Here is a 57,671-nt window from a genome sequence, read left to right as displayed (position 1 = left end):
TCCTGCCACAGGGCGCGTTCCTCGTCGGGCTCGGACATCCCGCCGAACGCCAACTCCAGCGACCCGTACCATTCGTCCCACTCGGCCGGACGCAGCACACGCAACTCTGTTGTCATGACGCCATGACTAGCAGCGGATTCCCGCGCGGGCGAACGAATTTCGCATAAGGTGCCCATTCGTGCGACTCGGTGCGGTCCCACGGCTTCTCCCAGCTCGTCGCAGGTCCGGTGCGGGCGGCGCAGGCCTGTTGCAGGTCGGCCGCCTCGGCGCGGCGTGAGTCGACGCACCGCCGAATGGGTGGATAAGGTCACGATGCAATGACTGGCGGTGCGGAGACTCCGACGGCCCGGATGCGCAAAGCCATGCACCGGGCCCGCACGGGCATGCGCAAAGCCGGGGTGGACTACTTCCGCGGCGACGGCTCCGACTGGATCGCCCTGGCCGCCCTCCTCCTCGCCGTCCCCGCGCTCGCCGCCGGCACCGTCGCCCTGCCCGAGTGGTGCGCCCCCTCGGCGCTCGTCCTGCCCATCGTGGCGGGCGGCCTCCTGTTGCGCCCCGCCAGCCTGCTGGCCCTCTACGCGGCGTCCGCCGTCGCGCTGATCGTGGAGTCCTACGTCCTGGACCGGGGCGTGCACGGCGGGGACGGCCGGGTCACCCCGGGCACGATCCTCGTCGTCGCCGCGGTGGGTTTCCTCGGGCTGCTCATCGCGCAGTTCCGCAGCCGTGTCGGCGTGCCCTGGCGGCGCGGCGGCACCATGCTGTTCGACCTGCGCGAGCGCATCCGCGTCCAGAGCAAGCTCCCCAAGCTGCCGCGCGGCTGGCACCGGGAGATGGCCCTGCGCCCCGCGGGCGGCCAGTCCTTCTCCGGCGACTTCGTGGTCGCGGCCCGCACCAACGGCGGCCGCACGCTGGAGATCGTGCTGACCGACGTCTCCGGCAAGGGCATGGACGCCGCCTCGCGCGCCCTCCTGCTCTCCGGCGCCTTCGGCGGGCTGCTGGGCTCGCTGCCGCCGCACGCCTTCCTGCCCGCCGCCAACGGCTATCTGCTCCGGCAGGACTGGGACGAGGGCTTCGCGACCTCCGTCCACCTCGTCCTGGACCTGGACAGCGGGGACTACGAGATGTTCTCCGCCGGGCACCTGCCGGGCCTCCAGCTCAGCGCGGGCACCGGCCGCTGGGAGGAGAAGGCCGCCGAAGGGCCGCTCCTCGGGGTCTACGACGGCGCCCAGTTCGACCCCATAAAGGGCACGCTGTCCCCCGGGGACGTGCTGATGCTCTTCACCGACGGCCTGGTCGAGACCGCCGACCGCGACCTGACCGAGGGCATGGACCGCCTCACGGGCGAGGCGGACCGCTATGTGTCCGCGGGCTTCCAGGGCGCGGCCTGGCACTTGATCGAAGCGGTGGCGAAGGACGTCAACGACGACCGCGCCCTGCTGCTGATCTGCCGCACCTGACGGCGGCCGGGGCGCCCCGTGAGGGGCGCGGCCGGCCCCCACCGACCCGCAGCCGGAGCACAGCGCACCGGCGCCCGGACAACGCTCACGGAGACGACATGCCACCCATGCCCCTGGACGCCGTGGAGGCGTTCGCCCGGCGCGCCCACGCCACCCAGACCGACAAGGCGGGCCGGCCGTACACCGAGCACCTCGCCGCCGTGGCGGAAGGCGTACGGAGCCGCGGCGGCGACGACGAACAGATCGCCGCCGCCTGGCTGCACGACGCAGTCGAGGACGGGGCCGTCACCGAGGAGTGGCTGGCGGAGGCCGACCTGTCGCGGCGGACCAAGGACATCGTGCTGGCGGTGACCAAGCGGGCCGGTGAGGCACCGGAGGCGTACGCGGCCCGCGTCCTGGCCACGCCGGGCGCGCTGCTGGTCAAGGAGGCGGACCTGGCCCACAACTCCGACCCCGGGCGTGCCGCGGCGCTCGACGCCGCCACCCGCGAACGGCTCCGGGCGAAGTACGCCCGGATGCGCGCCCTCCTCGGCCTGGACGCGCCCGCCGGGTGACTCACCGCTGCTTGCGGAAAGCCCACTCCATCCTCGGCTCCATCGCGAAGCGGAACACCCGCCGCACCGGCGAGGTGCACAGCGCCGTCATCACCACGATCGCGATCAGGGTCACCACGACCTCGCCGACGGGCTCGCGGACCCAGGCGTAGGCGTCGTACCACTCCTGCCAGCGGGACAGCTTGATCAGGAAGCCGTGCAGCAGATAGCCGTACAGCGTCCCCGCGCCCAGCGTCGTGAACCACACCGTGCGGCCCGGGACCCAGGCGAGGAAGCAGGCGGTCAGCACCGCCGCGCAGCCGAACATCGCCAGGGTCATCGCGGGCGCGGACCACAGCGGCGCGTGCAGGTCCTGGACGGCGGCGTTGTGGTAGAACCACGTGCTGTTCATCCGCGGCGCCGCCCAGTACGCGAAGGCGATCGCGCCCGCGAACACGGGAATCGCCGCGACCCGCACCCAGCGGCGCCGCACCAGCTGGAAGTGCTCGGCCTTCATGTGCAGCCCGATCACGAAGAACGGCAGGAACTGCAGCACGCGCTGAAGATCGAAGTCACCGCCGATCTCGGGGGAGAGCGCGGCCAGCGTCGCGATCGTGAACGCCACGGGGACCGGCCAGCGGATCAGCTTCCAGATCGGCGTGGTCAGCCGCCAGATGAACAGCGCGGCCAGGAACCAGTTGAGGTACCACGGGTTCAGCAGCGAGACCGGATCCGGCGGGGAGCCGTGGTCCATCCAGTGCTGGAAGTAGGTGTAGGCGACCTCGAAGATCACATACGGCACGGCCACGCCGGTTATCAGCCGCTTGATCTTCGCCGGGCTCATGTCGAAGCCACGCGAGAAATAGCCGGAAATGACGATGAAGGCCGGCATGTGAAAGGCGTAGACGGTGAGGTACATCGCCATCGCGGCGCGGCCGCCGTGGGTGAGCGGCTCCCACGCGTGGCCCAGCGCGACCAGGACGATCGCCAGGTACTTCGCGTTGTCGAAGAATGGGTCGCGCTGCGCCGGAACGGGCGCCACCGGCGCGGACTGCGGGGCACTCGACGGTATCGAGGCCGCCGAGTGCGGCGGCGGAGTGACGGCGGGGGACATCCGAGGCACCCTAGCGGCGCAATCGGGACCGGTAAAACCCCGTTCCATCTATTGAGCTATTCCTCCCGAACCGGCACTCTGTCCGCCAAGTCGGCCGATATCCTCTCCATGCAGCTTTCTGGACGATCCACCGATGAAACGTCACTGGCCCCCAACAGCAGGCCAGTTGATGGCACGATGGTGGACGTGAGGGGTCTGCGAAGGACTTCCGGGCAGGCCGGGCGATTCCGACCGAGGGTGTGATCAGCTATGACCACCATTTCGCTGTCAGGCGTGCTGCTACTGGCGATCGTGCTGGTGGTGATGATGCGTTCGGGCAACATCAAGGGCGGCCCGGCGATCATCGCGATCCTCTTCGGCTTCTTCCTCGCCTCCACCGGCATGGCGCCCTCGATCCACCGGTTTCTGGACTCGGTGGCCCAGACCATAAACGGCATCAAGTTCTGAGCCCCCCGGCCGCATCCCCGGCCGCACCGCCCACGGCCGGGGACGCCCACGGCCAGGATCGATTCGGCCGGATCCGTACGGTCGCGTGTGCCGGGAAACGCGCGCATGAAAAACGCCTCCGGCCGGAGCCGGAGGCGTCATGGAGCGGGCGACGGGAATCGAACCCGCGTAGCCAGTTTGGAAGACTGGGGCTCTACCATTGAGCTACGCCCGCGCGCACCGCGATCGCCATGAGGGCCGCGCGGCACGTTGTGCATCGTAGCGGGTCGGGACGCCCGGCCGCACACCCCGGGGTGCCGTCGGACCCCCGCCCGTTTCTTCCGCCTCTTAATCGGCAGCCAGAGCCTCGGCGGGCATGTACCCTACGTGTCGCACCGACGGGGTGTGGCGCAGCTTGGTAGCGCGTCCGCTTTGGGAGCGGAAGGTCGTCGGTTCGAATCCGGCCACCCCGACCAATCAAGATCACATTGTGGGGCCCGTACTGCTTGCGGTTACTATGCAAGCTGCGTGCCCGTGTGTCTCTGTACCGGGCGCGATCCGCTGGACATCAGCAGAATCCAAGAAGTCAGCCCCAAGGAGACCGAACCGTGAAGAGCGCCGTGGAGACCCTGAACCCGACTCGGGTTCGGCTCACTGTTGAGGTGCCCTTCGAGGAGCTCAAGGCCAGCCTCGACGCGGCGTACAAGAAGATCAACCAGCAGGTCACGGTGAAGGGCTTCCGTCAGGGCAAGATCCCCGCCCGTGTCATCGACCAGCGGTTCGGCCGCGGTGCGGTGCTGGAGGAGGCCGTCAACGACGCGCTTCCGAAGTTCTACACCGAGGCGGTCAACGAGGCCGACCTCAACCCGCTGGGCCAGCCCGAGGTCGACATCAAGGAGCTGAAGGACGGCGAGCTGCTCTCCTTCACCGCCGAGGTCGACATCCGTCCGACCCTGGAGATCCCGGACTACTCGGGCATCGAGGTCACCGTCGACGCCATCGAGGTCTCGGACGAGGACATCGAGAAGTCGGTCGAGCAGCTGCGCGACCGCTTCGCCACCACCTCCCCGGTCGAGCGCGCCGCCGCCGAGGGTGACATCGTCACCGTCGACCTGGAGGCCAAGGTCGACGGCGAGGTGCTGGAGGACGGTGTCGCCAACGGCATCGACTACACCATCGGCTCCGGCCAGCTGCTCGACGGCATCGACGAGGCCGTGACCGGTCTCGAGGCCGGTGGCACCGCCACCTTCACCTCCGAGCTCAAGGGCGGTTCCGCCGAGGGCAAGGAGGCCGAGGTCAAGGTCGACGTCACCGCCGTCAAGGCCCGCGAACTGCCCGCGCTGGACGACGACTTCGCCCAGCTGGCGAGCGAGTTCGACACGCTGGAGGAGCTGCGCGCCGACAGCGCCAAGCGCCTCGCCCGCATGAAGAAGTTCGACCAGGCCACGCAGGCCCAGGAGAAGGTCCTCGACGAGCTGATCAAGCTGGTCGAGGTCCCGATGCCGGAGAAGCTGCTCGAGGACGAGGTCAACACCCGTAAGCACAACCTCGAGCACCACCAGCTCGGCCAGATGGGCCTGGACCTCGCGAAGTACCTGGAGATCCAGGGCAAGTCCGCCGAGGAGTTCGACGCCGAGCTCAAGGAGCAGGCCGAGAAGGGCATCAAGACCCAGTTCATCCTGGACGAGATCGTCAACAAGGAGAAGCTGTCGGTCGGCCAGGAGGAGCTCACCGAGCACCTCATGCGCCGTGCCCAGTCCTCCGGCATGAGCCCCGACCAGTTCGCCCAGGCCGTCGTCGAGGGTGGCCAGGTGCCGATGCTCGTCGGCGAGGTCGCCCGCGGCAAGGCCCTCGCGGCCGTCGTCGAGGCCGCCACGGTCAAGGACGGCAACGGCGATGTCGTCGACCTGGACGACGAGGACGAGACCGGCGAGACGGTCGAGGCCGCCACCGAGGTCGTCGAGGGCACCGAGGCCTGAGCCTCGCCCCCCTCGTAGCGATACGGAGCACGGGCCCGGCCCCGGCACCCTCCCTGGGTGCCGGGGCCGGGCCCGCCGCGCTCCTGTGGGCCCGGGGGAACCTGCGCTCAGAGCGAACAGTTCCTGATGCGGGATGGCCACCGCCTACCAGCGCGTTAGGGTCCGTAGATACGGGGGCAGGGGAGTCCCGGAAGCGCGACGCGGAAGCCCGGATGGCGCGCCCGACCTCACCCCTTGAAGAAGACGCTGAGACGGCTCGCGGGGCCGTCGAACAACGAGCAGGTGGATACGTGACGAATCTGATGCCTTCCGCCGCCGCCGGCGAGCCGAGCTTCGGTGGCCTCGGCGACCAGGTCTACAACCGACTGCTCGGGGAACGAATCATCTTCCTCGGCCAGCCGGTCGACGATGACATCGCCAACAAGATCACGGCGCAGCTGCTCCTCCTTGCCGCGGACCCGGACAAGGACATCTACCTCTACATCAACAGCCCCGGCGGCTCGATCACGGCCGGCATGGCGATCTACGACACCATGCAGTACATCAAGAACGACGTGGTCACCATCGCCATGGGCCTCGCCGCCTCGATGGGCCAGTTCCTGCTGAGCGCCGGCACCCCGGGCAAGCGCTTCGCGCTGCCCAACGCCGAGATCCTGATCCACCAGCCCTCCGCGGGCCTGGCGGGCTCCGCCACGGACATCAAGATCCACGCCGAGCGGCTGCTCTACACCAAGAAGCGGATGGCCGAGCTCACCGCTCACCACACCGGTCAGTCCGTCGAGCAGATCACTCACGACTCCGACCGCGACCGCTGGTTCTCCGCCGACGAGGCCAAGGAGTACGGCCTCATCGACGAGGTCATGGGATCCGCCGCGGGCGTTCCGGGCGGGGGCGGCACCGGGGCCTGATCCCCGGCGCGTCCACGCAGCAGAACCCCTCGCCCTCAGAACGCCACCAGGATGGTGAACACGCAGATGAACAACAACGCCGGCAGCGGCCTCTACACCGGCCCCCAGGCCGACTCCCGTTACATCGTCCCGCGCTTCGTCGAGCGCACCTCGCAGGGCGTGCGCGAGTACGACCCGTACGCGAAGCTCTTCGAGGAGCGTGTGATCTTCCTCGGCGTGCAGATCGACGACGCCTCCGCCAACGACGTCATGGCGCAGCTGCTGTGCCTGGAGTCGATGGACCCGGACCGCGACATCTCGATCTACATCAATTCGCCGGGCGGCTCCTTCACCGCGCTGACCGCGATCTACGACACGATGCAGTTCGTGAAGCCGGACATCCAGACGGTCTGCATGGGCCAGGCGGCCTCCGCCGCCGCCGTGCTGCTCGCCGCCGGCACGCCGGGCAAGCGCATGGCGCTGCCGAACGCCCGCGTCCTGATCCACCAGCCGTACAGCGAGACCGGCCGCGGCCAGGTCTCCGACCTGGAGATCGCCGCCAACGAGATCCTCCGGATGCGCGCGCAGCTGGAGGACATGCTGGCCAAGCACTCCACCACGCCGATCGAGAAGATCCGCGAGGACATCGAGCGCGACAAGATCCTCACCGCGGACGAGCTGCTCGCGTACGGCCTGGTGGACCAGATCGTCTCGACGCGCAAGACGTCCGTTTCGGCCTGACCATTTCGATCCGGATTTCGGTCCGGTTTTCGGTCCGGTCAAAGTGCCGCCGGCAACCCCCTTGGACCGAGTAGGGCCAAGGGGGGCCCGCACGGGGGGCCCGGCAAGGTACCGTCGATAGGCAAGCACCCGGGTTCGCAGAGCAAGGCGGATCCCAGGCGAAGGGGAAGCACCTCGTGGCACGCATCGGTGACGGCGGCGATCTGCTCAAGTGCTCGTTCTGCGGGAAGAGCCAGAAGCAGGTGAAGAAGCTCATCGCGGGGCCTGGTGTGTACATCTGCGACGAGTGCATCGACCTCTGCAACGAGATCATCGAGGAAGAGCTGGCGGAGACCTCCGAGGTGCGGTGGGAGGAGCTCCCCAAGCCCCGTGAGATCTATGAGTTCCTCGAGGGCTATGTGGTGGGCCAGGAGGCGGCCAAGAAGGCCCTCTCCGTCGCGGTCTACAACCACTACAAGCGCGTGCAGGCCGGCGAGAACGGCGGCCACAGCCGCGACGACGGCATCGAGCTCGCGAAGTCCAACATCCTGCTCCTGGGCCCCACCGGCTCGGGCAAGACCCTCCTCGCGCAGACGCTCGCCCGCATGCTGAACGTCCCCTTCGCGATCGCCGACGCCACGGCGCTGACGGAGGCCGGCTATGTCGGTGAGGACGTCGAGAACATCCTGCTGAAGCTGATCCAGGCCGCGGACTACGACGTCAAGAAGGCCGAGACCGGCATCATCTACATCGACGAGATCGACAAGGTCGCCCGGAAGAGCGAAAATCCGTCGATCACACGGGACGTGTCGGGTGAGGGCGTCCAGCAGGCCCTGCTGAAGATCCTGGAAGGCACCACGGCCTCCGTCCCCCCGCAGGGCGGCCGCAAGCACCCGCACCAGGAATTCATCCAGATCGACACGACGAACGTCCTCTTCATCGTCGGCGGCGCCTTCTCCGGCCTGGAGAAGATCATCGAGTCGCGCGCGGGCGCCAAGGGGATCGGCTTCGGGGCGACGATCCGCTCCAAGCGGGAGATCGAGGCGAGCGACCAGTTCCAGGAGGTCATGCCCGAGGACCTGGTGAAGTTCGGCATGATCCCCGAATTCATCGGCCGCCTCCCCGTGATCACCAGCGTCCACAACCTCGACCGCGAGGCGCTCCTCCAGATCCTGGTCGAGCCGCGTAACGCCCTGGTGAAGCAGTACCAACGGCTGTTTGAACTCGACGGCGTGGAGCTGGAGTTCGACCGCCCCGCCCTGGAGGCGATCGCCGACCAGGCGATCCTGCGCGGCACCGGCGCGCGTGGCCTGCGGGCCATCATGGAAGAGGTCCTGATGTCCGTGATGTACGAGGTCCCGTCCCGCAAGGACGTCGCCCGCGTCGTCATCACCGAGGACGTCGTCCACTCCAACGTCAACCCGACCCTGGTCCCGCGCGAGCCGCGGATCGTCGGCAAGGACGAACGGCACGAGAAGAGCGCGTGAGATTTTTCTGATGCGAGGGGCGCCCGGCGATCGTGCCGGGCGCCCTTTGTTTTCGTCTCGCGGGAGTGCTGCCGGTGGGAGTATGGAGGCATGAGCGCTCAGCCTGTGTCTTCTGCCGGTGCGATGCCCATGCCGCCGCTGACTCCGGAAAGTCTGCGGGCTGCCGTCGCCCGGCTTGTTCCTTCTCGGCTCGACGAGCTGAACGAGCACTTGGTTCACGCGGCCACTCAGGCACAGGAGCTGGACAGTACGGTTCCGCTGCGATCTTTCACCGAGTACTGGGGCATCGTCGTGGCCATAGAGCGCGACCCCGTACGGGCGGCTCGCTTCCACGAGTTGGAAGCCGTGGTGGACGCCGGCTTGGAGCCCGAGACAGCGCGAGCTGCGATCACCGAGATCGGCGCTCTCGTCGACGAGGCCCGTGCCGAGGTTCTGGCGTGACCCATGAGTGGACGTGGGAGTACGACCCGGATGCCGAGCACGTCATCGGCGGCCTCCCGCCGGAGGCCGTCAATGAGGTGGCGCGGATCGCCGATTCGCTGGCGGTGCTGGGGCGCGACACCGCCCACGTGGGCCGCGGACCGGCTCACGGTGGGGGCCTGCGCTCGGTGGATCTGGCCGAGGGGCGTGGCTTTCTGCTCTTCATGGCCGATGCCCGAGCCCAGCTCGTCGTCGTCGTCCGCGTCATCTGGCACGGATGACGCTTTGGGTCGCCTCGGGGAGAGCTTCGAGCCGACTTTCGTGCGGACCGGCAGGCACCTGCGGTGAATCCGGCGAAAGCCGGTAGGCGCACCACGAAGCCCGTTCGGGCCGTCATCGACGCCGAGTTGCTCAGCGTGAAGGCTCAGGTGCTCAACTCGGCGGGCAGGTGGAGGAGATGACTTCGGGCCGGGAGATCACTTCTTGATCTCCACGCGGATCTCCGTGCGTAGCTTGGCGGTGATCCCGGCGGCCTCGTCGAAGGGGATCTTGGCGCCCATCGCCGAGCGCTTCATGTCGCCCACGTAGAGAACACCGGCCGTGCTGTGGTCCGCCCAGATGCACAGCGGGAGGACGGTGGTCCCGGTGCCGTCGTTGGGGTGCGTGTACTGGCACTTCATCGCGCCGTCGAAACCGGGCGGCGTGACGGTCTGTGGGGTGCCCTCCACCTTGGTGGACATCGCGGACTTCGCCAGGCTCTTGAACATGGCGTCCACGAAGTTCTCAGGTTTCTTGATGTCGCCCCAGACGCCGATGAACCGCATCAACTTCCGCTCGGCGATGTTCTCGGTCTTGTACCCCGCGGCATTGGACTCAGGGTTCTTCACGCCCATGATGCGGAGATCGCGACGTGCCTCCGGGTTGTTGAAGACATCCTGGTCATGGAACTCGGGGTCCTTGTTGTACTCCGTGAGAACTGTGTCCGGCGTCGTCAGCTTGTAGCGCTTGCCGTCGTCCGCGACGGAGGAACCGCTGTGGTCCTTCATCAGCACGGTGATGCCGCCGATGATCGCCCCGACCACGACGAGCGCGGCGACCGCGATCCCGATGACCTTGCCCTTGCCGCCGCGCTTCGGGGGTATCGGCGGCGGGTACGGCGCGGGCATTCCGGGGTAGGGCTGCTGGCCGTACGGACCCGGGTACGGACCCGGCTGGCCGTACGGCGCCTGCTGCGGATAGCCGTAGCCCGGCTGTGGGGCGCCGGGGGCGCCCTGGCCGTACGGGTGGGGCGGCAGCGGCTGCTGGGGCGGCTGCGGGCCGCCGTACGGGCCGGGCTGGGAGTGGCTCACTCTGGTTCCCCCTCAGGAATGCGGCTCGACGGCCGGACACGCCCTTGGTGAGGAAACCCCTGGCGGGGCCCTCGCGGGCCACGCCGGCGGAGCGTTCAGGATCCCACACGGCCCCGGAGGGCTCGAAAGCGATTTCGACCGCCGGGCTGCCCGTACGGCCCCCGCTGGACGTACGGGCCCGGCTGCCGCGTGTGCCCCGGGGGCTACTTGTTCTTGCGGACCTCGTTGCGTACCTTGGCCGTTGCCTCGGCCAGTTCCTGGGCGGACATCGCGTTGCCGGTGGCGGTGGTGGTGGCACCGCCGGTGATGCCGCCGGCGGACTTGGCGACCGAGTGCGAGACGGCCGTCACCGCGCTGGAGTCGCCCCAGACGCACGTCGAGCCCTCGGCGGTGGTCGTGAAGGACCCCATGGTCACGGTGGCCTTCTTCGTCTCGCACTTCATCACCGCGCCGTCGAAACCGCTCGGGTGGAACTCGGTGACGGGCGTGACGACCTCGACCTTGGTTCCGGCCGTGGAGGACCGCTGGTCCAGCTTGGCGAAGATCGCGTCCACCGCCTTGCCGGGGTCGGACACCTCGCCGTAGACGCCCTTCACGGCAAGGCCCTGCTGCTGGGCGTTCTTGTAGGACGCGCCGACTCCGGTGCCGTTCGTGATGCCCATCGCCTTGATCTCGCTGTCGTCGGCGAGGCTCTTGTTGGCGGTGTCGGTGGGGGACTGCTGCTTGTTGAACTTCCCGTCCAGCAGCGAATCCGGCATCACCATCGTGTAAGGCGCGACCTTCCCGCCGCCCCCGCCGCCGCTCTTGAAGAAGAGGACGCCGCCCACGATCGCGCCCACCACGACCAGCGCGCCGATCGTGATGCCGATCGCCTTGCCCTTGCCGCCGCCGCTCTGCGGCGGCACCGGCGGCGGGTACTGGCCCGGCATGCCGGGCTGGGGCTGCTGGCCGTACGGGCCCGGCTGCGGCTGGCCCCAACCGCCCTGCTGCGGCGCGCCGTACGGCGGCGCGGCCGGTGGCTGCTGGCCGTAGGGGCCTGGCTGTGGGGGCTGGCCGTAGGCCGGGGCGGGGGGCTGCTGCGGGTATCCGTAACCGGGCTGGCCGGGGGCTCCTCCGGGGCCGTACGGCCCCGGCTGCTGGGGCTGCTGGGGAGCGCCGTAGGGGCCCGGCTGGTTGTAGCTCATCGTGTCTCGTTTCGATCCGTGGCTCGTGACAGGCCCGCCATCCTCCCCGACGTCTTACGAGGGCTTTACCCCGGGGCGGCAACAGTTCTGGAACAGTCGCCCCGTCAGCTCCGCACCGGCACCCGCACGCGCTCGCGGAACGTCGCGACCCTGCCGGCCGCCGAGTCGAGACCGAGGTCCTGGCCCTGCACGATCAGCGAGGTGTCCAGGGCGAACACCGTGCCGACGGTGCTGCTGTCGGCCCAGACGCACAGCGGCATCCTGAGGACCTTGCCGGTCGTCGGACCGAGGCTCTGCTTCGTCATCTGGCACTTCAGCACGGTGTCGTCGCCGAGCCGGTCCGGGGTCATCCGGCGTGGGCTGTCCTCGAATTCGATCTTCTCGTTGGGGTCGGTCTCCTTCGCGGCCCCGTCCGTCGCGCTCTTGAACAGGCCGTCGACCAGAGCCTCGGGGCTGCGCACCGAGGTGCCCCAGGCGCCGGAGAAGCGGAGAATCTTCTGGGCGCGCTTGTCCGTACCGGACTTGTAGTTGCCGTTGACGGCCTGCGGGTCGGTCATCCCGAAGCCCTTGAGCTCGTCGAGGGCCGTGGAGTTGAAGCCGGAGCCGGGGTCGCTCGTGTCCTTCGTGTAGTCGTCCGCGAGCGTGTCGGGCGCGGTGAGCTTGTAGCGCGCCCGCGCGATCCCGGTGGCGCTCGGCGAGGCGCTGGGCTCCGGGGTGCCGGGCGAGGCGCTGGCGCCGGCCTTGGGGCCGCCGGCGCTCTTGTCGTTCCCGGTGAAGAGGACGACGCCGCCCACGATCGCCCCGACCACGACGAGCGCCGCGACGGCGATGCCGATCGCCTTGCCCTTGCCCCCGCCGCTCTGCGGCGGTATCGGCGGCGGGTACTGGCCGGGCGGCGGCCCCCAGCCGCCCGGCTGCTGCGGCGGCACGCCGTACGGGCCGGGCTGCGGCGGCGCACCGTACGGCGCGGCGGGCGGTGCGGTCGGCGGTGCGTACGGCGGTGGCGGCGGGAAGCCGGGGGAACCGGGGGAGCCGCCCTGGGCATAGGGGTTCGGTTGCTGCGGCGGCATCCCGTACGGGCCCGGCTGGTGCTCGCTCATCGTCGCCTCTGCGTGTCGCGGAAGATCGTTCGGTGCCATCCTTTCCGACGGCCGCTCCGACGGCGCCGCCGGGCCCCGCCCCGGGGCCCGGAATGGATTCGTAACCCCCGCACACGCCCCCGTAGACTTCTCCCGTGACCGAGAACACTCAGCGCCCCGACAGCGGGCCGAACGACAGCACCCCCGAACTGCCGACCCAGTACGCGCCGGCCGACGTAGAGGGGCCGCTGTACGAGCGCTGGGTAGAGCGGGGCTACTTCGAGGCGGACGCGAAGAGCGACAAAGAGCCGTACACGATCGTCATCCCGCCGCCGAACGTCACCGGTTCCCTCCACCTGGGCCACGCCTTCGAGCACACGCTGATCGACGCCCTCACCCGCCGCAAGCGGATGCAGGGCTACGAGGTGCTGTGGCAGCCCGGCATGGACCACGCCGGCATCGCCACGCAGAACGTCGTCGAGCGCGAGCTCGCCAAGGAGGGCAAGTCCCGCCACGACCTCGGCCGCGAGGCGTTCGTCGAGCGCGTCTGGCAGTGGAAGGCCGAGTCCGGCGGGCAGATCTCCGGCCAGATGCGTCGCCTGGGTGACGGCGTGGCCTGGTCCCGCGAGCGCTTCACCATGGACGAGGGCCTCTCCAAGGCCGTCCAGACGATCTTCAAGAAGCTCTACGACGACGAGCTGATCTACCGCGCCGAGCGCATCATCAACTGGTGCCCGCGCTGCCTCACCGCGATCTCCGACATCGAGGTCGAGTACCAGAACGACGACGGCGAGCTCGTCTCGATCCGCTACGGCTCCGGGGACTCGGAGATCGTGGTCGCCACGACCCGCGCCGAGACGATGCTCGGTGACACCGCCGTGGCCGTCCACCCCGAGGACGAGCGCTACAAGCACCTGGTCGGCACGGAGATCGAGCTGCCGCTGACCGGCCGCCGCATCCCCGTCGTCGCCGACGAGCACGTCGACCCGGAGTTCGGCACCGGCGCCGTCAAGGTGACCCCGGCCCACGACCCGAACGACTTCGAGATCGGCCGCCGTCACGACCTGCCGATGCTCACCGTCATGGACGAGCGCGCGGTCATCACCGTGCCCGGCCCCTTCCAGGGCCTGGACCGCCTGGAGGCCCGCAGCGCCATCGTCGGCGCCCTGCGCGCCGAGGGCCGGATCGTCGCCGAGAAGCGCCCGTACGAGCACTCCGTCGGCCACTGCTCGCGCTGCAAGACCACCATCGAGCCGCGCCTCTCCATGCAGTGGTGGGTCAAGGTCGGCCCGCTGGCCGAGTCCGCCAGCAAGGCCGTCCGCGACGGCGACGTCGCCATCCACCCCAAGGAGATGGAGTCCCGCTACTTCGGCTGGGTCGACAACCTCCACGACTGGTGCATCTCGCGCCAGCTGTGGTGGGGCCACCGCATCCCCGTCTGGTACGGCCCGGACGGCGAGATGGTCTGCGTCGGCCCGGACGACGAGGCGCCCACCGGCGAGGGCTGGCACCAGGAGACCGACGTCCTGGACACCTGGTTCTCCTCCGGCCTGTGGCCCTTCTCCACGCTCGGCTGGCCCGAGAAGACCGACAGCGTCCAGAAGTTCTATCCGAACTCCGTCCTGGTCACCGGCTACGACATCCTCTTCTTCTGGGTCGTCCGGATGATGATGTTCGGCCTCTACGCGATGGACGGCACCCCGCCGTTCCACACCATCGCCCTGCACGGCATGGTCCGCGACCAGTTCGGCAAGAAGATGTCGAAGTCCTTCGGCAACGCGGTCAACCCGCTGGACTGGATGGACAAGTACGGCTCCGACGCCGTCCGCTTCACCCTCGCCCGCGGCGCCAACCCCGGTGTCGACGTGCCGATCGGCGAGGACTGGGTCCAGGGCTCGCGGAACTTCGCGAACAAGATCTGGAACGCCACCCGCTTCGCGATGATGAACGGCGCGACGGTGGAGGGCGACCTGCCGCCCGTCGAGCAGATGTCGGCGACGGACCGCTGGATCCTCTCGCGCCTGAACGCCACGGTCGCCGAGGTCGACGCGTACTACGACGACTACCAGTTCGCCAAGCTCTCGGACGCCCTCTTCCACTTCGCGTGGGACGAGGTCTTCGACTGGTACGTCGAGCTGTCCAAGACCACCTTCATGGGCGGCGGCGAGCAGGCCAAGGTCTCGGCCCGGGTCCTCGGCGAGGTCCTGGACGTCACGCTGCGGCTGCTGCACCCGGTCGTCCCGTTCGTCACCGAGACGCTGTGGACGACGCTCACCGGCAAGGAGTCGGTCGTCATCGCCGACTGGCCGGCCGACAGCGGCTTCCGCGACGCGGGCGCCGAGCAGGAGATCGAGAACCTCCAGCAGGTCATCACCGAGGTCCGCCGCTTCCGCTCCGACCAGGGCCTCCAGCCCGGTCAGCGGGTCCCGGCGAAGCTCGGCCTGAGCGGCACCGCCCTGGCCGCGCACGAGGCCGCGATCCGTCAGCTGCTGCGCCTCCAGCCCGCCGAGGACGGCTTCCAGGCCACGGCGACGCTGCCGGTCGCGGGGGCCACGGTCGCCCTCGACCTGTCCGGGGTCATCGACTTCGAGGCGGAGCGCAAGCGCCTGACGAAGGACCTCGCGGCGGCGGAGAAGGAGAAGGCCCAGGCCAACGCCAAGCTCGGCAACGAGGCGTTCCTGGCCAAGGCCCCCGACAACGTCGTGGACAAGATCCGCACGCGCCTCGCCAAGGCCGACGAGGACATCGCCCGGATCACCGCCCAGCTGGCCGGTCTGCCGCAGGGCTGACGGGGCAACGAAGAAGCCCCCGGCGCGAGAGGAATCCTCTCGCGCCGGGGGCTTCTTCCGTTTCCGGTACGGGGAACGGTGCGGGGCTCACCGCCCGGCCGGCGGCGCCTCCCACGGGGTGGGCGGTACGGTCCGGGCCTCCCACGGCCGGGACCGGCCCGGGTCCCACATGGGGCCCCACGGTCCTTCCACCGGTTCCTCGTCCACCCGGTTGAGCGGCCGGTGGCTGCTGCGGTTGCGCTGCGGCCAGAAGAGTACGTACACGGTCGACACCGCCACGAAGAGCAGCCGGATCAGGCCGCGCGCCGAGTCGTCGTGGACGACGAAGACGCTGCCGTAGAGCACGATCAGCGCGATCCAGCTCCACCACGGCACCAGGCGGCGCTGCCCGCAGACGTCCCACAGCAGGGTGCCGAGCAGTACGGACGCCGTGTAGTAGGTGTAGACGCTGGGGTCGAGGAGGATGCGGGCGTTCGCGCCCAGCAGCACCACGCCGGCCCAGCGGCCGCGCCACACGGCGACCGCGCCGAGCGTGAGGCCGAGCGCGGCCTGGGCGGGCCGGGCCCAGTTGGGGGTCTCGGGGGTGTTGCCGCCGAGCCAGCGCAGCGCGGACGCCGGGTTGTTGGGGATCGTGAACTTCGCGGCGGCGAAGGAGTGCGGGTCCACGAGGAAGAACGGCAGCCAGGCGACGGCCACCAGGCCCACGCACCACAGCACCGCGCGCATCCAGCGGTCCCTGGGCAGGGCGAGGATCAGCGGCAGGAAGGCCAGCGCGGTCGGCTTGGAGTCCAGGGCCAGGGCGAGGCAGATGCCGACGGCGGCGGGGTTGCAGCGCGTCAGGAACCAGACGGCCAGCGCGGTGAAGAACAGCGCGAGCACGTCGTCCAGGTGCCCGAAGCGGACCGACACCTCGATCCACATGGGGATGAACGCGGCGCCCGCGATGAGGACGCGCCGCCGCAGGCGCTGGTGGTTGGTGCCGGTGCCCAGGAAGTGCATGGCGGCGCTGCGGCCCGCGAGCACCACGATGACCAGTCCCAGGGCGGACATGAACGCCGCCGCGAGGAACTGGCCGGTGTGCTCGGAGAAGGGGTTGAACAGGCCCGCCACCAGGAAGCTGATGGGGCCCATCTGGAGCTCGGGGTGGTGGGCGTAGAGGTTGAGCCCACCCGTCCCGTTGCCGCCGTCGTACAGCAGCTCGCCGCCCGTGCGCAGATAGTGCCAGGAGAAGCCACCGCTCGGCTCCACCAGGGCGAACCACAGCACGGTCCACGCTGTGAGCAGCAGCAAGTGCATCCGAGTGCTGACTTCCGGTACCCGCACGACGCTCCTGTTCCGCCACCCGGAACCGCTCCGGGCGATGTGGGCAATGTTTTCCCCGGCGGTCAGATGGCGGAAGAGGGGCGGAGGTTGCCCCGTGGGCCTCAAGTGTGGCCCATTTCATGGTTTGTTCAGTTGGCGGGCGCAGACTGCCGGAGGCGCGCGTCAGCTCTCGACGGCGATGGGGCCGGAGGTGACGACCTCCGCGTTGCGCCGCGTCTTGGCCCAGCCGTTGCGGCCGCGCAGCATCCGCACGAAGCCGCGGGCGGAGGCCGGGAAGAGGTGGTACGCGTACACCCACAGTGCCAGCCCCCACAGCAGGGAGACGAGCAGCGAGCGGCCCGGTGCGCGGTCCCGGCGGTAGACCGGGCCCCAGAGGACGAACGGCAGCACGGAGACGACGGCCAGTCCGAGCACGAGCGGCCACAGGGCGAGCATGCCGCCGAACGCCTCGCCCGCGCCCTCGTCGGCGACGGTCAGTCCGAGCAGGGCGAACATGACCAGGCAGAGGGCGAGCGTCACCAGGTGGGCGACCGGCTGGAGGAAGGTGTAGAGGGTCTCCAGGACGCCCTTGCCGTTGTAGTGGCGCGAGGAGACGATGCGCGGCGCGTAGCGGACGCACTGGAGGTTGCCCTGGGCCCAGCGGGTGCGCTGGGTGAGGAAGCGGCGGCCGTGGGGGAGGCCCTCCTGGGAGACCCAGGTGTCGGCTATGTGGGCTATCCGGTCACCGTTGAGGATCATGTGCAGGCCGAGCTCGTAGTCCTCCAGGAGCGCGCCGCGCTGCCAGGGGCGGCGCTCGGCCGCCGCGATGCGGTCCAGGGAGGCGAGCCGGGTGAACTGGCCGTTGCCGCCGAGGCCCACGGAGCCGGTGCGGCCGCGCAGCAGCTGCATGCCGGCGTTGGAGACGGAGAACTCCATGTCCTGCATCCGCACGAGCAGGCGGGCGAAGGCGTTGCGGATCCGGCCGCGGTCGCCGAGCGGGCGCGGGTCGTCGGCGTTGCGCATGTGCACGCTGACCTGCACGCCACCGGTCTCCGGGTCGCCGAAGCCGAGGGGGCCGCTGACGCGGTCCAGGGCGCGCGGGTCCAGCTGGCCGTCGGCGTCGATGACGCAGACGACGACGTGCTCGCGGTCGACGTCCTCGGACAGGTACTCGTTCAGCTCGTCGTAGGCGGCGTTGAGCGCGGCGCCCTTGCCCAGCCGGGCGTTGGGGCGGTGGCGGCGCACGAGGTGGACGCGGCGGTCCGTCTCGCCGAGCTCCGCCACGATCGCGCCGGTGCGGTCGTCGCTGTCGTCGTCGATGACCCACACGTGGGCACTCGGGTGGTCCTTGCGCAGCCGGTCGACGGTCGTCCCGATCACGGCTTCCTCGTCACGGCACGGCACGAAGAAGTGCCAGTCGAAGGCGGCGGCGTTGCCGTCCTCGACGGTGGGCCGCCGCAGGTACGCGGTCCGCGCCCCGGCCCAGTAGAGCAGGAAGCAGAGCAGCAGGAAGAAGGGGAAGACGAACAGCAGGGGACTGTCGAACATGAGGGTGGGAACTCCGGGGGTGGGGGGCGGGTCGCGGGAGCGTCGGGCCGGGCGTTACGCCGCGGCGGCGAGCTGCTCCGGCGCCGTGACGGCGGCGAGCAGGGCGACGATCCGCTCGGAGGCGAGTCCGTCCCCGAAGGGGCTGGGGAGCGCGGCCAGCCGGGCCAGGCCGGCGGGGCCCTCCGCGAGCCGGCGGCGGGCGACGGCGCCGATCTGCGGGCCCGGCTCGACCAGGTCCGCGAAGTCCGCCATGGCCTCCGGACGCTCCGTGGAGCGGCGGACGACGACCAGCGGGCGGCCCAGCACGGTGCACTCCTCCTGGATGCCGCCGGAGTCGGAGACCAGGAGCGCCGCGTGGCGGGCCAGCGCGAGGAACTCGCCGTAGCCCAGCGGGCGGCACACGGTCAGGCCGGTGAGCAGGTCCTCCAGGCCGGCGGCGGCGATCCGCGCACGGGTGCGCGGGTGCAGCGGCACGACGACGGGGACGGACTCCGCGAGGGCGGAGAGCTCGGTGAAGATCGCCCGGAGGGCGTCCACGGAGTCGGTGTTCTCGGGCCGGTGGACGGTGGCCAGGACGTACGCGTCGGCCGTCAGCCCGTGCCGCTCGACGAGCTCCGCACGGGCGGCGGCGTCCGGCAGCTGGCCGTGCACGGCCTCCACGACGGTGTTGCCGGTGACGGCGACGCGCGCGTCGTCGACGCCCTCGGCGAGGAGGTTGGCGCGGTTGTCCTCGGTGGCCGCGCACAGCACGTCGGCGATGCGGTCGATGAGGACGCGGTTGTGCTCCTCGGGCATGTTGCGGTCGTGGCTGCGCAGCCCGGCCTCGACGTGCAGCAGCGGGATGCCGCGGGCGTTCGCGGCGAGCGCGCCGGCGAGGGCGGCGTTGGTGTCGCCCTGCACGACCACGGCCAGCGGCGGCTCGGCGGTGAACAGCTCGTCGAGCTGGGCGAGCGCGGCGGAGATCTGCACGGCACGCGGCTGCCCGCCGATACCGGTCAGGAAGGTCGGCTCCGGAAGCCCGAGCTCGCTCAGGAACCGGCCGGACAGCTCCTCGTCGTAGTGCTGACCCGTGTGCACCAGGTGGGCGGCGGGGCCCAGCAGGCGGACGAGGTCGGTGAGCTTGACGAGCTCGGGGCGGGTGCCGAGGACGACAGCGACGCTACGGGTGGGGAGGTGCGACACGAATGACTCCTGGAGCTGTGCGACGAGGACGGCTCCGAGAGTGCGGGGGGTTGGTTGCGGGGTCGGATGGGCTTCGGTTGCGCGACGGTTGCGATTGCTGCGACGGGGCGGATCGGGACGTTGGTCCTATTCAGCCCGTCCGGCGTTTGAGGACAACGCGCGAAGCGTGTTGCGGGGTCTGGGGCGGAGCCCCAGTTTCGGGAAGGGGCGGGGTAGGGGAAAAAGCCCGCCGCAGGCGCCGACAGACCCGCAGCCGGGGGCCCGGGGCGCGAGCCCCGGAGAACTAATCGAGCGCCCGATACCGGTAACCAAGCCCCCGCACGGCCTCCAACGGATCCGCCGCCTCATCCCCCGCCGCCTGCCGCAGCTTGCGCCGCAACCGCAGCACCGCGAACTTCACCCGCTCCCGCCCCGTCCCCTCCGGGTCGTCCCAGACGCGGTCGAGCAACTGGTCGGTGGTGAGCACCCGGCCCCGGTTGCGGACGAGCACCTGGAGCAGCCGGTACTCGATGTCGCTGAGCCGCGCCTCGTGGCCCTGCCAGACCGCCGAGCGCCGCTCGGGGACCAGCCGCAGCCCGTCGTCGAAGGAGTCGCCGGCCCAGCGGGTGGGCGCGGTGCGGCGCAGGAGGGCCTCGACGCGGGCGAGGAGCTCGTCGTTGCCGAAGGGCTTGGGGAGGTAGTCGTCGGCTCCGGCGCGCAGGCCCCGCACCCGGTCGGTCTCGGCGCCGCGCGCGGTGAGCAGCAGGACGGGCAGGTCGCTGAGGTCCCGGGTGCGTTCGAGCACCTCCCAGCCGTTGAGCTGGGGCAGGCCGATGTCGAGGAGCATCAGCGCGGGCCGCTCGGAGAAGAGCAGCCGCAGCCCGTCGCGGCCGTTGTCGGCGTGGATCACGTCGTAGCCCGCGCGGTCGAGGAGGGTGCGCAGGGCGAGGGCGAGGTCGGGGTCGTCCTCGACGACCAGGACGCGGCTCACGGCGCGTCCTGGTCGGCGGGCGCGGTGTCGGGGCCGGGCCCGGCGACGGGCAGCCGGATCAGGAAGGCCGCGCCCTCGCCCTCGGCGCCGCCCGCGGTGAGGGTGCCGCCGTGGAGCTGGACGACCGTACGGCTGATGGCGAGCCCCAGACCGGTGCCGGGATAGCCGCCGCCGGTGGCATTCGGTGCGCGGACGAAGCCGGTGAAGATTTCCTCATGGAATTCATGCGGGATGCCGATTCCCGTATCGGCTACTTCGATCTCCCAGAAATGCCCGCGGGGGGCGGCCGTGACGGTGATCCGGCCATCCGGTGGGGTGAATTTCGCGGCGTTCTCCAGAAGATTGGCCAGGACCTGCTGAAGGCGGTGCCGGTCGCCCCGGAGAGCGGGTCCCCGCGCGCAGTCCAGCACGGTGAAGACGGCCGCTCCCTGCGGTGTGGCCAGCCGGTCCAGGACGGCGTCCTGCACCGTCGCGGGCACGTCCACCGCGTCGAACTCCAGCTCCAGGCCGGAGGCCCGCATCCGGGTGGTCAGCAGCAGGTCGGCGATCACCCGCTGCATGCGGTCGGCGTTGCGGCGGATGGCGTCGAGGAAGGCCAGCTGGTCGGTGCCCAGGGCGCTGCCCGCGGCCGGGTCGGCCAGCAGCTCGCAGAAGCTGATGATGGACGTGAGCGGGGTCCGCAGCTCGTGGGAGGCGGCCGCCGTGAAGGTGTTGCGCTGCCGCGCGAGCTCGGTGAGCGCGAGGTTGTCGCGCTCCAGGTCGCGCTCCCGGCGCTTGCGGTCGGTGATGTCCTGGAAGGTCCACAGCGCCCCGAGGTGGTCGTCCCCGTGGCGCAGCGGCTCGACCTCGCGCCGGATGGTGCGCCCGTCCGTGAGCGGGATCTCGGCCGTCCGGTGGACGCGCCGGCCCGCCAGGATCTCGCCGGGGCTGCCGGGGCCGGAGAAGCCGGGGGCGAAGAGGGCCCGTACGAGGGGGACGACCGGGCGAAGCGGAGCGCCGGGGGAGAGGTCGGCCCGGCCCTCCAGATCGAACATGCGGACGAAGCGCTGGTTCGTCGCCAGCACCTCGTCCGCCGGGCCCTGCACGAGTGCGCCCGCCGGCAGCGCTTCCAGGACCGCCAGGAGCCGGTCCCGGTCCTCGGACGGCATCTTTCTCAGCCAGCTCTCATGGAGTCGGGGAACACTAACTCCGCTTAACGGAGTTTTCGGGAAAACCGTATGTCAAGGAGAGGGAGCGCGCCCCCCAATGAACAAGCCCGTCCGGCACGTCGCCGTCTTCTCCCTGCTGCTCGTCCTCGCCGTGCTCGTACGGGCCACCTGGATACAGGCGGCCCAGGCGGGCAGCCTCGACGGCAACCCCCACAACCCGCGACAGGCGATAGCGGCGCACTCCCGGCCGCTCGGCAACATCCTCGCCGGAGGCAAGCTCCTCACCGGCTCCACGGCCACCGGCGGCGACCTGAAGTACAAGCGCACCTACACCGACGGCGAGCTCTACGCGCCGGTCACCGGCTTCTCCTCGCAGATCTACGGCGACACCCAGCTGGAGAGCCTCTACAAATCCGTCCTCACCGGTGAGGACGACCGGCTGCGCAGCCCCTCCGACGCCATCACCAACAAGCAGCCCGACCCCGGCGACGTCATCACCACGATCGACCCGGCCGTGCAGAAGGCCGCCTTCGAGGGCCTCGGCGACAAGACCGGCGCAGCCATTGCCCTCGACCCCGCCACCGGGGCGATCCTCGGCATGGCCAGCACCCCCTCGTACGACCCCGGGCGCTTCGCCGGATCCGGCGGCGCCGACCAGAAGGCGTGGGAGTCGCTGGAGAAGGACAAGCAGCAGCCGACCGTCAACCGCGCGCTGCGCCAGACCTATCCGCCGGGCTCGACCTTCAAGCTCGTCGTCGCGGCGGCCGCTCTGGAGAACGGCCTCTACTCCTCCGTCGACGAGGCCACCGACAGCCCCGACCCGTACCTCCTGCCGGGCACCCGCACCTACCTGCCCAACGAGAACACCAGCGCCCCCTGCACGAACGCCAGCATCCGCACGGCGCTCCAGTACTCGTGCAACAACGTCTTCGGACACCTCGCCGAGCGGCTCGGCGCGCAGAAGGTCGCGCAGCAGGCGGAGAAGTTCGGCTTCAACGACGGCAAGATCGACACGCCCGTACGCGCCGCCAAGAGCCTCTACCCGACCGACATGAACGCCGCGCAGACCGCGCTGTCCGGCATCGGCCAGTTCAACGACCAGGCCACCCCGCTCCAGATGGCCATGGTCTCCTCGGCCATCGCCAACGGCGGCAAGCTGATGACGCCCCGCCTCGTCGACCGCGTCACCGACGGCAGCTCCGGCGTCCTGGAGAAGCACGACCCGAAGCAGTACGCCCAGGCGATGTCCGCCGACACCGCGCGGCAGCTGAAGTCCGCCATGCAGACCGTCGTCGAGCAGGGCACCGGCAGCAACGCCCGGATCGACGGCCTGACCGTCGGCGGCAAGACGGGCACCGCGCAGCACGGCGTCGACAACAGCGGCACGCCCTACGCGTGGTTCGTCTCCTACGCGCAGAACAGCCAGGGCAAGCAGGTCGCCGTCGCCGTGGTGATCGCCGACAGCGACGCCGCCCGCTCGGACGTCAGCGGCAACGGACTCGCCGCCCCGGTGGCCAAGGCCATGATGAGCGCGGCGCTGGCCGCCGGTGCCTGATGGCCGCGCTGTCAGTGCGGCTCCGTAGACTGGACCGCGTGAGCGAGCGCCCCCTGAACGACGAGAACGACGACACCGGCCCCGGCGAGGACGACCGCTTCGCCGAGATTGTCGATGCCGAGACCGACCTCCCCCAAGCTCTCGACTCCGCTCGAGCAGGGGGGACCCCCACCCCCGACCTCGCCGTGATCGAGGCCGGCAGCCGCACCCTGCGCGCCCAGGGCGGGCCGCCGCAGGGCGACGGCGTGCCCTCCCGCCCCGCCGACCCCGAGGTCGACCGGGCGCTGCGCGAGGTGGAGACCGAGCTGGCCGGCCGCTGGCCCGAGACCAAGCTCGACCCGTCGCTGCGCCGCGTCGAGGCGCTGATGGACATCCTGGGCCAGCCGCAGCGCGCGTACCCCGCCATCCACATCACCGGCACCAACGGCAAGACCAGCACCGCCCGCATGATCGAGGCGCTGCTGGGCGCCTTCGACCTGCGCACCGGCCGCTACACGAGCCCGCACGTCCAGTCCGTCACCGAGCGGATCAGCCTGGACGGCGCCCCCATCGACGCCGAGCGCTTCATCGAGACGTACCGCGACATCCAGCCGTACGTGCAGATGGTCGACGACCGCGAAGAGCACAGGCTGTCCTTCTTCGAGGTGATCACCGCCATGGCCTTCGCGGCCTTCGCGGACGCCCCCGTCGACGTGGCGGTCGTCGAGGTCGGCATGGGCGGCACCTGGGACGCCACCAATGTCGTCGACGGCACGGTCGCGGTCGTCACCCCCATTTCGCTGGACCACACAGACCGGCTCGGCACCACCCCCGGTGAGATCGCCGGGGAGAAGTCCGGGATCGTCAAGCAGGGCGCCACCGTCGTCCTCGCCCAGCAGCCCGTCGACGCCGCGCAGGTCCTCCTCAAGCGCTCGGTCGAGGCCGACGCGACGGTCGCCCGCGAGGGCATGGAGTTCGGCGTCGTCTCCCGCGAGGTCGCCGTCGGCGGCCAGCTGCTGACGCTGCGCGGCCTGGGCGGCGAGTATCCGGACGTCTTCCTGCCGCTGTACGGCGCCCACCAGGCGCACAACGCCGCGGTCGCCCTCGCCGCCGTCGAGGCGTTCTTCGGCATCGGCTCGGAGCACGCCCGCACGCTCGACATCGACACCGTCCGCCGCGCCTTCGCCGCCGTCACCTCGCCGGGCCGGCTGGAGGTCGTGCGCCGCAGCCCCACCGTGGTGCTGGACGCCGCGCACAACCCCGCGGGCGCGGCCGCCGCGGCCGAGGCCGTCACCGAGGCGTTCGGTTTCAGCCGCCTCGTCGGCGTGGTCGGCGCCAGCGCCGACAAGGACGTCCGGGGGCTCCTGGAAGCCTTCGAACCGATCTTCGCCGAGGTCGTGGTGACCCGGAACTCCACCGCCCGCTCCATGGACCCCGACGAGCTGGCCGGCATCGCGGTCGAGGTCTTCGGCGCCGAGCGCGTGCAGGTCGAGCCCCGGCTCGACGACGCCCTGGAGGCGGCCATCACCCTCGCGGAGGAAGAGGGCGAGTTCTCCGGCGCGGGCGTCCTGGTGACCGGCTCCGTGCTCACGGTCGGCGAGGCCCGGCTGCTCCTCGGGAGGGACTGACCATGCGCATGCTCTGCTCCAGCACTCTGATCGGTGAATTCTTCATCATCGGGTTCGCCGGTCTGGTCGCCATGCAGACGTCCGACGTCTCCACCGGCACGGTGTGGGCCGTCAGCGGAACGGCCATGGTGCTGAGCGTCCTGCTGTGCGGGATGCTCGGGCGGCCCGGCGGCGTCCAGCTCGGCTGGCTGCTGCAGGGCGCGCTGGTCCTCAGCGGCCTCGTCGTCCCGATGATGTTCATCCTGGGCGTCGTCTTCGGCGTGCTGTGGTGGGTGTCGGTCCACTTCGGCGGCAAGATCGACGAGGCGAAGGCGCGCTTCGCACGCGAAGCGGCGGACCAGACGGCGGCGGACCCGGTCTAGCCCGGTCTAAGCCCGGCCAGGCCGGGCCCAGGCCGGGCCCGGCCCCGGAGGCCGCCCCCGATCTCGGGGCCCCAAGATCCGCGATACCCTCGCGGCACTGTTGTCCCGCCCGCAAGGAGCCGCAATATGAGCCAGCGCACCCTCGTCCTCCTCAAGCCCGACGCCGTGCGGCGCGGCCTGACCGGCGAGATCATCGGCCGGATCGAGCGCAAGGCGAACTGGACGATCAGCGCGCTGGAGCTGCGCACCCTGGACCGGGGCACGCTGGAGCAGCACTACGCCGAGCACGTCGGCCGCGACTTCTACGAGCCGCTGATGCAGTTCATGTCCTCCGGGCCCGTCGTGGCCCTCGTGGTCGAGGGGGAGCGTGTGATCGAGGGCGTGCGCGCGCTGGCCGGCCCGACCGACCCGATCTCGGCCGCCCCGGGCTCCATCCGTGGTGACTTCGGCACCATCACGCGCGAGAACCTCATCCACGCCTCGGACTCCGAGGAGTCCGCACAGCGGGAAATCAAGATTTTCTTTCCGGGCCTCGCCTGATAGTTCGTCAGTGACGCACGCATTCTGATCAGGGGCGGCCGATTTCTTTTCGGCCGCCCCCTGGCATATGCGCGGCGAAGGAGGGAACCTCTCACTCCGACACGACGTCACCATTACTGGGGCGGGCTCGCGTTCCGCCGACAATGGCGGAGGAACCCTCGCGCCGCGTACGACCGGTCGAGACTACGATGAAGCCTCCGCGCCCCGCAGCGCACCGCACACCCTGCCGACCTCAAGTAAGCATTCGCTCCAGCTGGGAAGGCCAGACGTATCCTCATGGGGAACAACATGTCGTTCATCGGCCGTGACATGGCTGTCGACCTCGGGACCGCCAACACGCTGGTGTACGTCAGAGGCCGCGGAATCGTCCTCAACGAGCCGTCCGTCGTAGCCATCAACACCAACACCGGCGGCATCCTCGCGGTGGGTGCCGAGGCGAAGAAGATGATCGGCCGGACCCCGGGCAACATCGTCGCCGTGCGTCCGCTCAAGGACGGGGTGATCGCGGACTTCGAGATCACGGAGCGGATGCTCCGTTACTTCATCCTCAAGATCCACAAGCGGCGCTGGATGGCCCGCCCGCGCGTCGTGGTCTGTGTGCCCTCCGGTATCACCGGGGTCGAGCGCCGCGCCGTGATCGAGGCGTCCACCCAGGCCGGTGCCCGTCAGGTGCACATCATCGAGGAGCCGATGGCCGCCGCGATCGGCTCCGGCCTCCCCGTGCACGAGGCCACCGGCAACATGGTCGTCGACATCGGCGGCGGCACCACCGAGGTCGCGGTGATCTCCCTCGGCGGAATCGTCACGGCGCAGTCCATCCGGGTCGCGGGCGACGAGCTCGACAACGCGATCATCCAGCACATCAAGAAGGAGTACAGCCTCCTCCTCGGTGAGCGCACCGCCGAACAGATCAAGATCACCATCGGCTCGGCCTACGACCTCGAGCAGGACGAGCACACCGAGATCCGCGGCCGCGACCTCGTCAGCGGGCTGCCCAAGACGGTGGTCATCTCGGCGGCCGAGGTCCGCAAGGCCATCGAGGAGCCGGTCAACTCCATCGTCGACGCGGTCAAGACCACCCTCGACAAGTGCCCGCCCGAGCTGTCGGGTGACGTGATGGACCGCGGGATCGTTCTCACGGGCGGCGGCGCTCTCCTGCGCGGCCTCGACGAGCGGCTGCGCCGGGAGACCGGGATGCCGATCCACATCGCCGAGGACCCGCTGGACTCCGTCGCCCTGGGCTCCGGCAAGTGTGTCGAGGAGTTCGAGGCGCTCCAGCAGGTGCTGGACGCCCAGCCTCGCAGGTGACGGGTGACCGGCCGGGCTGAGATCCATCGGTCCGGCCGGTTCTCGCGGCCGCCCGTGTCAGGGCGGCGCGAGGGTGCGCCCGGCTGTACCCGCTGCCGGTAAACAACCTGATATACAGGCAGAACGCTTCCGATGACCGGCCCGGACCCGCAGCCGACCGGTCCGACGAGAAGGGCACGCCGCCGCACGTGAGGGACACACGAGAGAGCCGGCTGCTACTGGTGCTGCTGGTCGCCGTCGCGTTCGCACTGATCACGGTGGACATCCGCGGTGGCGAACAGTCCCCGCTCGACGGCGTCCGGCACGCCGCCGCGTCGGCCTTCGGGCCGGTGGAGGCCGGGGTCGCCGACGCCGTGGACCCGGTCGGCAACGCCATCGCGGCCGTACGGGACTCGGGCGGCCGGCACAGCCGCATCGCCCAGCTGGAGCGGGAGAACGCCACCCTCAAGCAGCGCCTCGGCAGCAACGACCGCAACCGCGGCCGCGCCCGCGAGCTCGACGCGATGCTCAAGACCGCGGGCCGCGGGCAGTACGGCATCAAGGGCGCCCAGGTCATCGCCATAGGAGCCGCCCAGGGCTTCTCCTGGACGGTCACCATCGACGCGGGCAGCGACGACGGCATCCACCGCGACATGACCGTGCTCAACGGCGACGGCCTCGTCGGCCGGGTCACCACCGTCTCCCGGTCCACCGCCACCGTCCTGCTCGCGACCGACCCGAAGTTCACCGTCGGCACCCGCATGGAGAAGTCCGGCGAGCTCGGCTTCGCCACCGGCCAGGGCGACCGCTCCCTGCGCGTCGAACTCCTCAACGGCAAGGCCGGCGTTCACGAGGGCGACCGCCTCGTCACCTTCGGCTCCAGCAGGAACAAGCCGTTCGTGCCCGGCGTCCCCGTCGGCGAGGTCACCCGCGTCGAGCCCGCGGGCGGCAGCCTGACCCGCACCGTCCAGGTCCGGCCCTTCGTCGGCTACAGCAGGCTCGACATCGTCGGCGTCGTCGTCGAGGAGCCCCGCACCGATCCGCGCGACACGGTCCTGCCGCCGAAACCGGAAGCTCCCAAGCCCACGCCCACGGTGACCGTGACGGCCACCCCCTCCGCGAGCGCCAAACCCCAGGACTGAAGCGATGCGCATCAACCGGATCCTGCTCTCGTCGGCGCTCGTCGTGATCGCCCTCGTCGTCCAGGTGACCGTTCTCGCCCGGCTCCATCTCCCCGGCGCCGTCCCCGACCTGATGCTCCTCGTCGTCGTCGGCCTCACGCTCGTCTACGGGCACACCAGCGGCGCCCTCATCGGCTTCGGGGCCGGTCTCCTCGCCGACCTCGCGCCGCCCGCCGACCACGCCACCGGGCGGTACGCCCTGGTGCTGTGCGTGATCGGCTATCTCGTCGGCCTGGTCAAGCCGGAGAGCGGGAGAGTGCGCTCGGCCACCGTCCCCATGCTCGTCGTCGTCGCCGCGGCCATCGGCTCCACCCTGCTCTACGCGGGCGTGGGCTCGCTCGTCGGCGACACCGCGGCCCGGAACGTCGGGCTGAGCGGCCTGGTCCTCACCGCGACGCTCTACGACCTGCTGCTGGCCCCCTTCACCGTGCCGCTGATCATGGCGCTCGCCCGCCGCACCGAGAACGACCCGCTCGCGGGCGAGGGTGGCCCGGCGACCCTGGCCGGCGGCGGCGAGGGCGCCTTCTCCCGCCTCGGCGGCCAGCGCGGCGGCCTCTTCGGCAGGCCGGTCCGCCGGCAGGGCCGCCTCAAGGGGGTCCGGCGGCTGTGACACGGCACTCTTCCGGCAAGCCCGGCACCGCGGCCGAGGGGGCATGCGAGGAGACGGCCGCCGAGGCGGCCGGCGGTGATCCCGGACCGATGAATGAGGGGAACGCAGGGAACGAGGGGGCAGCATGAGCAACATTCCCGAGAGCGGGCGCACTTCCCGCGTCACCATCCGCCTCATCACCATCCAGATCCTCGTCGTCTCCCTCCTGCTCACCCTCGGCGGCCGCCTCTGGTACCTCCAGATCCGCAACGGCGACCAGTACACCGCCGAGGCCGCCGACAACCACATCCAGCAGGTCGTCGCCCCCGCCACCCGCGGCTCGATACTGGACGCCCGCGGCGTGCCCCTCGCCGACAACGAGACCCGCCTCGTGGTCTCCGCCAACCGCACCGACCTGCTGAAGATGCCCGACCGCGGCAAGGCCGTACTCGCCCGGCTCGCCGGTGTCCTCGGCCTCAGGCCCGAGGACGTCGCCGCCAAGGTGCGGCTGTGCGACGCCAAGACCCCCAAGCCCTGCTGGGCCGGCTCGCCCTATCAGCCCATCCCCATCACCGACCAGGCCACCACCCAGCAGGCCCTGCAGATCCGCGAGCGCGCCGAGGACTTCCCCGGCGTCACCGCCGAACCCACGGCCGTACGCCGCTACGCCGGGCCCGGCGGCTCCAACACCGCCCAGGTGCTCGGCTATCTCTCGCCCGTCACCGACGACGAGATCAGCAAGACCAAGTCCGGCTCCGCCCCGCTGCTCCGCTCCGACCAGGTCGGCCGCTCCGGCCTCGAGCGGCAGTACGACACCCAGCTGCGCGGCAAGGCGGGCGTCACCCGCTACGAGGTCGACAACCTCGGCCGCGTCATCGGCAAGGCCAAGAGCGACAAGGCCGTGCCCGGCGCCAACATCGTCACCAGCATCGACGCCCGCGTGCAGGCCATAGCGGAACGGGAGCTGGACCAGGCGATGAAGGACGCCCGCAAGGAGCTCGACCGCAACACCGGCGTCAACTACAAGGCCGACGCGGGCGCCGTCGTGGTGATGGAGTCCAGGACCGGCCGCGTCGTCGCCATGGCCTCCAACCCCACCTACGACCCCAACGCCTGGGTCGGCGGCATCTCCGCCAAGGACTACAAGCAGCTCACCGGCAAGGACTCGGACTACCCCCTGCTCAACCGGGCCATCCAGGGCCAGGCGGCACCCGGCTCGATCTTCAAGGTCATCTCCGCCACCGCCGCCGTCAAGGCCGGATACGCCTTCAACGACAACTACAACTGCTCCAGCTCGTACAGCATCGGCAACCAGGTCTTCAAGAACTTCGAGTCCAAGGGCTACGGCCCGATCAACCTCGGCCGGGCGCTGGAGGTCTCCTGCGACACCGTCTTCTACGACCTGGCCTACCGCCAGTGGCAGAAGGACGGCGGCAACAACCCCAAGCACCCGGCGGACTGGTTCTACCGCACCGCCCACGACTTCGGCCTCGGCAAGGAGACCGGCATCGACCTCCCCAACGAGGTCAAGGGCCGGGTCCCGGACCGCGAGTGGAAGAAGAGCTACTGGGAGGCCAACAAGGACGCCTGGTGCAAGCAGAGCGGCAGCAGCGACGACTACGCCGCGAAGATCGCCAAGGAGAACTGCGAGTCCGGCATGCGGATGCGCGCCGGTGACTCCGTCAACTACTCCATCGGCCAGGGCGACACCCTCGTCACGCCCATCCAGATGGCCACCATCTACGCGGGCATCAGCAACGGCGGCACGCTCTACAACCCCACCATCGGCAAGGCCATCGTCAGCGCCGACGGCAAGCACGTCCAGGAGATCGCGCCCACGGCCCACGGCAAGCTGCCGTTCGAGGGGAAGACCCGCGACCAGCTCGACGCCGCGCTCGCCGGCGTCGCCACCCAGGGCAGCGCCGCCTGGCGCTTCGAGGGCTGGCCGCAGAAGGACGTCCCGATGCACGCCAAGACCGGCACCGCCGAGGTCTACGGCAAGCAGACCACCTCGTGGTTCGCGACGTACACGCAGGACTACACCGTCGTCATGACGATCTCCCAGGGCGGCACCGGCTCCGGCGCCTCCGGCCCCGCCGTGCGCAACATCTACAACGCCCTCTACGGCGTCGACGACAAGGGAAAGATCGACCCCGGCAAGGCCCTGCTGCCGCACCCCGAGAGCGGGCTCCCCAGGATCGAGAAGGACGGCACGATCGAGGCCCGGAAGATCGACATGCCCTCCCCGCCGCCCGCCCGGAAGGAGGACCAGCAGCAATGACCACCACCGGCGGATACAAGATCCGCCGCTACGCCCCCGAGCGCGGCATCTGGGGCACGCTCACCGCCCGCGACTCGGTCGTGCGCCGCCTCGACTGGGTCATGCTGCTCGCCGCGCTCGCCCTCTCGGGCATCAGCACGCTGCTGGTCTACTCCGCCACCCGCGGGCGCAAGCAGCTCACCCACGGCGACCCGTACTACTTCCTGCTCCGCAACATCCTCAACACCGGCATCGGACTCGGCCTCGCCATCGGCGCGGTCTGGGTCGGCCACCGCGCCCTGCGCGGCGCCGTCCCCCTCCTCTACGGCGTCTCCGTGCTGCTCACCGCCGCCGTGCTCACCCCGCTGGGCGCGACCATCAACGGCGCCCGCTCCTGGATCCAGCTGGGCGGCGGCTTCTCCATCCAGCCCTCCGAGTTCACCAAGATCACCATCACGCTCGGCATGGCGATGCTGCTGGCCGCCAAGGTCGACGGGGGCGAGAAGTCGCAACCCGACCACCGCACCGTCGTCCAGGCACTCGGCCTCGCCGCCCTGCCGGTCCTGGTCATCCTCCTGATGCCCGACCTCGGCTCCGTGATGGTGCTGGCCGTGATCGTCCTCGCCGTACTGCTCGCCTCCGGCGCCTCCCACCGCTGGATCGCCGGCCTGCTCGGCGCGGGCGTCCTCGGCTGCGTCCTCATCTGGCAGCTCGGCGTGCTGGACGCGTACCAGATCAACCGCTTCGCCGCCTTCGCCAACCCCGCCCTCGACCCCTCCGGCGTCGGCTACAACACCAACCAGGCCCGCATCGCCATCGGTTCCGGCGGCCTCACCGGCGCCGGGCTCTTCCACGGCTCGCAGACCACCGGCCAGTTCGTGCCCGAGCAGCAGACCGACTTCATCTTCACCGTCGCGGGGGAGGAGCTGGGCTTCGTCGGCGCGGGCGCGATCATCTTCCTCGTCGGTGTCGTGCTCTGGCGCGCCTGCCGGATCGCCCGCGAGACGACGGAGCTCTACGGGGCGATCGTCGCGGCCGGGATAATCGCCTGGTTCGCCTTCCAGGCGTTCGAGAACATCGGCATGACCCTGGGGATCATGCCGGTGACGGGGCTGCCGCTGCCCTTCGTCTCCTACGGGGGATCCTCGATGTTCGCCGCGTGGATCGCCATCGGCCTGCTTCAGTCGATCAAGGTCGAGAGACCGGTTTCCGCGTAGCGGTGACCGGTGGATCCTGCCCGGCCGCAGGCCGTCCTCGCCTGCGGCGGGAACGCCCTCCGTGCGCGGGATCCGCCGGGACGCGCCCCGGAGCGTTCGAATTCGGTCGGACTCCCGTCCTGCCCTGCACATCCTGCCGGACCCGGACTAGATTCGCCCTATGGCGGACACCGTGCGAGAGATCGAGCGGAAGTACGAAGGCCATGGCGCGAAGCGGGCCCGGCTGCCCGACCTGAGCCGGGTCGCGGCGACCGTCACCGACCAGGGGACGCAGAAACTCGACGCCGTCTACTACGACACCGAGGACCGTCGCCTCGCCGACGCGCACATCACCCTCCGCCGCCGCACCGGCGGGAAGGACGCGGGCTGGCACCTCAAACTCCCCGTCGGCCCCGGAGTGCGCGACGAGATCCGCGCGCCGCTGAGCCCGGCCGTCCCACGGGAACTCACCGACCTCGTGCGCTCCAGGATCCGCCACGCCGAGCTCGCCCCGGTGGTCCGCATCGTCTCCCGCCGCACGGTCCGCCTGCTCCTCGACGACGACGGCACCCTCCTCGCCGAAGCCAGCGAGGACGCGGTCACCGCCGACCGGCTCACCCGGGACGGCCGCTCCGCCCGCTGGACGGAGGTCGAGGTGGAGCTCGGCGAGGGCACCGATCCCGCTTTCCTCGACACCGTCGAACGGCGCCTGCGCAAGGCTGGGCTCCGCCCCTCGAAGGCCCCCTCCAAACTGGCCCGCGCCCTGGCGGAGACCGACCCCGCGCCGCCGAAGGCCGTACGGAAGAGGGCCGTACGGAAGGGGCCGGAGAGACTCACCGCCGGCGACCACGTCCTGGCGTACGCCCGCGAACAGACCGACGCCCTCCTCGCCCTCGACCCCGCCGTCCGCGGCCGCGCCGAGGACTCCGTCCACCAGATGAGGGTCGCCACCCGGCGGCTCCGCAGCGCCTTCCGGACGTACGGCGAGGTCCTCGACCGGAAGGTCACCGACCCCGTCGGCGCCGAGCTGAAGTGGCTCGCCGCCGAACTCGGCGTCGACCGCGACCGCGAGGTGCTCGCCGAACGCCTCGCGGACCGGCTCGCCGAGGTGGCCGGCACGCTCGTGCTCGGGCCCGTCGCCGCCCGGCTCCGCGTGGCCGCGGCGGGCCGCCGCAAGGGCTCCCGCAAGCGCCTCGCCGCGCTCCTCGACAGCGACCGCTACCTCACCCTGCTCGACACCCTCGACGCCCTGCTCGCCGACCCGCCCCTGCGCCCCGCGGCCGCCCGGCCGCCCCGCGAGGTGCTGGCCGCGGCCGTCCTGCGCGACTACGGACGCCTCGCCTCCCGCGTCGAGCACGCCCTGGCCACCGGACCGGGACCGGAGCGCGACACCGTCCTGCACGACGCCCGCAAGGCCGCCAAGCGCGCCCGCTACGCCGCGGAGGCGGCGCAGCCGGCGCTCGGGAAGCCGGCGAAACGGTTCGCCGCACACATGAAGTCCGTACAGACCCTGCTCGGCGACCACCAGGACAGCGTCATGGCCCGCGCCGCCCTGCGCACCCTGGCGGCCCAGGCCCACGCGGCGGGGGAGAGCACCTTCACCCTCGGACTCCTGTACGGCCGGGAGGAGCGGCGGGCGGCCGCCGACGAGCGGGAGCTGCCGGAGCTCTGGCGGAAGGCGTCCCGTGAGCGCCACCGCGAGGCACTGCTGCGCTGACGCCCGGCCCGGCCTCCCGGGCCGCTGAATTCCGCCGTGCAAGGGCGTGACCTCGGCTGCGTTAGCCTTGAGGGTCACCCCTGTCAGCTCACGAAGGTCTCGGGTATGTCTGCCGAATCGGTCTTCCCGCAGCTCGAAGCTCTGCTCCCGCATGTGCAGAAGCCGATCCAGTACGTCGGTGGAGAGCTCAATTCCACGGTCAAGCCCTGGGAGTCCACGGACGTCCGCTGGGCGCTCATGTACCCCGACGCCTACGAGGTCGGGCTGCCCAACCAGGGCGTCATGATCCTCTACGAGGTCCTCAACGAGCGCGAGGGCGTCCTCGCCGAGCGCACGTACAGCGTGTGGCCGGACCTCGAGCAGCTGATGCGCGAGCACAAGGTCCCGCAGTTCACCGTGGACAGCCACCGGCCCGTCGGCGCGTTCGACGTCTTCGGCCTGAGCTTCTCCACCGAGCTCGGCTACACCAACATGCTCACCGCCCTCGACCTCGCCGGCATCCCGCTCGACGCCGCCGACCGCACCGTCGACCACCCGATCGTCCTCGCCGGCGGCCACGCGGCCTTCAACCCCGAGCCGATCGCGGAGTTCATCGACTGCGCGGTGATCGGTGACGGCGAGCAGGCCGTGCTGGAGATCACCGACATCATCCGGGCGTGGAAGGCCGAGGGCCGCCCCGGCGGCCGCGACGAGGTGCTGCTGCGCCTGGCCAGGACCGGTGGCGTCTACGTCCCGCGCTTCTACGACGTGGAGTATCTGGCCGACGGCCGGATCGCCCGTGTCGTGCCCAACCACTCCGGCGTGCCGTGGCGCGTGTCCAAGCACACCGTGATGGACCTCGACGAGTGGCCCTACCCCAAGCAGCCGCTCGTCCCGCTCGCCGAGACCGTGCACGAGCGCATGTCCGTGGAGATCTTCCGCGGCTGCACCCGCGGCTGCCGCTTCTGCCAGGCCGGCATGATCACGCGCCCCGTGCGGGAGCGGAGCATCACCGGCATCGGCGAGATGGTGGAAAAGGGCCTGAAGGCGACCGGCTTCGAGGAGGTCGGCCTGCTGTCGCTGTCCTCCGCGGACCACACCGAGATCGGTGACATCGCCAAGGGCCTCGCCGACCGCTACGAAGAGGACAAGATCGGCCTCTCCCTGCCGTCGACCCGCGTGGACGCCTTCAACGTCGACCTCGCCAACGAGCTCACCCGCAACGGCCGCCGGTCCGGCCTCACCTTCGCCCCCGAGGGCGGCTCCGAGCGCATGCGCAAGGTCATCAACAAGATGGTCTCGGAGGAGGACCTGATCCGCACGGTCTCCACCGCGTACGGCAACGGCTGGCGCCAGGTGAAGCTGTACTTCATGTGCGGCCTGCCCACCGAGACCGACGAGGACGTCCTCCAGATCGGTGACATGGCGGTCAACGTCATCGCCGAGGGCCGCAAGGTCTCCGGCCAGAACGACATCCGCTGCACCGTCTCCATCGGCGGCTTCGTGCCCAAGCCGCACACGCCGTTCCAGTGGGCGCCGCAGCTCTCCGCCGAGGAGACCGACGCCCGGCTGGAGAAGCTGCGCGACAAGATCCGCGGCGACAAGAAGTACGGCCGCTCGATCGGCTTCCGCTACCACGACGGCAAGCCCGGCATCATCGAGGGCCTGCTCTCCCGCGGTGACCGCCGCGTCGGCGCCGTCATCCGCGCGGTCTACGAATCGGGCGGCCGCTTCGACGGCTGGCGCGAGCACTTCTCGTACGACCGCTGGATCAAGTCCGCCGAACAGGCGCTGCCGCCGCAGGGCGTCGACGTCGCCTGGTACACCACGCGCGAGCGCACCTACGAGGAGGTCCTGCCCTGGGACCACCTGGACTCCGGTCTCGACAAGGACTGGCTCTGGGAGGACTGGCAGGACGCCCTCGACGAGACCGAGGTCGAGGACTGCCGCTGGACCCCGTGCTTCGACTGCGGCGTCTGCCCGCAGATGGACACCAGCATCCAGATCGGCCCGACAGGCAGGAAGTTGCTCCCGCTGTCGGTGGTGAAGTAATACCGTGAGCTGCGCGGGAGGGCCGGTGCCCTCCCGCGCAGCCGCATGTGAAGGGGAGGCGACATGACACCGACGTACCAGGTTCACTTCACCGAGCAGGCCGCCGTCCGTCGCGACCGGCTGGACGACCAGCAGCGTGCCGCGTTCGACAAGGGCATCGCGCTGCTCGCGCGTGACCCCTTCACCGGGCTCTCCCGCGCCATGAGCGCCACCGGGGACGACCGCACCATCCGGCTGACGCAGAACATCCTGGTCGAGTACACGGTGAGCATGGGCCGCCTGTTGATCTTCATCGTCGAGGTCTTCAACGACAAGGACATCCTCGTCACCGACGAGTCCTAGCCCGCCCGGACGCGTCCCCCCGTGAGGCACGTACTCTAGGTAGCAGTACGACCGCACTCACGAAGGACAGAACACTGGGCAAGCGACAGCCCGAAGGCCCGCCGCCTGCACCCGCGGTGCAGCGCATTCGTCTGCGCTACACCAAGCGCGGCCGCCTCCGGTTCACCAGCCACCGTGATTTCCAGCGCGCCTTCGAGCGGGCCCTGCGCCGCGCCGAGGTGCCCATGGCGTACTCGGCCGGATTCACCCCGCACCCCAAGGTGTCGTACGCCAATGCCGCACCCACCGGCACGGGCAGCGAGGCCGAGTTCCTGGAGATCCAGCTCGCCTCGGCCCGCGACCCGCAGGAGCTGCGCAAGCTGCTCGACGACTCGCTGCCGGACGGGCTCGACATCACGGACGCGGTGGAGGCGCACACCTCCTCCTTCGCCGACCGGCTCGAGGCATCCGTATGGGAGCTGCGGCTGGACGGCGTGGAGGTCGCGGACGCCGAGCGGGCCGTGGCGGCCTTCCTCGCGGCGGAGACCGTCGAGGTCCAGCGCCGCACGAAAAATGGGTTGCGCACCTTCGACACCCGCGCCGCGGTCGTCCGGCTCGAGGCCCTCGACGCTCCGGCCGATAGGCCCGGCGACGCTGCCTGTGCGATACTGCGGCTGGTTGTTCGGCATTTGACACCTGCCGTTCGACCCGACGACGTCCTGTCCGGTCTCCGCGCCACGGCCGACCTGGCGCCGCCGGTCCCCGCTGCGGTGACCAGGCTGGCGCAGGGGCTGCTCGATGAGGAGTCCGGCACGGTGACCGACCCGCTCGCGCCCGACCGCGACGCTTCCCCGGCCGCAACCACGGCCGCCGGACAGAGCGCCGGTGCCGCGCAGGTGCCGGAAGGTTCTGTGTAAGGACGGCCGTCGCCGTGCCGCCGGTCCACCAGGGAGCCACCCGGGTCCGGCAGGCGCACTGACCAGAAGACTTTCGCCGGTGCCGACGTTTCGGACCCGGTGAGCGAGACGACAGCTCCCGTGCGGCGACCGCGCCCCGGACGGCGGTACCGCGCACATCACGCGGACCGCCGGGCCGGACCAAGGCACGGCGCCCGGGAGCGTGACGGGAGAACCGCCCGCATGCTCGAACCCATTGAGCCCGCCAACCACTCCGACAGCGGTCCTGGAGACACGCTGCCGCCGCGACGCCGCCGCCGTGCGGCGTCCCGCCCCGCCGGCCCGCCGTCGGCCGGGGACATGACCGCACAGTCCGTGACGGTCCCCGCCGCAGAGGCGCAGCCGGAGACCCCGGCGCCCGCCGCCGAGGCCCCGGCCGCCGCCGAGGCGCCCGCCACCCCCGCCCGCCCCCGCCGCCGTGCCACGCGCAAGGCGACGGCCCCCGCGGGCGCCCCCCGGACGGCCGAGCCGGTCGCGGAGGAGACCCCCGAGGTCCCCGCCGCCGTGGCCGCCGACACCGAGGCCGTCGACATCGAGGCTGAAGGCGCCAAGCCGGCCCGTACGCGCCGTCGTGCCACCCGCAAGGCCAGTGCGCCCGCCGGTGCCCCGAAGCAGGCCGAGACGGCCGCTGAGGCGCCCGTGACGGCCGAGCCCGCCGAGCCCGAGGCCGTCGAGGTCGCCGAGGCTGAGGCGCCCGCCGCCGAGGCCGCGCCGGTCGCCCGTACGCGTCGCCGTGCCACCCGTAAGGCGACCGCTCCGGCAGGTGCCCCGCAGACCGCGGAGACCGTGGTCGAGCCGGCCGCGCCCGCCGAGCCCGTCGTCGAGGCCGAGGCAGAGGTCGAGGCCGAGGAGGAGGTGGAGGCCGTCGAGGAGACCACGGCCCCCGCTCCCCGTACGCGCCGCCGTGCCACCCGTAAGGCCACCGCCCCGGCAGGTGCCCCGCAGGCCGCCGAGGCGCCCGCCGAGGCCGCTCCGGCCGAGGAGGAGGCGCCGGTCGCCGAGACCCGTGGCCGCCGTACGCGCCGCCGTGCCGCCGAGTCCGAGGGGGCCGCCGAGGCCGCCCCGGCCCGTACGCGCGGCCGCCGCCAGGTCGCCACCGGTGACGCCGAGGCCGCTGCCGCCGCGCTGGAGGCCGCCAAGGCCGAGAGCCGTGCGCGGGAAGCCGCCACGGAGACCCCGGCGGAGCCCGCCGAGGCCCCCGCGCGTGGCCGCCGTCGCGCCGTGCGCCCGCCGACCGCCGTCTTCCAGGCGCCGGTCTTCACCGAGCCGATGTTCCAGACGCCGGAGACCGCGGCCGCCGCTGCCGCCGCCACCGTGCCGGCGGAGGAGCCCGAGGCCGAGCAGGTCGGGCAGGTCGGACAGGCCGAGCAGACCGAGCGTGCCGCCGAGGCCGCGCAGCCGTCCGCGGGCCGCCGTCGCCGCCGCCGTCGTGGCGAGCCCGCCGAGGCAGAGCAGGCCGTGGCGGAGGAGACCCTGCCCGCCGTCGCCGAGGAGCCCGAGGGCGAGGAGGCCGAAGAGGCCGAGGCCGCCCACGACGACGAGGAGTCGGACCGCCCCTCGCGCCGTCGCCGCCGGGGTGGCCGTCGCCGCCGCCGTGGTGAGGCCGGGGAGCCCGAGGCCGCCGACGAGGAGTCCGCCGAGGCCGAGCCGGAGGCCGAGGCCGCCGAGGAGGACCAGGAGGAGGCGTACGGCGAGGAGCCGGGCGCCGGTTCCGCGGGCAGCCGCCGTCGCCGCCGTCGCCGTCGCCGCAGTGGCGACGCCGAGGGCGAGGTCGCCGAGGGCGACCCGGAGCGTACGGTCGTGAAGGTCCGCGAGCCCCGCAAGCGCGAGGAGCGCGAGCCCGGCACCGGTTTCGACGAGGTGCAGTCCATCAAGGGCTCCACCCGCATGGAGGCGAAGAAGCAGCGCCGCCGTGAGGGCCGTGAGCAGGGCCGCCGCCGTGTGCCGATCATCACCGAGGCCGAGTTCCTGGCCCGCCGTGAGGCCGTCGAGCGCGTGATGGTCGTGCGCCAGAGCGGTGAGCGCACCCAGATCGGCGTGCTGGAGGACAACGTCCTCGTCGAGCACTACGTCAACAAGGAGCAGGCCACCAGCTACGTCGGCAACGTCTACCTGGGCAAGGTCCAGAACGTCCTGCCGTCCATGGAGGCCGCCTTCGTCGACATCGGCAAGGGCCGCAACGCCGTGCTCTACGCCGGTGAGGTCAACTTCGAGGCGCTCGGCATGGGCAACGGCCCGCGCCGCATCGAGACCGCGCTGAAGTCCGGCCAGTCCGTGCTCGTGCAGGTCACCAAGGACCCGATCGGTCACAAGGGCGCCCGTCTGACCAGCCAGGTCTCGCTGCCGGGCCGCTACCTCGTGTACGTGCCCGAGGGCTCCATGACCGGCATCAGCCGCAAGCTGCCCGACACCGAGCGCGCGCGCCTGAAGCAGATCCTCAAGAAGATCGTCCCCGAGGACGCGGGCGTCATCGTCCGTACGGCCGCCGAGGGCGCGAGCGAGGAGGAGCTGGCGCGTGACGTGCAGCGCCTCCAGGCTCAGTGGGAGGAGATCCAGAAGAAGGCGAAGAGCGGCAACGCCCCGACCCTGCTGTACGGCGAGCCGGACATGACCGTCCGCGTCGTGCGCGACATCTTCAACGAGGACTTCTCCAAGGTCATCGTCAGCGGCGAGGGCGCTTGGGAGACCATCCACGGCTACGTCTCGCACGTCGCGCCGGACCTCACCGACCGGCTGCAGAAGTGGACGTCGGACGTCGACGTCTTCGCCACGTACCGGATCGACGAGCAGCTGATGAAGGCGCTGGACCGCAAGGTCTGGCTGCCGAGCGGCGGTTCGCTCGTGATCGACCGGACCGAGGCGATGGTCGTGGTCGACGTCAACACCGGCAAGTTCACCGGTCAGGGCGGCAACCTCGAGGAGACCGTCACCAAGAACAACCTCGAGGCGGCCGAGGAGATCGTGCGTCAGCTGCGGCTGCGCGACCTCGGCGGCATCGTGGTGATCGACTTCATCGACATGGTGCTGGAGGCCAACCGCGACCTCGTGCTGCGGCGCCTGCTGGAGTGCCTGGGCCGGGACCGCACCAAGCACCAGGTCGCCGAGGTGACCTCGCTGGGCCTGGTGCAGATGACCCGCAAGCGGGTCGGCCAGGGCCTGCTGGAGTCGTTCTCCGAGTCCTGCGTGCACTGCAACGGCCGCGGCGTGATCGTCCACATGGACCAGCCCACGTCCGTCGGCGGTGGCGGTGGCGGCAAGCGCGGCAAGAAGAAGGGCAAGGGCCAGCCGCACGAGCACGAGCACGTGCCGGCGGAGGCCGCCGAGCAGGCCGAGGCCGAGGCGGAGGCCGCCTTCGAGGCGCCCGAGCTGGAGCCCGTCACGGTGACCGAGGCGGAACTCCAGCCGTCGGTCGGCGGGGACGAGGAGTGGTTCGGCAGCCCGGCCGAGGCGCGCGCCGCCGCCGGTCCGCGCGGTGGCCGTACGCGCCGCCGGGCGACCCGCAAGGCGACGGCTCCGGCGGGTTCGCCGGCGGCCGCCGAGCCGGAGATCGTCGTGGAGACCGCGGCGGCCCCCGAGCCGGTCGTCGAGCCGGCGGTTGCCGAGCCGGTCGCCGAGGCCGCGCCCGAGCCGGTCGCGGAGCCCGTGGCCGAGGCCCCGGTGGAAGCGGCTCCGGCCGCTCCCGCCCGTACGCGCCGCCGGGTCACCCGCAGGGCGTCCGCCCCGGCGGGCTCGCCCACGGCGGCCGAGGAAGCGGCCGTGGTCGTCGTGACCGCGCCCGCCGCCCCGGAGCCCGAGCCGGCGCCGGTGGAGCCGGAGGCCGTCGCCCCGTCGGCCGCGGAGACCGAGGCCGGGACCGGGACCGAGGAGGCCCCGGCCCCGGCCAAGAAGACGGCCCGTAAGACGGCCGCCAAGAAGGCCCCGGCGAAGAAGGCCACCGCCACCAAGAAGGCGGCGGCCAAGAAGACGACGACCGCCAAGAAGGCCACGGCCAAGAAGACGGCCACCAAGACGGCGGCGAAGAAGGCCCCGGCGAAGAAGACGGCCAAGAAGGCCGCCACGGCCCCGGCCGCGGCTTCCGCCGAGGAATAGGCCGGTTGTTCCTTCCCGGGTGTCCGGCGGGCCGTTGTACGGCCCGCCGGACACCCGGGGAACCGGCCCGGTGTTCCGCCCGAACGGCCGCTCCATGGAGCGGCGGTCCGGGGCAGGGGCCCGGTTTGACCCCTTGGGCAGGGCCCCGTAACCTTGCCTTCGGCGTCTGTACGCCAACCCCTGAGCAAATCCCTCCCGGTGAATTCCGGGAGAGGCCGCTCGTCCCTTCGGATATGCGCGGGCTTCGTGCCCACGTGGGCGGCTGGCATCAGAGGTCCCGATTACCAGCGAGAGAGTGAGATCCGCGTGTACGCAATCGTGCGTAGCGGTGGTCGCCAGCACAAGGTTGCTGTCGGCGACATCGTCGAGGTTGACAAGATTTCCGACGGCAAGGTGGGCGACTCCGTCGAGCTCTCCACGCTGCTCGTGGTCGACGGCGAGTCCGTCACCAGCGACCCGTGGGTGCTGGCCGGGATCAAGGTCCAGGCCGAGATCGTGGACCACCACAAGGGTGCCAAGATCGACATCCTGAAGTACAAGAACAAGACCGGCTACCGCAAGCGCATTGGTCACCGCCAGCAGTACACGGCGATCAAGGTCACCGGCATCCCCACGGCTGCGAAGTAAGGGACTGAGAACACATGGCACACAAGAAGGGCGCATCGTCCACTCGGAACGGTCGCGACTCCAACGCTCAGCGGCTCGGCGTCAAGCGCTTCGGCGGCCAGGCCGTCAACGCCGGTGAGATCCTGGTCCGCCAGCGCGGCACCCACTTCCACCCGGGCGCGGGCGTCGGTCGCGGTGGCGACGACACCCTGTTCGCGCTGGCCGCCGGTGCGGTGCAGTTCGGCACCCACCGTGGTCGCAAGGTCGTGAACATCGTCCCGATCGCTGAGTAATCAGCCTTTCGGCACGACACAAAGCACCTTTCCGAGGGCGGGCCGCTTTTCCTGACGGGGAAGCCGGTCCGCCCTCGGCGTGTTAGTACAGAGACATCCCCGTACTCCCCCAGCCTTCGGCCGGGGGCACCCCCAGGAGGCAACCGCAATGACCACCTTCGTGGACCGCGTCGAGCTGCATGCCGCCGCGGGTAACGGAGGCCATGGCTGCGCCTCCGTGCACCGTGAGAAGTTCAAGCCGCTCGGCGGCCCGGACGGCGGCAACGGCGGCCGTGGCGGCGATGTGATCCTGGTCGTGGACCAGTCGGTCACCACGCTCCTCGACTACCACCACAGCCCCCACCGCAAGGCCACCAACGGCCAGCCGGGCGCCGGCGACAACCGTTCCGGCAAGGACGGCCAGGACCTCGTCCTGCCCGTGCCGGACGGCACCGTCGTGCTGGACAAGGACGGCAACGTCCTCGCCGACCTGGTCGGCCAGGGCACCACCTTCATCGCCGGCCAGGGTGGCCGCGGCGGCCTGGGCAACGCGGCGCTGGCCTCCGCCCGCCGCAAGGCCCCCGGCTTCGCGCTGCTCGGCGAGCCCGGCGAGGCCCGTGACATCGTCATGGAGCTCAAGACCGTCGCCGACGTGGCGCTGGTCGGCTACCCGAGCGCGGGCAAGTCCTCGCTGATCTCGGTGCTCTCCGCCGCCAAGCCGAAGATCGCGGACTACCCCTTCACGACGCTGGTCCCGAACCTGGGCGTGGTCACGGCCGGTTCGACCGTCTACACCATCGCCGACGTCCCGGGCCTGATCCCGGGCGCCAGCCAGGGCAAGGGCCTCGGCCTCGAATTCCTGCGGCACGTCGAGCGCTGCTCGGTCCTCGTGCACGTGCTGGACACGGCGACCCTGGAGTCCGACCGCGACCCGGTCTCCGACCTGGACGTCATCGAGGCGGAGCTGGCGCAGTACGGCGGTCTCGACGACCGGCCGCGCATCGTCGTCCTCAACAAGATCGACATCCCGGACGGCCAGGACCTGGCCGACATGATCCGGCCCGACCTGGAGGCCCGCGGCTACCAGGTCTTCGAGGTCTCCGCCGTCGCCCGTACGGGCCTGAAGGAGCTCTCCTTCGCGCTGGCCGGCATCATCTCCGCGGCGCGCGCCGCGAAGCCGAAGGAGGAGGCGACCCGCATCGTCATCCGCCCGAAGGCCGTGGACGACGCGGGCTTCACGGTCACGCTGGAGGACGACGGCATCTACCGCGTGCGCGGCGAGAAGCCGGAGCGCTGGGTGCGCCAGACCGACTTCAGCAACGACGAGGCCGTCGGCTATCTCGCGGACCGCCTCAACCGCCTCGGCGTCGAGGACCAGCTGCTGAAGGCCGGTGCGCGCGCGGGTGACGGCGTGGCCATCGGTGCCGAGGACAACGCGGTCGTCTTCGACTGGGAGCCGACGATGATGGCGGGTGCGGAGATGCTCGGCCGCCGTGGCGAGGACCACCGCCTGGAGGCTCCGCGGCCGGCCGCGACGCGGCGTCGCGAGCGGGAGGCCGAACGGGACGAGGCACAGCAGGAGTTCGACGGCTTCAAGCCGTTCTGACGGACCTCCTGACGGATCGTCACTTCCCCGCCCGGTGGGGGCGCGCCTTCGCGGCGTGCTTCTCGCCGGGCGGGTTTTTGTTTCCCCAGCCCCGCCCCTTCCCGAAACTGGGGGAGACCCCCAGACCCCCTGCGACCTTCGGTCGCGTCCTCAAACGCCGGACGGGCTGGAATCAGCCCGTTGGGGGCACCTCCCAGCGGTAGCTGGGGGAGTTTGAGGACAACGCGCGAAGCGTGTTGCGGGGTCTGGGGCGAAGCCCCAGTTCGGGAAGGGGCGGGACTGGGGAACAAAGCCCCCCCCGGCCCGCACCCGAGCACGGGTCCGGGGCGGAGCCCCGGCCGCGGCGGAGCCGCGCATCAGATGCTGCGGGAAGGGGCGTGGCTGGGGAAAAACAAAAACCGCCGGGTGAGCTGGATAGGACCAGCCCGCCCGGCGGTTGAGGGCAGCGAGGGATCAGACCGACGCCGTCTCGTCCGCGCGCTGCGGCGGGATCTCGGAGGCGCGAGCCTCCATCCGCTCGCGCCGCGCGTCGGCCTCCGCCGCGAGCGAGAGCGCCGCGGCGTTGAAGCGGACCAGCGACGGCGGGTCGGACGGGCCCAGCAGCTGGACCTTGAGCTCCGCGCGGGCCGCGGCGAAGCCGTCCTGGCGGGGGTCGCGGACCGCGGCGAGCAGCCCCGGCACCTCGGTCGCCTCCGGCGAGAGGATCGTCGCCGCGCTCACCGTCGGGAAGCCCGCACGGAACTCCTCCTCGGCCATTCCGCTGGTGTTCGCGACGGCGTACGGCTTCTCGCTGATCAGGTAGTCCGAGACCACGCTGGAGACATCGCTGATCAGCAGGTCGGACTGGTTGAAGCAGGTGTAGAGGGCCGGGCGCGGGCCGGTGATGACCTGGTGCTCCCAGACCGGCAGCGAGGCCCAGTACGCGGCCTCCCAGGCGGCCGTCGCGGCCTCCACGGTCGCGGCGCGCCCCTTCTCGGGCGTGCCCTGGAGCATCATGCGCTCGATCTCGTCGGCGCTGTCCCGGAAGGTGCTGGTGGTGAGCCGGTCCAGCTCGGCCGTGCGGCGCGCCAGCTCGGCGGCGGCCTCGGGGCCGGGCCGGTCCCCGCCGCGCTTCGCGTTGGCCTCGCGGATCATGGCCTGGATGCGCTCGTTGGCGCGCCCGGCGCGCGGGTCGACGGAGCCGGTCATCGGGTGCGGCTTGTAGAGCAGCCGCACCGCGGGGTCGGCGAGCAGGGCGCGGACGATGTTCTCGCCGGCGAGCATGACCGAGGTGTTGCCCGGCTGGCCGTCCCAGCCCTCCCAGGTGGGGGCGTAGAGCACGGTGGTGTACGGCGTGGCGGGCGCCCCGGCGTACGGCTGGATCGGGGCCAGCTGGGGGCGGCCGACCTCGACCACGTCGCGGTCGTCGACACCGATGTCGGCGAGCTGGTAGCGCTCGCGGGCGGCGGGCCCGGCGACCCAGATCTCGTCGTACGCCTTGGAGTACGGGTTGCAGCTGGAGAGCTTGTCGCTCTCGCCGTGGTTGGTGAAGGCGTGCTTGATGGACGGCATGCGCAGCACCTGCGAGGTCTTACCGGAGTTCGCGGGGTGCAGCATCATCTTCAGCGAGGACTTCTCCAGGGCCATCAGGTGGACGACCTTGGGGATGCACACGATGGGCACGTCGGTGGCGTCGATCTTCTGCACCATGAAGCGCTCGCGGAGCACGATGACCGGGTTGCCGTCCAGCTCGGCGAGCGTGGAGAGCCACATGTTGGCCTGGTAGGCGGAGCTCGTGCCGCCGGAGAAGTACATGCCGACGGTGGGCTTGTAGTCGGCGAGCCAGCGGTCCAGCCACTCCAGCGCCTGCTGGTCGTTCGCGATGCGCTTCTTCGGGCGCAGCCAGGTGGCCAGCCGCGCGGTGCCGCCGAGGGCCAGCAGGAGGGCGACGCCGACGCCGATCTCGCCCCACAGGGCCTTCCCGGTGCCCGCGGTCACCAGCAGACCCGCGGTTGCGGGGACGGCGAAGCGCAGCAGCCGGCGGCCGTGCTGGCGGGCCAGCAGGCGCGGCGGGGCGGCGGACAGGTGCAGGCCGGTGGTGTCGACGTTCCGGGTCAGGAACGGCAGCGTGCGGCTGCGGCGGACCAGCAGCGCGGTGGCCTGGCAGGCGAGGTGCGCGGCGTAGAAGAGCACCAGGCCGACGAAGACCGGGGCGTAGTCGCGCAGCGAGCCGTCGCCGTGCAGCCGCAGCAGCCCGATCAGCACCATCATGTCGCGCAGCAGCTGCCGCACCATGACGTCGAAGCGGAGCTTGCCGAGGACGGCGACCAGACCGGGGTCCCGGTGCTGGAGGTAGAGGTCGAGCGCGAGGCCCGCCGCCGAAGCGGCGATCAGGAGCGGCACGAGGGGCAGCAGCGCCCCGACGAGCTGGGCGGCGAAGAACACCAGCATCGCGAGCAGCGCCACGAGCTGTACGGCTCGGCGCGAGGCGGTTCCGGCAGAAGGCACTGGGCGGGCTCCTGGCAGGCGGGCGGGGAAGGACGGGGAATGCGGGGGACCGCGGGGCTCCTCCGGGCGGTCGGCCAGGGGAGGAGGACAACGGTCGACCACCGACCGTATGACGGTCGCTGGTCCAGGGGCAATCTTCGCCGATGGCAATCATCGCAAAACAGGGCCGAACGACCACAATCCTCAGACGGTAGATTTGCGGGCCGGAGCAGTCACCACAGGACCGGCGATCACTAGAGGTGTGCGGACGTGACAGGGGCAGGGGCGAGTACGGGGGCAGCGGCGGGGGCACGGGCGGAGGTGACCGGCGCCCGCAGGATCGTGGTCAAGGTGGGATCCTCGTCACTCACCACCGCGGGCGGGGGGCTCGACGCCGACCGGGTTGACGCCCTGGTCGACACGCTGGCCAAGGCCGGCGTGGAGAAGGAGATAGTGCTGGTCTCGTCCGGCGCCATCGCCGCGGGGCTCGCGCCCCTGGGGCTCGACCGGCGCCCGCGCGACCTGGCCCGCCAGCAGGCGGCCGCCAGCGTCGGCCAGGGGCTGCTCGTGGCCCGTTACACGGCGTCCTTCGCGCGCTACGGCCGCCGCGTCGGCCAGGTGCTGCTGACCACCGACGACACCAGCCGCCGCGCGCACTACCGCAACGCCTACCGCACGCTCGACCAGCTGCTGGCGATGGGCGCGGTGCCGGTCGTCAACGAGAACGACACGGTGGCCACGGACGAGATCCGCTTCGGCGACAACGACCGGCTGGCCGCCCTCGTCGCCCACCTCGTACGGGCCGACCTGCTGATCCTGCTGTCGGACGTCGACGGGCTGTACGACGGCGACCCCAGTATCCCGGGCACCTCCCGGATCGCGGAGGTCAGCGGCCCCGCCGACCTCGAAGGCGTCTCGATCGGCAGCGCTGGCAAGGCGGGCGTCGGCACCGGCGGCATGGTCACCAAGGTCGAGGCGGCCCGGATCGCGGCCGCGGCCGGTGTGCCCGTGGTGCTCACCTCCGCCAGCCAGGCCGCCGACGCGCTCGCCGGGCGGCCGACCGGCACCTTCTTCCACCGCACCGGCCGCCGCTCCACCGACCGCCTGCTGTGGCTCGCGCACGCCTCCGCGCCGCGCGGGGCGCTCACCCTCGACGACGGCGCCGTGCGGGCCGTGATCGAGGGCAGCGCGTCCCTGCTGCCCGCCGGCATCGCGGCCGTCGAGGGTGAATTCAGCGCGGGCGATCCGGTCGAGCTGCGGGACTCCGAGGGCCGGGCCGTGGCCCGCGGGCTCGTCGCCTTCGACGCGGCGGAGATCCCGCAGCTCCTCGGCCGTTCCACCCGTGACCTGGCGAAGGAGCTGGGCCCCGGCTACGAGCGGGAGGTCGTGCACCGGGACGACCTGGTCGTGCTGCGCCGCTGACGGGCGTCATACAGGGACGAGAAGTCGCGATCCGTCCAGCCTTTCCATGGGGACCTTCCGGAAAACCGCCACGCGGCCGCCCGGAGGCTGGTCAACTTTGTTGCGGGGACCGTCACGGGCAGGCGGCCCCCGGCATCGAACACAGGGCGCAGCGAGAGCAGCACGACACGGCTCCGCCGTATGCGCGCGGAGCAGCGATCAACAGGAGGCCGCCGGTGAGACGAGGGCGCCCAGGGGCCATGCCCCGAGGGACGGCGGAGCGCACCCTGACCAGCGTCGGCACGGGTGACGCCGTGGAGGGGCCGCGCGGGAGCGCGGAGGGCGGGCAGCGGGAGGCCGGGGCCCTGGCCACGGAGCGTGAGGGCGAGGTGTCGCGGCTGTGGCACATCACCCTGAGCGTCTCGGGTGCCGAGGAGCCGCTCGCGGAGGTCCGCCGGGGTCTCGAACAGCTCGCGCACGATCACCCGTTCCTGCTGACCAGCCGCTACGCGGGCGACCACGCCGAGATCCGCTACTGGGAAGAGGCGCGCGACCTGCACGACGCGGCGGCCGTCGCGCTGCGGCTGTGGGGCGAGCACCGCTCGTCCGCCCGGCTCCCGCCGTGGGAGATCGTCGGCCTGGAGGTCATCGACCGGGGGACGTACCACCAGCGCATCGCGGAGGGCTACGGCCCGCTGCCGGCCACCCCGGTCGGCGTGCACCCCTTCTGAAGGCGCCGGGTTCCGGCCGCCGCGGGGCCCGCGCACTGTCCGCAGTCCGGAATGCATGGTGGACCGGGCGCGCGACGCGGCTAGGCTGCGAGCCATGAGCAGCGTTTTCCCCTCCCCCCTCGCCGACCCCATGCCGCAGTCCCCGGTGCTGCGCGCGGCCTACCGCGCCCGCGCCGCGGCCGCCGACCTGGCGCCACTGCCGCGCTCGGTGAAGGACGAGGCGCTGCTGGCGATCGCCGACGCGCTGGAGGTGCGCACCAAGGAGATCGTCGAGGCCAACGCCGAGGACGTCGAGAAGGCCCGCGCCGCCGGCACCAGCGAGACCGTGATCGACCGGCTGACCCTCACCCCCGAGCGGGTGCGGGCCATCGCCAAGGACGTGCGGGACGTCGTGGCCCTGCCCGACCCCGTCGGCGAGGTCGTGCGCGGCTCCACCCTCCCCAACGGCATCGACCTGCGCCAGGTGCGCGTCCCGCTCGGCGTCGTCGGGATCATCTACGAGGCCCGGCCCAACGTCACCGTGGACGCCGCGGCCCTCTGCCTGAAGTCCGGCAACGCCGTGCTGCTGCGCGGCTCTTCCTCCGCGTACGCCTCCAACGCCGCCCTCGTGCGCGTCCTGCGGGACGCCGTGGGCGGTGCCGGTCTGCCGGCCGACGCCGTGCAACTGGTCCCGGGTGAGAGCCGGGAGTCCGTACGGGAGCTGATGCGCGCCCGGGGCATGGTCGACGTGCTGATCCCGCGCGGCGGCGCCTCGCTGATCCGTACGGTCGTGGAGGAGTCCACCGTCCCGGTCATCGAGACCGGCACCGGCAACTGCCATGTGTACGTGGATGCCGACGCCGACATCGACATGGCCGTGGACATCCTCGTCAACTCCAAGGCGCAGCGCCCCAGTGTGTGCAACGCGGCCGAGACGTTGCTCGTCCACCAGGACATCGCGGCGGAGTTCCTGCCGCGCGCCCTCGCCGCGCTCGCCGAGGCGGGCGTGACCGTCCACGGCTGCGAGCGCGTGCTCGCGCTGGCGGAGGGCAGCCCGGCGACCGTCGTGCCCGCGACCGTCGAGGACTGGGAGACGGAGTATCTGTCGTACGACATCGCGGCCGCGGTGATGGACGACCTGGACGCGGCCGTACGGCACATCCGGTTGTGGACCTCCGGGCACACCGAGGCAATCGTCACCACGTCGCAGGCGGCCGCCCGCCGCTTCACCCAGCTGGTGGACTCCACGACGGTCGCGGTCAACGCCTCGACGCGGTTCACCGACGGCAGTCAGTTCGGCTTCGGAGCCGAGATCGGCATCTCCACGCAGAAGTTGCACGCCCGCGGGCCGATGGGGCTGCCCGAGCTCACCTCGACGAAGTACATCGTCACGGGCGACGGCCACGTCCGCGGCGGAGCGCGTCCGGGGAGCTGAATTCCCGTACCGGCTGCGCGGATTGAGCGTTCCGGGGCTACGCTGGACGGGTGCCGGACGACGTGGGGGGCCAGCCGTTCCCGGACGGCGAGGAGCCCGACAGCCACCGCCACGGAGACGCGGACGACGCGTTCGCCTCCGTGGTCTTCGACGAGGAGTTCGTGCGGTCCGCCGCGATCCACGAACCGACCGCGGCCGAGCGGATGCTCGCCGCGGCCCAGGCCCGCGCGGAGGCGGAGGCCTCCCGGGCCCGGGCGGGCGGCGGGCCCGCCGACGACGACGCGCTGGATTTCGAGGAGCCCTACGAGGGCGGGTTCGTCGCGGGCCCGACGGGCCACCACAGCGGCCGCGCGAGCGGGTGGTACAGCCTCGCCCACGACCTCGACCCGGACGACGCCTACGGCCCGTACGGGCGTTACGGCGGCGTGCGCGGGCCCTATCGGGGGCACGCCCGGTGGCAGCGCCCTGTGGCGTGGGTGCTCGCCGTGGTGATGGGCATCGGCGTGGTGGCCCTCGCCTTCGCCGCCGTCTACCGCAGCTCCTCCTCCGGCAACCGGCCCAGCTCCGACCCGCCGCCCGCGACGACCGGAGTGGACGCCCCGGCGAGCGGGCGGCCGGGTCCGCTGCCGTCGGTGTCGGTCGATTCGGAGCCCCCGGTGGCCTCCGCGGCACCCCGCCGCTGACCAGGTCGGGCCGGGGTTGACATGCGTGCATCCGGCAGCCGGAATTTTCCTCACAACTTGTCGTGTACCAGCGCGTTTACCAAGGCCCCGACGGACCTACTCTTGAGGTATGGACGGGCCTGGAGACCCACCTGAGGGGACGCCCGAGGGTGTCCCCGGGGGCGGGGAGGACGAGTACCGATCCGTCGTCTTCGACGAATCGTTCATCCGCGCTGCCCGCCTCCAGGAGTTCTCCGCACGCGAGCGGATGGGTGACCACGCGCTCGCCGTGCGCAACCGCCATGTGTGGGCCCGGGTCAGCACCTCGCGACAGGTGCTCGTCCTGGTGATACTGATCGCCCTGGCCTTCGGCACGGCTGTCTACATGGGCCTGCGCCACCCCTACAAGGACGCGGCGGTGCCCGTCGCGGAGCCGATGCGCTCCACGGTCATACCCCTCGCCCCGCGCGACCCCGTGCCCGGCGGGCCTGCGGCGCAGCTCTTCGACCACAGCCCGGCCGCGCAGTTCCGGCTGGGCGAGGAGGGCGTCACCCTGCCTCCGGTGCGCAGCACGCAGCACTTCTCCGAGAGCCAGGTGATGGCCGCGCTGGCGGCGGCCAAGGAGTACGTGGTGAAGTCCGCGATCGACCCGGCCGTCCTGATCGGCGGGGCGCAGCGCACGCTGCGGGTGCTGCTCGACCCGGCGCAGCTCGACCAGTTCGACCGCAGCTTCGACCACCCCTCCGGCGACGGGCGGCACGCCGCCACCGGCTGGCTGATCCGCTTCGACCCCGCCCAGGTGGCCCTGGTGAGCACGCCCGTGCGGACCCAGGGCGTCTTCTCCGTCTCGGAGGCGGCCCCCGGCACGCTGGAGGTCTCGGGCGACCACACGTTCGTCTACGCGCTGCGGCCCGCGAAGACGGGCGCCGACCTCGGTGCCGACGCCGGCGGGGCCTCGCTGTTCACCGTGCGCCGCACGATGCGCTTCCGCTTCGACCGGGACGGCCTCCAGGAGCACCACCTGACTGTCGTGCAGAGCTATCTCCAGGCGGGCCCGGAGTCCTGCTCGGCCGACGACGCCGCCTACCTCCGCCCGCTCCTGGCGGGCGAGCACGCGAGCGGGGACGGGCCGTCGGTCACCAACCCCTACACGACGGGCCAGGACGCGACGGCGCTCTGCGGCTCACTCGCGGCGAGCGCGCAGCCGCACGGCTAGCCGTGCGGCTGGTCCTGAGCCCGCACCACTGCTGCGCGGCGGTGTCCGCACCCACATCAGCCACATCCAGCCCGTCCGGCGATTGAGGACGCGCCCGTAGGGCGTTGCCGCCCGTAGGGCGTTGCCGCCCGCAGGGGGGGGACCCCCGGATGGTGTCTGGGGGAGGCAGGCGGTCCAGGCGGCCCCAGAGGCCGCCTAAGGCTTCGGCGCCCCGCCGCCGGGCTTCTTGCCCTCCGGACCGTCCGCGGGCTTCTCGGGCCCCTCCGAGGCGCTCTGATCGCCCTCGGAGGACGGCGCGGCGGAACCACTCCGCCCGCCGAACGTGTCGCGCAGCCGCCCGCCGAGGTCACTGGCCCCGCCCGCGAGGTCCCGGACCAGGCCCATCAGGGGGTCCTTGCTGGCCCGTACGGAGTCCGCGTAATGGCTCGCCGACTCCCGGAAGGAGTCCGACACCGAGGTGCTGCCGTCCTCCGAGCGCCGCGGGTAGTGGCCGTCCATGATCCGCTGGTGGTCGCGGCTCCCGGCCCACTTCTTGAGCTCCGCCGCCCGCACGGTCGTGAAGGGGTGCGTGCGCGGCAGCACGTTCATGATCTTCAGTACGGAGTCGCGCAGGTCGCCGCCCGCCTCGTACTCCTCGGCCTGCGCGAGGAACGCGTCCACGTTCATCTCGTGCAGGTGGTTGCCGCCCGCGATCTTCATCAGGCCGCGCATCGACGCCTGGAGGTCCTGGCCCACCAGCAGGCCCGCCCGGTCCGCCGACAGCTCCGACTTGCGGAACCACTCGCGCAGCGCCGTCACGATGGCCATCACCGCGAGGTTGCCCAGCGGGATCCAGGCGATCTTGAGCGCGAAGTTGGTCAGGAACAGCAGTATCGTCCGGTAGACCGCGTGGCCCGAGAGCGCGTGGCCGACCTCGTGGCCGACGACCGCCCGCATCTCCTCCTCGTCCAGCAGCTCGACGAGGCCCGTGCTGACCACGATGATCGGCTCGTCCAGGCCGATGCACATGGCGTTGGGCTGCGGGTCCTGGGTGACGTACATCGGCGGGACCTTCGGCAGGTCCAGGATGTAGCAGGCGTCCTGCAGCATCGTGTGCAGGTGCTGGAACTGCTGATCGCTCACCCGCACCGAGTCGGAGAGGTAGAGCAGCCTGAGGCTGCGCTCCGGCAGCAGCCCGCTCAGCGCCTTGAAGACGGTGTCGAAGCCGCTCAGCTTGCGCAGCGCCACCAGGGCCGAGCGGTCCGCGGGGTGCTCGTAGGCGCGCGAGGAGATCTCGGGGAACCGCTTCCGCTGCCGGCCGGGCACCCGCTCGTGCCCCTCGCCGGCCGTGCCGGAAGCGCTCTCGCTCCTGGCGCCGTCGTCGCTGTCGCTCATCAAGACCCCCTCCATGCGCTGATCATGGCCCGGCGGCCGTCACCCGCCCGGCTGCCCAACCCCACAGTAGGCGCTGCCCCCGGCATGGCTACCGTTGGAGGCATGCCCGACATCCACGCGTTCACCGCGAACCCCGGCTTCACCGAACTGCTCGCCGTCTCCAAGGGCGACCAGGGCCCCGGCGCCCTCATCCGAACGGTCCTCGTCGTCGGCGTCGTCGGCATCGCCTTCCTCGCCTGGTTCCTGCTCCGCGGGTACGGCAAGAAGGACTGACCTGTGGAGTCGGCGTGAGCCCGCGCACGCCCCCCGCATACGATGTGGCAGAAGTCTCTGCCCGACTACCGTCCCGGATAGGTCCTGCCGACGATGAGCGCTTTCGCCTCAGCCCACACAGCCCTGGCCACACTCGCCTCCGAGGGCGAGCACGTGGACACCCACCCGAGCCTCAGCCCGTACATGACCGGCGGCGCCGCCCTGGTGATCCTGGTGCTCCTCCTGTGGATCACGACCCGCTTCAACCGCGACCGCTGAGCCCACCCGGTCCCTGCGGGTCCGGCGCCCCGCCGCGCCCAGTAGGGTCTGCACGCATGGGAGAGCAGACAGGGCCCGTGAAGCGGCGGCTCGGAGTGATGGGCGGGACGTTCGACCCGATCCACCACGGCCACCTGGTCGCCGCCAGCGAGGTGGCCGCGCAGTTCCACCTCGACGAGGTCGTTTTCGTACCCACGGGTCAGCCGTGGCAGAAGAGCCACCGGACGGTGTCACCGGCCGAGGACCGCTATCTGATGACGGTGATCGCCACCGCGTCCAACCCGCAGTTCTCGGTCAGCCGCATCGACATCGACCGCGGCGGTCCGACGTACACCACGGACACCCTCCGCGACCTGCGCGCCCTCAACGACGACGCCGACCTGTTCTTCATCACCGGTGCCGACGCGCTGGCCCAGATCCTCACTTGGCGGGACACCGAGGAACTGTTCTCGCTGGCCCACTTCATCGGTGTGACCAGGCCGGGCCACATATTGGCCAACCCCGGCCTGCCCGAGGGCGGCGTCTCGCTCGTCGAGGTGCCCGCGCTCGCGATCTCCTCCTCCGACTGCCGCACGCGCGTGGCGAAGGGCGACCCGGTCTGGTACCTGGTGCCCGACGGTGTGGTGCGCTACATCGACAAGCGCAACCTGTACCGGCACTGAAGGCACGTGAGGGGCACCGGTGAACGACCGACAGGACCCGTACGCGCAGGATCCGTACGGCCGTCAGCCGCAGGTCCACGGCTATGACGCCTATGGGCAGCCGGTGTACCGGCCGGACGCCCCGGAGCGGGTGTACGACGTGTACGGGCAGCCGGTGCAGCCCGCGCAGCAGCAACCCCAGCAGGGCTACGGCTACGAAGGCCAGGGCGGCTACGACTCGTATGCGCAGCCGCAGCCGCAGCAGCTCCACGAGCAGCAGCACCAGTTCTACGAGCCGCAGCAGCAGCCCGCGCAGCAGACCCAGCAGCAGGAGTGGATCCCCCGGCAGGCCGGTGCCCCCGCCCACGAGGCGGGCGAGGAGCCGCGGGAGGAGCGGCACGAGCCGTCCTCCAAGGTGCCGGGGCAGGCGCCCGCACCGGACTACCGCACCGAGCAGTTCTCCTTCATCGAGGAGCCGGACGAGGACTCCGAGGACGTCATCGACTGGCTCAAGTTCAGCGAGAGCCGCACCGAACGGCGCGACGAGCGCAAGCGCAAGGGGCGCAACCGCGTCGTCGCCCTCGTCGTGGTGCTCGTGCTCGCCCTGGGCGGTGCGGCCGCCTACATGTGGTGGGCCGGTTCCGGTGACAAGGAGGGCGCGGCCACGGCGAGCGGGGCGCAGAAGCGCGACGTGATCGTCGTCCACCTGAGGACGACCCAGGGGGGCGGCAGCTCCACCGCACTCCTGGTCGACAACGAGACCACCAAGAAGGGCACGACGGTCCTGCTGCCGAACGCGCTGGCCGTCGCCAAGGACGGCGGCGGTTCCACCACGCTCGGCAAGTCCGTCCAGGACGACGGCACCGGCGCGACCCGCGACGCCCTGAACACCCTGCTGGGTGCGGACATCAAGGGCAGCTGGCGGCTGGACACCCCGTATCTGGAGAACCTGGTCGAGCTCGTCGGCGGCATCGCCTTGGACACCGACACCGACGTCCCCGGCGCGAAGCCCGGTGACAGCCCGGTGGTCCACAAGGGCACCGCGCAGAACCTGGGCGGCCAGATGGCGGTGTCGTACGCCACCTACCGGGCCTCCGGTGAGGACCCCGGCAAGCAGCTGGCCCGCTTCGGGCAGGTCATGCAGGCGGTGCTGAAGAAGCTGTCCGGCGACCCCGCGGCGGCGACCCGCACGATGGAGTCCCTCGCGCAGATCCCGGACCCCTCCCTGTCCGTCGAACAGCTCGGCGCCTCCCTGGCCCGGCTCGCCACGCTCGCCAAGGCGGGCGCGTACGACACCACGGCGCTGCCCGTGCAGACCGACGGGACGCTCGGCGACCAGGCGACCGGCAAGGTGGTCAAGGACGTCCTCGGCGGCACGGTGAAGGACACCGGCGGCAAGAACGCGACGCCCAGGGTCAGCGTGAAGAACGCCACAGGGGCCAAGGGTGCGTCCGGCACCGCCCAGGTCACGCTCGTCAACGGCGGCTACACCGTCGTCGACGCGGGCACGGCGGGCACGGCCGAGGCGGCGTCCGCGGTGACGTACGCGGACGACAGGCGGGAGGCCGACGCCAAGGAGGTCGCCAAGACGCTGGGCCTGCCCGCGGGCGCCGTGAAGAAGGGCACCGGAGCCGCCAACGCCGACGTCACGGTGGTCCTGGGCAAGGACTACAAGAGCTGACGGCCGGGCCGGCCGGGCGAGGGCCCGGCCGGCCCCGGCGAAAAGGCCAGGAGTGCTGTCGGCGGGTCGTGAGACCCTTGAGGCGTACTGACCCTCTTTATCGAAAGCATGGCTTGTGACCGCCACGGACCGCTCCATCGAGCTCATCAAGGCCGCCGCACAGGCGGCCGCAGACAAGCTCGCGCACGACATCATCGCGTACGACGTCAGCGACGTACTGTCGATCACCGACGCCTTCCTGCTGGCCTCGGCCCCCAACGACCGCCAGGTCAAGTCGATCGTCGACGAGATCGAGGAGCAGCTGAGCAAGCAGCTCGGCGCCAAGCCGGTGCGCCGCGAGGGCGACCGCGACGCCCGCTGGGTGCTGCTCGACTACGTCGACATCGTCGTCCACGTGCAGCACAGCGAGGAGCGTGTCTTCTACGCCCTGGAGCGGCTGTGGAAGGACTGCCCCGAGATCGACCTCCCGGCCGACGCCGTCGCGACCCGCGGCAAGGCCGAGGAGCACGCCAAGACGCTGGGTGAGGCCGACCTGGACGGTGAGCTGAGCTGAACGCCGGCGCGGGCGGTACGGGACCGGGCGCCGCGGCCACCAGGGGCCGGCGCATCGTCCTCTGGCGGCACGGCCAGACCGCATGGAATCTGGAGCGCCGCTTCCAGGGCTCCACGGACATCGAGCTGACCGGAACCGGCGTCGCGCAGGCGCGCCGGGCCGCCCGGCTGCTGGCCGCGCTGCGGCCGGACGCCATCGTCGCCTCCGACCTCAAGCGCGCCGCGGCGACCGCCGCCGAGCTGGCGGCCGTCACCGGCCTGCCGGTCGCGCATGACGCCGCCCTGCGCGAGACGTACGCGGGGGAGTGGCAGGGCCTCACGCACGAGGAGATCATCGGGCGGTACGGCGAGCAGTACGCGGCGTGGAAGCGCGGCGAGCCCGTGCGGCGCGGCGGCGGCGAGCTGGAGACCGAGGTCGCCGACCGGGCCGCCCCGGTGGTCCTCGCCCAGGCCGACAAGCTGCCCGACGGCGGCACGCTCGTCGTGGTCAGCCACGGCGGCACCATCCGTACGACGATCGGCCGCCTGATCGGCCTGGAGTCGTCGTCCTGGGAGGCGCTCGGCGGCCTCACCAACTGCTGCTGGTCGGTGCTCGGTGAGGGCGCGCGCGGCTGGCGGCTGCTGGAGCACAACGCGGGGACGCTGCCCGAGCCGGTGCTCGGCGACGACGACTGAGCGGCCCGCCCGGCGGCCGCCCACGGCCCGATTTCACATCCGGCCAGGTCACAGGCTAAAGTTCTTCTTGTTCGCGGGGAACGCGGAGGGAAACCTCCGGGGGAAGCCGAGAACAGCGGGGCTATAGCTCAGTTGGTAGAGCGCCTGCATGGCATGCAGGAGGTCAGGAGTTCAATTCTCCTTAGCTCCACAACCCGGACGATCCCGTCTCTCCGTCAAGGAGAGGCGGGATTGTTGCTGTTCCGACAGGGTCTCGTGGCAGAATCGGACGGCCGGTAGCGGACGGGACCAAAGGGGAGGGAACGGCTGACCCATGGGTGCACACAGCCGGAAGTGCGACTGGTGCGGCAGCGGGACGCCGATCGTCCGCGACATGGAGCCGCTCAACCCCTCCTACCAATACTGGTGCGTGGAGTGCGCGCGGGCGCTGATCATAAAAGGCGACCCGATCGAGACCTACCGCGAGCTCGAGGGCGAGCCGATCTACGGCCGACTGCTCGACGAACACTGCACGTTGAAGCGCTTCTACTCCTTCGCCACCGCCTGAAAGCCCGCCCCCTGCGGGCTCTTCCCCCCCC

At 71.3% G+C, this 57,671-nt stretch carries 51 protein-coding genes and 3 tRNA genes (1 of these 54 running past the window's edge); 41 read left to right on the top strand and 13 right to left on the bottom strand.

Annotated features, from left to right (window positions below; translation table 11 throughout):
* Positions 1–116, bottom strand: partial view of a GNAT family N-acetyltransferase gene (locus AB0435_RS16945; RefSeq protein ID WP_366006245.1) — the 5' end (the start) only. 1,111 nt of this gene lie to the left of the window's left edge; only the first 116 of its 1,227 coding nucleotides appear in the window; it begins with the start codon at positions 114–116; the stop codon falls past the left edge of the window.
* 201 nt (positions 117–317) lie between these two features.
* Here AB0435_RS16945 and AB0435_RS16940 point away from each other — a divergent pair, with 201 nt between their 5' ends.
* The gene (locus tag AB0435_RS16940; protein ID WP_366006244.1) at positions 318–1,457 is read left to right on the top strand and encodes a PP2C family protein-serine/threonine phosphatase; all 1,140 of its coding nucleotides are present in this window, start codon (positions 318–320) and stop codon (positions 1,455–1,457) included.
* A gap of 107 nt (positions 1,458–1,564) precedes the next feature.
* Positions 1,565–2,011, top strand: coding sequence for an HD domain-containing protein (locus tag AB0435_RS16935; protein ID WP_366006248.1), 447 nt, complete (start codon positions 1,565–1,567; stop codon positions 2,009–2,011).
* A 1-nt stretch (position 2,012) separates the two neighbouring features.
* Here the strand turns inward: AB0435_RS16935 and AB0435_RS16930 are convergent, their stop codons facing one another.
* The gene (locus AB0435_RS16930; RefSeq protein WP_366006243.1) at positions 2,013–3,104 is read right to left on the bottom strand and encodes an acyltransferase family protein; all 1,092 of its coding nucleotides are present in this window, start codon (positions 3,102–3,104) and stop codon (positions 2,013–2,015) included.
* Between the two features lie 249 nt (positions 3,105–3,353).
* On the opposite strand from AB0435_RS16930, the gene AB0435_RS16925 reads away from it, so the two are divergent.
* On the top strand, positions 3,354–3,551 hold the full coding sequence (locus AB0435_RS16925) for a hypothetical protein (protein WP_366006242.1): 198 nt from the start codon (positions 3,354–3,356) through the stop codon (positions 3,549–3,551).
* A 140-nt stretch (positions 3,552–3,691) separates the two neighbouring features.
* Here AB0435_RS16925 and AB0435_RS16920 read toward each other — a convergent pair.
* Positions 3,692–3,765: transfer RNA gene (locus AB0435_RS16920), tRNA-Gly, on the bottom strand.
* A gap of 164 nt (positions 3,766–3,929) precedes the next feature.
* Between AB0435_RS16920 and AB0435_RS16915 the strand changes: the two genes are divergently transcribed.
* From AB0435_RS16915 to AB0435_RS16885, 7 genes are all read left to right on the top strand, one after another.
* Positions 3,930–4,006, top strand: a tRNA-Pro gene (locus AB0435_RS16915).
* Between the two features lie 132 nt (positions 4,007–4,138).
* On the top strand, positions 4,139–5,509 hold the full coding sequence (gene tig, locus AB0435_RS16910; RefSeq protein ID WP_366006241.1) for a trigger factor: 1,371 nt from the start codon (positions 4,139–4,141) through the stop codon (positions 5,507–5,509).
* Positions 5,510–5,799: 290 nt separating this feature from the next.
* Positions 5,800–6,417, top strand: a complete 618-nt coding sequence (locus AB0435_RS16905) for an ATP-dependent Clp protease proteolytic subunit (RefSeq protein WP_361533554.1) — start codon at positions 5,800–5,802, stop codon at positions 6,415–6,417.
* Positions 6,418–6,468: 51 nt separating this feature from the next.
* Positions 6,469–7,137 (top strand): ATP-dependent Clp protease proteolytic subunit, encoded by a 669-nt coding sequence (locus AB0435_RS16900; RefSeq protein WP_116211811.1) that lies wholly within the window; start codon positions 6,469–6,471, stop codon positions 7,135–7,137.
* Positions 7,138–7,313: 176 nt separating this feature from the next.
* Positions 7,314–8,603, top strand: coding sequence for an ATP-dependent Clp protease ATP-binding subunit ClpX (gene clpX / locus AB0435_RS16895; RefSeq protein ID WP_366006240.1), 1,290 nt, complete (start codon positions 7,314–7,316; stop codon positions 8,601–8,603).
* Between the two features lie 90 nt (positions 8,604–8,693).
* A complete protein-coding gene (locus AB0435_RS16890) occupies positions 8,694–9,044 on the top strand; it encodes a hypothetical protein (protein WP_366006239.1) in 351 nt (116 codons plus the stop codon).
* Positions 9,041–9,304 (top strand): hypothetical protein, encoded by a 264-nt coding sequence (locus AB0435_RS16885; RefSeq protein ID WP_366427312.1) that lies wholly within the window; start codon positions 9,041–9,043, stop codon positions 9,302–9,304. Before AB0435_RS16890 ends, AB0435_RS16885 begins: the two co-directional genes overlap by 4 nt.
* Before the next feature lie 195 nt (positions 9,305–9,499).
* On the opposite strand, the gene AB0435_RS16880 is transcribed toward AB0435_RS16885, so the two are convergent.
* The 3 genes from AB0435_RS16880 to AB0435_RS16870 all read right to left on the bottom strand — a co-directional run bounded on the left by AB0435_RS16880 (position 9,500) and on the right by AB0435_RS16870 (position 12,656).
* Positions 9,500–10,372, bottom strand: a complete 873-nt coding sequence (locus AB0435_RS16880) for a hypothetical protein (protein ID WP_366427311.1) — start codon at positions 10,370–10,372, stop codon at positions 9,500–9,502.
* A 203-nt stretch (positions 10,373–10,575) separates the two neighbouring features.
* A complete protein-coding gene (locus AB0435_RS16875; RefSeq protein WP_366006236.1) occupies positions 10,576–11,556 on the bottom strand; it encodes a hypothetical protein in 981 nt (326 codons plus the stop codon).
* 104 nt (positions 11,557–11,660) lie between these two features.
* On the bottom strand, positions 11,661–12,656 hold the full coding sequence (locus tag AB0435_RS16870; RefSeq protein ID WP_366006235.1) for a hypothetical protein: 996 nt from the start codon (positions 12,654–12,656) through the stop codon (positions 11,661–11,663).
* A gap of 134 nt (positions 12,657–12,790) precedes the next feature.
* On the opposite strand from AB0435_RS16870, the gene AB0435_RS16865 reads away from it, so the two are divergent.
* On the top strand, positions 12,791–15,424 hold the full coding sequence (locus AB0435_RS16865; RefSeq protein ID WP_366006234.1) for a valine--tRNA ligase: 2,634 nt from the start codon (positions 12,791–12,793) through the stop codon (positions 15,422–15,424).
* Positions 15,425–15,511: 87 nt separating this feature from the next.
* On the opposite strand, the gene AB0435_RS16860 is transcribed toward AB0435_RS16865, so the two are convergent.
* From AB0435_RS16860 to AB0435_RS16840, 5 genes are all read right to left on the bottom strand, one after another.
* Positions 15,512–16,720: a hypothetical protein gene (locus AB0435_RS16860; protein ID WP_366006247.1), complete on the bottom strand. Its 1,209-nt coding sequence runs from the start codon at positions 16,718–16,720 to the stop codon at positions 15,512–15,514.
* A gap of 189 nt (positions 16,721–16,909) precedes the next feature.
* The gene (locus AB0435_RS16855) at positions 16,910–18,274 is read right to left on the bottom strand and encodes a glycosyltransferase (RefSeq protein WP_366006233.1); all 1,365 of its coding nucleotides are present in this window, start codon (positions 18,272–18,274) and stop codon (positions 16,910–16,912) included.
* Between the two features lie 54 nt (positions 18,275–18,328).
* Complete coding sequence (wecB, locus tag AB0435_RS16850) at positions 18,329–19,456, bottom strand: UDP-N-acetylglucosamine 2-epimerase (non-hydrolyzing) (RefSeq protein WP_366006232.1); 1,128 nt, start codon at positions 19,454–19,456, stop codon at positions 18,329–18,331.
* Between the two features lie 283 nt (positions 19,457–19,739).
* Positions 19,740–20,426, bottom strand: coding sequence for a response regulator transcription factor (locus tag AB0435_RS16845; protein ID WP_366006231.1), 687 nt, complete (start codon positions 20,424–20,426; stop codon positions 19,740–19,742).
* Positions 20,423–21,574, bottom strand: coding sequence for an ATP-binding protein (locus AB0435_RS16840; protein ID WP_366427310.1), 1,152 nt, complete (start codon positions 21,572–21,574; stop codon positions 20,423–20,425). Before AB0435_RS16840 ends, AB0435_RS16845 begins: the two co-directional genes overlap by 4 nt.
* Before the next feature lie 97 nt (positions 21,575–21,671).
* On the opposite strand from AB0435_RS16840, the gene AB0435_RS16835 reads away from it, so the two are divergent.
* The 17 genes from AB0435_RS16835 to obgE all read left to right on the top strand — a co-directional run bounded on the left by AB0435_RS16835 (position 21,672) and on the right by obgE (position 43,749).
* A complete protein-coding gene (locus tag AB0435_RS16835; RefSeq protein WP_366427309.1) occupies positions 21,672–23,129 on the top strand; it encodes a penicillin-binding protein 2 in 1,458 nt (485 codons plus the stop codon).
* A 38-nt stretch (positions 23,130–23,167) separates the two neighbouring features.
* Positions 23,168–24,736 carry a Mur ligase family protein gene (locus AB0435_RS16830; RefSeq protein WP_366427308.1) on the top strand — a complete coding sequence of 523 codons (1,569 nt, stop codon included), beginning with the start codon at positions 23,168–23,170 and terminating at the stop codon, positions 24,734–24,736.
* Positions 24,737–24,738: 2 nt separating this feature from the next.
* On the top strand, positions 24,739–25,098 hold the full coding sequence (locus AB0435_RS16825; protein WP_366006227.1) for a DUF4233 domain-containing protein: 360 nt from the start codon (positions 24,739–24,741) through the stop codon (positions 25,096–25,098).
* A 126-nt stretch (positions 25,099–25,224) separates the two neighbouring features.
* The gene (gene ndk / locus AB0435_RS16820) at positions 25,225–25,638 is read left to right on the top strand and encodes a nucleoside-diphosphate kinase (protein ID WP_366006226.1); all 414 of its coding nucleotides are present in this window, start codon (positions 25,225–25,227) and stop codon (positions 25,636–25,638) included.
* Between the two features lie 288 nt (positions 25,639–25,926).
* On the top strand, positions 25,927–26,946 hold the full coding sequence (locus AB0435_RS16815) for a rod shape-determining protein (protein WP_004950903.1): 1,020 nt from the start codon (positions 25,927–25,929) through the stop codon (positions 26,944–26,946).
* Positions 26,947–27,134: 188 nt separating this feature from the next.
* Positions 27,135–28,067, top strand: a complete 933-nt coding sequence (gene mreC / locus AB0435_RS16810) for a rod shape-determining protein MreC (protein ID WP_366427307.1) — start codon at positions 27,135–27,137, stop codon at positions 28,065–28,067.
* A 4-nt stretch (positions 28,068–28,071) separates the two neighbouring features.
* The gene (mreD, locus tag AB0435_RS16805) at positions 28,072–28,716 is read left to right on the top strand and encodes a rod shape-determining protein MreD (protein WP_366006224.1); all 645 of its coding nucleotides are present in this window, start codon (positions 28,072–28,074) and stop codon (positions 28,714–28,716) included.
* A 124-nt stretch (positions 28,717–28,840) separates the two neighbouring features.
* On the top strand, positions 28,841–30,976 hold the full coding sequence (mrdA, locus tag AB0435_RS16800) for a penicillin-binding protein 2 (protein WP_366006223.1): 2,136 nt from the start codon (positions 28,841–28,843) through the stop codon (positions 30,974–30,976).
* Positions 30,973–32,172 (top strand): rod shape-determining protein RodA, encoded by a 1,200-nt coding sequence (gene rodA / locus AB0435_RS16795; protein ID WP_366006222.1) that lies wholly within the window; start codon positions 30,973–30,975, stop codon positions 32,170–32,172. The genes mrdA and rodA overlap by 4 nt, the downstream gene beginning before the upstream one ends.
* A gap of 160 nt (positions 32,173–32,332) precedes the next feature.
* The gene (locus AB0435_RS16790) at positions 32,333–33,868 is read left to right on the top strand and encodes a CYTH and CHAD domain-containing protein (RefSeq protein WP_366427306.1); all 1,536 of its coding nucleotides are present in this window, start codon (positions 32,333–32,335) and stop codon (positions 33,866–33,868) included.
* Between the two features lie 105 nt (positions 33,869–33,973).
* Positions 33,974–35,899 (top strand): TIGR03960 family B12-binding radical SAM protein, encoded by a 1,926-nt coding sequence (locus AB0435_RS16785; protein ID WP_366006219.1) that lies wholly within the window; start codon positions 33,974–33,976, stop codon positions 35,897–35,899.
* A gap of 63 nt (positions 35,900–35,962) precedes the next feature.
* Positions 35,963–36,241, top strand: coding sequence for a hypothetical protein (locus AB0435_RS16780; RefSeq protein ID WP_366006218.1), 279 nt, complete (start codon positions 35,963–35,965; stop codon positions 36,239–36,241).
* Positions 36,242–36,357: 116 nt separating this feature from the next.
* Entirely contained in the window at positions 36,358–37,137 is a 780-nt protein-coding gene (locus AB0435_RS16775) for a TIGR03936 family radical SAM-associated protein (protein WP_366006217.1), read from the top strand.
* A gap of 222 nt (positions 37,138–37,359) precedes the next feature.
* Positions 37,360–41,265 carry an Rne/Rng family ribonuclease gene (locus AB0435_RS16770; RefSeq protein WP_366427305.1) on the top strand — a complete coding sequence of 1,302 codons (3,906 nt, stop codon included), beginning with the start codon at positions 37,360–37,362 and terminating at the stop codon, positions 41,263–41,265.
* 306 nt (positions 41,266–41,571) lie between these two features.
* Positions 41,572–41,892, top strand: coding sequence for a 50S ribosomal protein L21 (gene rplU / locus AB0435_RS16765; protein WP_087928145.1), 321 nt, complete (start codon positions 41,572–41,574; stop codon positions 41,890–41,892).
* 14 nt (positions 41,893–41,906) lie between these two features.
* Complete coding sequence (rpmA, locus tag AB0435_RS16760; RefSeq protein WP_361535646.1) at positions 41,907–42,164, top strand: 50S ribosomal protein L27; 258 nt, start codon at positions 41,907–41,909, stop codon at positions 42,162–42,164.
* A gap of 148 nt (positions 42,165–42,312) precedes the next feature.
* Complete coding sequence (gene obgE / locus AB0435_RS16755; protein WP_366427304.1) at positions 42,313–43,749, top strand: GTPase ObgE; 1,437 nt, start codon at positions 42,313–42,315, stop codon at positions 43,747–43,749.
* 453 nt (positions 43,750–44,202) lie between these two features.
* On the opposite strand, the gene AB0435_RS16750 is transcribed toward obgE, so the two are convergent.
* On the bottom strand, positions 44,203–46,236 hold the full coding sequence (locus AB0435_RS16750) for a hypothetical protein (protein ID WP_366005531.1): 2,034 nt from the start codon (positions 46,234–46,236) through the stop codon (positions 44,203–44,205).
* Positions 46,237–46,536: 300 nt separating this feature from the next.
* On the opposite strand from AB0435_RS16750, the gene proB reads away from it, so the two are divergent.
* From proB to AB0435_RS16725, 5 genes are all read left to right on the top strand, one after another.
* The gene (proB, locus tag AB0435_RS16745; RefSeq protein ID WP_366427318.1) at positions 46,537–47,637 is read left to right on the top strand and encodes a glutamate 5-kinase; all 1,101 of its coding nucleotides are present in this window, start codon (positions 46,537–46,539) and stop codon (positions 47,635–47,637) included.
* 215 nt (positions 47,638–47,852) lie between these two features.
* Positions 47,853–48,347 (top strand): hypothetical protein, encoded by a 495-nt coding sequence (locus AB0435_RS16740; RefSeq protein WP_366005532.1) that lies wholly within the window; start codon positions 47,853–47,855, stop codon positions 48,345–48,347.
* A 94-nt stretch (positions 48,348–48,441) separates the two neighbouring features.
* A complete protein-coding gene (locus AB0435_RS16735) occupies positions 48,442–49,761 on the top strand; it encodes a glutamate-5-semialdehyde dehydrogenase (RefSeq protein ID WP_366005533.1) in 1,320 nt (439 codons plus the stop codon).
* 50 nt (positions 49,762–49,811) lie between these two features.
* Complete coding sequence (locus AB0435_RS16730) at positions 49,812–50,444, top strand: hypothetical protein (RefSeq protein ID WP_366005534.1); 633 nt, start codon at positions 49,812–49,814, stop codon at positions 50,442–50,444.
* Positions 50,445–50,553: 109 nt separating this feature from the next.
* Positions 50,554–51,639, top strand: a complete 1,086-nt coding sequence (locus tag AB0435_RS16725; RefSeq protein WP_366005535.1) for a hypothetical protein — start codon at positions 50,554–50,556, stop codon at positions 51,637–51,639.
* Positions 51,640–51,834: 195 nt separating this feature from the next.
* On the opposite strand, the gene AB0435_RS16720 is transcribed toward AB0435_RS16725, so the two are convergent.
* Entirely contained in the window at positions 51,835–53,013 is a 1,179-nt protein-coding gene (locus AB0435_RS16720) for a M48 family metallopeptidase (protein ID WP_366427303.1), read from the bottom strand.
* 102 nt (positions 53,014–53,115) lie between these two features.
* Here AB0435_RS16720 and AB0435_RS16715 point away from each other — a divergent pair, with 102 nt between their 5' ends.
* The 8 genes from AB0435_RS16715 (at position 53,116) to AB0435_RS16680 (ending at position 57,640) form a co-directional block, all read left to right on the top strand.
* A complete protein-coding gene (locus AB0435_RS16715; RefSeq protein WP_366005537.1) occupies positions 53,116–53,286 on the top strand; it encodes a hypothetical protein in 171 nt (56 codons plus the stop codon).
* Between the two features lie 93 nt (positions 53,287–53,379).
* On the top strand, positions 53,380–53,544 hold the full coding sequence (locus tag AB0435_RS16710) for a hypothetical protein (protein ID WP_366005538.1): 165 nt from the start codon (positions 53,380–53,382) through the stop codon (positions 53,542–53,544).
* 56 nt (positions 53,545–53,600) lie between these two features.
* A complete protein-coding gene (gene nadD / locus AB0435_RS16705) occupies positions 53,601–54,206 on the top strand; it encodes a nicotinate-nucleotide adenylyltransferase (protein WP_366005539.1) in 606 nt (201 codons plus the stop codon).
* Positions 54,207–54,225: 19 nt separating this feature from the next.
* Positions 54,226–55,866 carry an LCP family protein gene (locus AB0435_RS16700; protein ID WP_366427302.1) on the top strand — a complete coding sequence of 547 codons (1,641 nt, stop codon included), beginning with the start codon at positions 54,226–54,228 and terminating at the stop codon, positions 55,864–55,866.
* A gap of 115 nt (positions 55,867–55,981) precedes the next feature.
* Positions 55,982–56,419, top strand: coding sequence for a ribosome silencing factor (gene rsfS / locus AB0435_RS16695; RefSeq protein ID WP_366005541.1), 438 nt, complete (start codon positions 55,982–55,984; stop codon positions 56,417–56,419).
* Positions 56,416–57,093 carry a histidine phosphatase family protein gene (locus AB0435_RS16690; RefSeq protein ID WP_366005575.1) on the top strand — a complete coding sequence of 226 codons (678 nt, stop codon included), beginning with the start codon at positions 56,416–56,418 and terminating at the stop codon, positions 57,091–57,093. Before rsfS ends, AB0435_RS16690 begins: the two co-directional genes overlap by 4 nt.
* A gap of 117 nt (positions 57,094–57,210) precedes the next feature.
* Positions 57,211–57,283 (top strand) — tRNA-Ala (locus tag AB0435_RS16685).
* A 123-nt stretch (positions 57,284–57,406) separates the two neighbouring features.
* Positions 57,407–57,640: a hypothetical protein gene (locus tag AB0435_RS16680; protein WP_361530883.1), complete on the top strand. Its 234-nt coding sequence runs from the start codon at positions 57,407–57,409 to the stop codon at positions 57,638–57,640.
* Positions 57,641–57,671: the final 31 nt, after the last annotated feature.

It is taken from the genome of Streptomyces sp. NPDC051173 (genome assembly GCF_040689515.1).
Lineage (GTDB): Bacteria > Actinomycetota > Actinomycetes > Streptomycetales > Streptomycetaceae > Streptomyces.
This window is presented reverse-complemented; position numbering and strand designations above follow the sequence as displayed.

What these genes read in the sequence shown, in the direction of transcription:
- AB0435_RS16940 (WP_366006244.1), top strand. Translation starts at nt 318, where the DNA reads ATGACTGGCGGTGCGGAGACTCCGACGGCCCGGATGCGCAAAGCCATG.
- AB0435_RS16935 (WP_366006248.1), top strand. Translation starts at nt 1,565, where the DNA reads ATGCCCCTGGACGCCGTGGAGGCGTTCGCCCGGCGCGCCCACGCCACC.
- AB0435_RS16930 (WP_366006243.1), bottom strand. Translation starts at nt 3,104, where the DNA reads ATGTCCCCCGCCGTCACTCCGCCGCCGCACTCGGCGGCCTCGATACCG.
- AB0435_RS16925 (WP_366006242.1), top strand. Translation starts at nt 3,354, where the DNA reads ATGACCACCATTTCGCTGTCAGGCGTGCTGCTACTGGCGATCGTGCTG.
- AB0435_RS16900 (WP_116211811.1), top strand. Translation starts at nt 6,469, where the DNA reads ATGGTGAACACGCAGATGAACAACAACGCCGGCAGCGGCCTCTACACC.
- AB0435_RS16890 (WP_366006239.1), top strand. Translation starts at nt 8,694, where the DNA reads ATGAGCGCTCAGCCTGTGTCTTCTGCCGGTGCGATGCCCATGCCGCCG.
- AB0435_RS16875 (WP_366006236.1), bottom strand. Translation starts at nt 11,556, where the DNA reads ATGAGCTACAACCAGCCGGGCCCCTACGGCGCTCCCCAGCAGCCCCAG.
- AB0435_RS16870 (WP_366006235.1), bottom strand. Translation starts at nt 12,656, where the DNA reads ATGAGCGAGCACCAGCCGGGCCCGTACGGGATGCCGCCGCAGCAACCG.
- AB0435_RS16860 (WP_366006247.1), bottom strand. Translation starts at nt 16,720, where the DNA reads ATGCACTTGCTGCTGCTCACAGCGTGGACCGTGCTGTGGTTCGCCCTG.
- AB0435_RS16855 (WP_366006233.1), bottom strand. Translation starts at nt 18,274, where the DNA reads ATGTTCGACAGTCCCCTGCTGTTCGTCTTCCCCTTCTTCCTGCTGCTC.
- AB0435_RS16840 (WP_366427310.1), bottom strand. Translation starts at nt 21,574, where the DNA reads ATGCCGTCCGAGGACCGGGACCGGCTCCTGGCGGTCCTGGAAGCGCTG.
- AB0435_RS16835 (WP_366427309.1), top strand. Translation starts at nt 21,672, where the DNA reads ATGAACAAGCCCGTCCGGCACGTCGCCGTCTTCTCCCTGCTGCTCGTC.
- AB0435_RS16825 (WP_366006227.1), top strand. Translation starts at nt 24,739, where the DNA reads ATGCGCATGCTCTGCTCCAGCACTCTGATCGGTGAATTCTTCATCATC.
- ndk (WP_366006226.1), top strand. Translation starts at nt 25,225, where the DNA reads ATGAGCCAGCGCACCCTCGTCCTCCTCAAGCCCGACGCCGTGCGGCGC.
- AB0435_RS16815 (WP_004950903.1), top strand. Translation starts at nt 25,927, where the DNA reads ATGTCGTTCATCGGCCGTGACATGGCTGTCGACCTCGGGACCGCCAAC.
- mreD (WP_366006224.1), top strand. Translation starts at nt 28,072, where the DNA reads ATGCGCATCAACCGGATCCTGCTCTCGTCGGCGCTCGTCGTGATCGCC.
- mrdA (WP_366006223.1), top strand. Translation starts at nt 28,841, where the DNA reads ATGAGCAACATTCCCGAGAGCGGGCGCACTTCCCGCGTCACCATCCGC.
- rodA (WP_366006222.1), top strand. Translation starts at nt 30,973, where the DNA reads ATGACCACCACCGGCGGATACAAGATCCGCCGCTACGCCCCCGAGCGC.
- AB0435_RS16790 (WP_366427306.1), top strand. Translation starts at nt 32,333, where the DNA reads ATGGCGGACACCGTGCGAGAGATCGAGCGGAAGTACGAAGGCCATGGC.
- AB0435_RS16785 (WP_366006219.1), top strand. Translation starts at nt 33,974, where the DNA reads ATGTCTGCCGAATCGGTCTTCCCGCAGCTCGAAGCTCTGCTCCCGCAT.
- AB0435_RS16780 (WP_366006218.1), top strand. Translation starts at nt 35,963, where the DNA reads ATGACACCGACGTACCAGGTTCACTTCACCGAGCAGGCCGCCGTCCGT.
- AB0435_RS16770 (WP_366427305.1), top strand. Translation starts at nt 37,360, where the DNA reads ATGCTCGAACCCATTGAGCCCGCCAACCACTCCGACAGCGGTCCTGGA.
- rpmA (WP_361535646.1), top strand. Translation starts at nt 41,907, where the DNA reads ATGGCACACAAGAAGGGCGCATCGTCCACTCGGAACGGTCGCGACTCC.
- obgE (WP_366427304.1), top strand. Translation starts at nt 42,313, where the DNA reads ATGACCACCTTCGTGGACCGCGTCGAGCTGCATGCCGCCGCGGGTAAC.
- AB0435_RS16735 (WP_366005533.1), top strand. Translation starts at nt 48,442, where the DNA reads ATGAGCAGCGTTTTCCCCTCCCCCCTCGCCGACCCCATGCCGCAGTCC.
- AB0435_RS16725 (WP_366005535.1), top strand. Translation starts at nt 50,554, where the DNA reads ATGGACGGGCCTGGAGACCCACCTGAGGGGACGCCCGAGGGTGTCCCC.
- AB0435_RS16720 (WP_366427303.1), bottom strand. Translation starts at nt 53,013, where the DNA reads ATGAGCGACAGCGACGACGGCGCCAGGAGCGAGAGCGCTTCCGGCACG.
- AB0435_RS16715 (WP_366005537.1), top strand. Translation starts at nt 53,116, where the DNA reads ATGCCCGACATCCACGCGTTCACCGCGAACCCCGGCTTCACCGAACTG.
- AB0435_RS16710 (WP_366005538.1), top strand. Translation starts at nt 53,380, where the DNA reads ATGAGCGCTTTCGCCTCAGCCCACACAGCCCTGGCCACACTCGCCTCC.
- nadD (WP_366005539.1), top strand. Translation starts at nt 53,601, where the DNA reads ATGGGAGAGCAGACAGGGCCCGTGAAGCGGCGGCTCGGAGTGATGGGC.
- AB0435_RS16680 (WP_361530883.1), top strand. Translation starts at nt 57,407, where the DNA reads ATGGGTGCACACAGCCGGAAGTGCGACTGGTGCGGCAGCGGGACGCCG.